At 56.9% G+C, this 46,659-nt stretch carries 43 protein-coding genes, 2 tRNA genes and 1 pseudogene (1 of these 46 cut by a window edge); 18 read left to right on the forward strand and 28 right to left on the reverse strand.

The window, feature by feature from the left end; all coding sequences use genetic code 11:
- The 3 genes from L53_RS04310 to clpX all read left to right on the forward strand — a co-directional run.
- Positions 1-812, forward strand: the 3' portion of a protein-coding gene (locus tag L53_RS04310) for an alpha/beta fold hydrolase (protein ID WP_233347565.1). The gene continues 247 nt to the left of window position 1, outside the view; the window shows 812 of its 1,059 coding nt (coding positions 248-1,059); its start codon lies off the left edge, out of view; it ends in the stop codon at positions 810-812.
- A 112-nt stretch (positions 813-924) separates the two neighbouring features.
- Positions 925-1,548, forward strand: a complete 624-nt coding sequence (locus L53_RS04315) for an ATP-dependent Clp protease proteolytic subunit (protein WP_034812361.1) — start codon at positions 925-927, stop codon at positions 1,546-1,548.
- Between the two features lie 126 nt (positions 1,549-1,674).
- Entirely contained in the window at positions 1,675-2,937 is a 1,263-nt protein-coding gene (gene clpX, locus L53_RS04320; protein ID WP_034812364.1) for an ATP-dependent Clp protease ATP-binding subunit ClpX, read from the forward strand.
- Positions 2,938-3,184: 247 nt separating this feature from the next.
- On the opposite strand, the gene glnA is transcribed toward clpX, so the two are convergent.
- Both glnA and L53_RS04330 read right to left on the reverse strand, forming a co-directional pair.
- Complete coding sequence (glnA, locus tag L53_RS04325) at positions 3,185-4,588, reverse strand: type I glutamate--ammonia ligase (protein WP_034812366.1); 1,404 nt, start codon at positions 4,586-4,588, stop codon at positions 3,185-3,187.
- 58 nt (positions 4,589-4,646) lie between these two features.
- Complete coding sequence (locus L53_RS04330; protein WP_027837435.1) at positions 4,647-4,985, reverse strand: P-II family nitrogen regulator; 339 nt, start codon at positions 4,983-4,985, stop codon at positions 4,647-4,649.
- A gap of 370 nt (positions 4,986-5,355) precedes the next feature.
- Here L53_RS04330 and L53_RS04335 point away from each other — a divergent pair, with 370 nt between their 5' ends.
- From L53_RS04335 to L53_RS04350, 4 genes are all read left to right on the forward strand, one after another.
- Entirely contained in the window at positions 5,356-5,895 is a 540-nt protein-coding gene (locus L53_RS04335; protein WP_034812472.1) for a histidine phosphatase family protein, read from the forward strand.
- A gap of 9 nt (positions 5,896-5,904) precedes the next feature.
- On the forward strand, positions 5,905-7,347 hold the full coding sequence (locus L53_RS04340; protein ID WP_034812371.1) for a bifunctional ADP-dependent NAD(P)H-hydrate dehydratase/NAD(P)H-hydrate epimerase: 1,443 nt from the start codon (positions 5,905-5,907) through the stop codon (positions 7,345-7,347).
- A gap of 66 nt (positions 7,348-7,413) precedes the next feature.
- Positions 7,414-7,498 (forward strand) — tRNA-Leu (locus tag L53_RS04345).
- A gap of 110 nt (positions 7,499-7,608) precedes the next feature.
- A complete protein-coding gene (locus tag L53_RS04350; RefSeq protein ID WP_034812374.1) occupies positions 7,609-8,406 on the forward strand; it encodes a crotonase/enoyl-CoA hydratase family protein in 798 nt (265 codons plus the stop codon).
- Here the strand turns inward: L53_RS04350 and L53_RS04355 are convergent.
- Positions 8,403-9,602 (reverse strand): CaiB/BaiF CoA-transferase family protein, encoded by a 1,200-nt coding sequence (locus tag L53_RS04355; RefSeq protein ID WP_034812377.1) that lies wholly within the window; start codon positions 9,600-9,602, stop codon positions 8,403-8,405. The genes L53_RS04350 and L53_RS04355 overlap by 4 nt on opposite strands.
- Positions 9,603-9,710: 108 nt before the next feature.
- Positions 9,711-9,800: transfer RNA gene (locus L53_RS04360), tRNA-Ser, on the reverse strand.
- 224 nt (positions 9,801-10,024) lie between these two features.
- On the opposite strand from L53_RS04360, the gene L53_RS16225 reads away from it, so the two are divergent.
- The 6 genes from L53_RS16225 to L53_RS04390 all read left to right on the forward strand — a co-directional run bounded on the left by L53_RS16225 (position 10,025) and on the right by L53_RS04390 (position 15,735).
- A complete protein-coding gene (locus L53_RS16225) occupies positions 10,025-11,296 on the forward strand; it encodes a septal ring lytic transglycosylase RlpA family protein (RefSeq protein WP_051607580.1) in 1,272 nt (423 codons plus the stop codon).
- Positions 11,297-11,415: 119 nt separating this feature from the next.
- Positions 11,416-12,567: a D-alanyl-D-alanine carboxypeptidase family protein gene (locus L53_RS04370; RefSeq protein WP_034812379.1), complete on the forward strand. Its 1,152-nt coding sequence runs from the start codon at positions 11,416-11,418 to the stop codon at positions 12,565-12,567.
- 4 nt (positions 12,568-12,571) lie between these two features.
- Positions 12,572-13,216: a dTMP kinase gene (gene tmk / locus L53_RS04375; RefSeq protein WP_233347567.1), complete on the forward strand. Its 645-nt coding sequence runs from the start codon at positions 12,572-12,574 to the stop codon at positions 13,214-13,216.
- A complete protein-coding gene (locus L53_RS04380; protein ID WP_051607581.1) occupies positions 13,213-14,148 on the forward strand; it encodes a DNA polymerase III subunit delta' in 936 nt (311 codons plus the stop codon). Before tmk ends, L53_RS04380 begins: the two co-directional genes overlap by 4 nt.
- A gap of 10 nt (positions 14,149-14,158) precedes the next feature.
- The gene (locus L53_RS04385; RefSeq protein ID WP_034812382.1) at positions 14,159-14,932 is read left to right on the forward strand and encodes a TatD family hydrolase; all 774 of its coding nucleotides are present in this window, start codon (positions 14,159-14,161) and stop codon (positions 14,930-14,932) included.
- Positions 14,932-15,735 (forward strand): MBL fold metallo-hydrolase, encoded by an 804-nt coding sequence (locus L53_RS04390; protein WP_034812385.1) that lies wholly within the window; start codon positions 14,932-14,934, stop codon positions 15,733-15,735. The genes L53_RS04385 and L53_RS04390 overlap by 1 nt, the downstream gene beginning before the upstream one ends.
- Positions 15,736-15,947: 212 nt before the next feature.
- Here L53_RS04390 and L53_RS04395 read toward each other — a convergent pair whose 3' ends face one another.
- The 15 genes from L53_RS04395 to L53_RS04465 all read right to left on the reverse strand — a co-directional run bounded on the left by L53_RS04395 (position 15,948) and on the right by L53_RS04465 (position 30,096).
- Complete coding sequence (locus L53_RS04395; RefSeq protein WP_051607582.1) at positions 15,948-16,880, reverse strand: biotin-dependent carboxyltransferase family protein; 933 nt, start codon at positions 16,878-16,880, stop codon at positions 15,948-15,950.
- Between the two features lies 1 nt (position 16,881).
- On the reverse strand, positions 16,882-17,508 hold the full coding sequence (locus L53_RS04400; RefSeq protein ID WP_198019738.1) for an allophanate hydrolase subunit 1: 627 nt from the start codon (positions 17,506-17,508) through the stop codon (positions 16,882-16,884).
- The gene (gene pxpA, locus L53_RS04405) at positions 17,505-18,269 is read right to left on the reverse strand and encodes a 5-oxoprolinase subunit PxpA (protein WP_034812388.1); all 765 of its coding nucleotides are present in this window, start codon (positions 18,267-18,269) and stop codon (positions 17,505-17,507) included. Before pxpA ends, L53_RS04400 begins: the two co-directional genes overlap by 4 nt.
- Entirely contained in the window at positions 18,266-19,474 is a 1,209-nt protein-coding gene (locus L53_RS04410) for an Nramp family divalent metal transporter (RefSeq protein WP_034812392.1), read from the reverse strand. Before L53_RS04410 ends, pxpA begins: the two co-directional genes overlap by 4 nt.
- A gap of 38 nt (positions 19,475-19,512) precedes the next feature.
- The gene (lpdA, locus tag L53_RS04415; protein ID WP_034812395.1) at positions 19,513-20,928 is read right to left on the reverse strand and encodes a dihydrolipoyl dehydrogenase; all 1,416 of its coding nucleotides are present in this window, start codon (positions 20,926-20,928) and stop codon (positions 19,513-19,515) included.
- Positions 20,925-21,308 carry a hypothetical protein gene (locus tag L53_RS04420; protein ID WP_034812398.1) on the reverse strand — a complete coding sequence of 128 codons (384 nt, stop codon included), beginning with the start codon at positions 21,306-21,308 and terminating at the stop codon, positions 20,925-20,927. Before L53_RS04420 ends, lpdA begins: the two co-directional genes overlap by 4 nt.
- Positions 21,308-22,636, reverse strand: a complete 1,329-nt coding sequence (locus L53_RS04425) for a pyruvate dehydrogenase complex dihydrolipoamide acetyltransferase (protein WP_034812400.1) — start codon at positions 22,634-22,636, stop codon at positions 21,308-21,310. Before L53_RS04425 ends, L53_RS04420 begins: the two co-directional genes overlap by 1 nt.
- A 1-nt stretch (position 22,637) precedes the next feature.
- Complete coding sequence (locus L53_RS04430) at positions 22,638-22,961, reverse strand: DUF5076 domain-containing protein (RefSeq protein WP_034812402.1); 324 nt, start codon at positions 22,959-22,961, stop codon at positions 22,638-22,640.
- Entirely contained in the window at positions 22,951-24,339 is a 1,389-nt protein-coding gene (locus L53_RS04435) for a pyruvate dehydrogenase complex E1 component subunit beta (protein WP_034812404.1), read from the reverse strand. Before L53_RS04435 ends, L53_RS04430 begins: the two co-directional genes overlap by 11 nt.
- Positions 24,340-24,394: 55 nt before the next feature.
- A complete protein-coding gene (gene pdhA, locus L53_RS04440) occupies positions 24,395-25,408 on the reverse strand; it encodes a pyruvate dehydrogenase (acetyl-transferring) E1 component subunit alpha (protein ID WP_034812406.1) in 1,014 nt (337 codons plus the stop codon).
- Positions 25,409-25,477: 69 nt separating this feature from the next.
- Positions 25,478-25,777 (reverse strand): septum formation initiator family protein, encoded by a 300-nt coding sequence (locus tag L53_RS04445; RefSeq protein WP_034812408.1) that lies wholly within the window; start codon positions 25,775-25,777, stop codon positions 25,478-25,480.
- 69 nt (positions 25,778-25,846) lie between these two features.
- Positions 25,847-27,127 (reverse strand): phosphopyruvate hydratase, encoded by a 1,281-nt coding sequence (gene eno, locus L53_RS04450; RefSeq protein ID WP_034812410.1) that lies wholly within the window; start codon positions 27,125-27,127, stop codon positions 25,847-25,849.
- Between the two features lie 106 nt (positions 27,128-27,233).
- Entirely contained in the window at positions 27,234-27,419 is a 186-nt protein-coding gene (gene rpmF / locus L53_RS04455; RefSeq protein ID WP_034812412.1) for a 50S ribosomal protein L32, read from the reverse strand.
- Positions 27,420-27,547: 128 nt separating this feature from the next.
- Complete coding sequence (locus L53_RS04460; protein ID WP_034812414.1) at positions 27,548-28,771, reverse strand: dipeptidase; 1,224 nt, start codon at positions 28,769-28,771, stop codon at positions 27,548-27,550.
- A 230-nt stretch (positions 28,772-29,001) separates the two neighbouring features.
- Positions 29,002-30,096: a CaiB/BaiF CoA-transferase family protein gene (locus L53_RS04465; protein WP_034812420.1), complete on the reverse strand. Its 1,095-nt coding sequence runs from the start codon at positions 30,094-30,096 to the stop codon at positions 29,002-29,004.
- Positions 30,097-30,212: 116 nt separating this feature from the next.
- Between L53_RS04465 and L53_RS04470 the strand changes: the two genes are divergently transcribed.
- Positions 30,213-31,472, forward strand: a complete 1,260-nt coding sequence (locus tag L53_RS04470; protein WP_034812422.1) for a hypothetical protein — start codon at positions 30,213-30,215, stop codon at positions 31,470-31,472.
- Here the strand turns inward: L53_RS04470 and mfd are convergent.
- Both mfd and L53_RS04480 read right to left on the reverse strand, forming a co-directional pair.
- A complete protein-coding gene (mfd, locus tag L53_RS04475; RefSeq protein ID WP_034812424.1) occupies positions 31,469-34,900 on the reverse strand; it encodes a transcription-repair coupling factor in 3,432 nt (1,143 codons plus the stop codon). The genes L53_RS04470 and mfd overlap by 4 nt on opposite strands.
- A 40-nt stretch (positions 34,901-34,940) precedes the next feature.
- The gene (locus L53_RS04480) at positions 34,941-35,201 is read right to left on the reverse strand and encodes a succinate dehydrogenase assembly factor 2 (RefSeq protein WP_051607584.1); all 261 of its coding nucleotides are present in this window, start codon (positions 35,199-35,201) and stop codon (positions 34,941-34,943) included.
- A 97-nt stretch (positions 35,202-35,298) separates the two neighbouring features.
- Between L53_RS04480 and recG the strand changes: the two genes are divergently transcribed.
- Positions 35,299-37,371 carry an ATP-dependent DNA helicase RecG gene (gene recG, locus L53_RS04485; protein WP_034812426.1) on the forward strand — a complete coding sequence of 691 codons (2,073 nt, stop codon included), beginning with the start codon at positions 35,299-35,301 and terminating at the stop codon, positions 37,369-37,371.
- On the opposite strand, the gene L53_RS04490 is transcribed toward recG, so the two are convergent.
- On the reverse strand, positions 37,337-38,074 hold the full coding sequence (locus L53_RS04490) for a DUF502 domain-containing protein (RefSeq protein ID WP_051607585.1): 738 nt from the start codon (positions 38,072-38,074) through the stop codon (positions 37,337-37,339). The two genes, recG and L53_RS04490, sit on opposite strands and share 35 nt — an antisense overlap.
- A gap of 82 nt (positions 38,075-38,156) precedes the next feature.
- Between L53_RS04490 and L53_RS04495 the strand changes: the two genes are divergently transcribed.
- Genes L53_RS04495 through L53_RS04505 form a run of 3 tightly spaced genes read left to right on the forward strand, consistent with a single transcriptional unit; the run spans position 38,157 to position 40,400 of the window.
- The gene (locus tag L53_RS04495; RefSeq protein WP_084333102.1) at positions 38,157-39,155 is read left to right on the forward strand and encodes a phosphotransferase family protein; all 999 of its coding nucleotides are present in this window, start codon (positions 38,157-38,159) and stop codon (positions 39,153-39,155) included.
- Positions 39,156-39,158: 3 nt separating this feature from the next.
- Entirely contained in the window at positions 39,159-39,527 is a 369-nt protein-coding gene (locus L53_RS04500) for a DUF6285 domain-containing protein (protein ID WP_034812429.1), read from the forward strand.
- A 42-nt stretch (positions 39,528-39,569) separates the two neighbouring features.
- Positions 39,570-40,400, forward strand: a complete 831-nt coding sequence (locus L53_RS04505) for a hypothetical protein (RefSeq protein WP_034812431.1) — start codon at positions 39,570-39,572, stop codon at positions 40,398-40,400.
- On the opposite strand, the gene maiA is transcribed toward L53_RS04505, so the two are convergent.
- The 6 genes and pseudogenes from maiA to L53_RS04535 form a co-directional block, all read right to left on the reverse strand.
- Positions 40,397-41,035: a maleylacetoacetate isomerase gene (maiA, locus tag L53_RS04510; protein WP_051607586.1), complete on the reverse strand. Its 639-nt coding sequence runs from the start codon at positions 41,033-41,035 to the stop codon at positions 40,397-40,399. The genes L53_RS04505 and maiA overlap by 4 nt on opposite strands.
- Positions 41,035-42,334, reverse strand: a pseudogene (locus L53_RS04515) (N-succinylarginine dihydrolase). Before L53_RS04515 ends, maiA begins: the two are co-directional and overlap by 1 nt.
- A gap of 16 nt (positions 42,335-42,350) precedes the next feature.
- Positions 42,351-43,805 carry a succinylglutamate-semialdehyde dehydrogenase gene (gene astD, locus L53_RS04520; RefSeq protein ID WP_034812434.1) on the reverse strand — a complete coding sequence of 485 codons (1,455 nt, stop codon included), beginning with the start codon at positions 43,803-43,805 and terminating at the stop codon, positions 42,351-42,353.
- Positions 43,806-43,807: 2 nt separating this feature from the next.
- Complete coding sequence (locus L53_RS04525) at positions 43,808-44,845, reverse strand: arginine N-succinyltransferase (RefSeq protein ID WP_034812437.1); 1,038 nt, start codon at positions 44,843-44,845, stop codon at positions 43,808-43,810.
- Between the two features lies 1 nt (position 44,846).
- A complete protein-coding gene (locus tag L53_RS04530; protein ID WP_034812441.1) occupies positions 44,847-46,106 on the reverse strand; it encodes a hydrolase in 1,260 nt (419 codons plus the stop codon).
- Positions 46,107-46,217: 111 nt separating this feature from the next.
- Positions 46,218-46,659: OmpA family protein (locus L53_RS04535; protein WP_034812500.1), on the reverse strand; the 442-nt coding region annotated here is incomplete at its 5' end.

Below are 46,659 nucleotides of genomic sequence, written 5' to 3' on the forward strand. Positions count from 1 at the left end.
ACCACGAGCCAGAGCATGTGGTTGTCGGCGTGCATGGCATGAACGATTTCGCCAATGCCTTCCATATGGCGGCACCTTACTGGGCTGAGCATGGCGTAGTGACATATGCTTATGACCAAAGGGGTTTTGGACGCTCGCCGGGCAGGGGGCTATGGCCGGATGAAGAATTGATGCGGGAAGATCTCCGCACGGCTGTTGCGGTCGCACGTCGTGCACATCCCGATGCAACCATCACGGTTGTCGGCATATCCATGGGCGCCGCCGTCGCCATTTCGGCTTTCGGTTCAGACACCCCCCCTGACGCAGACCGATTGATCGCATCGGGTCCAGGCTTGCGCGGTTGGGGCGCGATGAACCCACTCTACCGAGCCAGCCTGTGGATGTCGGCTCACACCAATCCCGGCTGGATTCTTCGACCACCAGCCCGCTTTGTACGTATCGAGCCCAGCGATAATATCGATATGCTCCGGGAGACTTGGGCCAGCCCCCTGATGTTGCGGGAAAACCGAATTGATCAGGTTTACGGGGTCGTTTCGCTGATGGAGACAGCTCATGACAGAATTGCGGACCTTCCAGTCGATTTGCCCGTGTTGATTTCCTATGGCGCGAATGACTATGTCATCCCCCCACATGGCGTTGAGCGAGCTGCGAGAATCCTGCCCGCGCATGTTCGGACGGTTTATTATGAAAAGGGATATCATATGCTGCTGCGTGATCTGCAGGCCGAAACCGTACACGCCGATTATCTCGCTTTCCTGCAAGACCCGGACGCCGATCTGCCAAGTCGTTCACCAGAGTGGCCGTTTCGCTAACTGTTTCCACAGCGGAATACCTCTTGCAGTGATGCACGCGTAGACAAATATACGTCTCTCTGCCACTTCTGTGCAGTAAAGATTCCTTTGAGAAACCATCAAGGCCCAATTCATGACGACTTCTTTCCAGACAGCGCTCAACCTTGTTCCCATGGTCGTGGAGCAGACGAGCCGCGGCGAGCGGGCTTTCGACATCTTCTCACGTCTGCTGAAAGAGCGGATCATCTTCGTTACGGGTGGCATCGATGACAGTATGGCTGCCCTGATCACGTCGCAATTGCTCTTCCTTGAGTCGGAAAATCCGAAAAAGGATATCGCAATGTATATCAACAGCCCGGGAGGATATGTTTCCTCCGGTCTCGCGATCTACGACACAATGCAGTACATTCGTTGCCCGATTTCCACGGTCTGTATCGGTCAGGCTGCCTCCATGGGGTCGCTTCTGCTTGCAGCTGGCGAAAAGGACATGCGTATCGCGCTGCCGAATGCGCGCGTGATGCTTCACCAGCCTTCGGGTGGTTATCAGGGCGTCGCAACCGATATCGAGCGCCATGCAGAAGAAATCATCGAGTTGAAACGCCGCCTCAACAATATCTATGTCCGCCACACGGGCCAGGAATATGATGTGATTGAGCGGAAGCTGGATCGGGATACGTTCCTGACCGCTGAAGAAGCCAAGGAATTTGGTATTGTAGACAAGGTCTTCGAGCGCCGAACGGCCGAGGATGATAAATAGGGGACCTCTCCCACGTCATTGCGGCCTGCCTCTTGCAGGGCAGGCTGATAACCCTATTGTTTCAATAGTACACAACGCGCGACGTCTTAAAGACGAAATTAAGCCTTACCCGGCATTGAGGATGGCATGACTAAACAAAATGGCTCAGGCGATTCCAAGAACACACTCTATTGTTCGTTTTGTGGAAAAAGCCAGCATGAAGTGAAGAAGCTGATTGCCGGCCCGACCGTGTTCATCTGCGATGAATGCGTTGAACTCTGCATGGACATCATTCGCGAAGAGAACAAGACCTCAATGGTCCGGTCTCGCGAAGGCGTCCCGACACCGCAGGAAATCTGCGATGTGCTGGATGACTATGTCATCGGCCAGGTGCATGCGAAACGGATTCTTTCGGTCGCCGTACACAATCACTACAAACGCCTCTCACATGCTGGAAAGACGGACGGCGTCGAGCTGTCCAAATCCAATATCCTGCTCGTCGGCCCGACTGGCTGCGGCAAGACACTTTTGGCTCAAACATTGGCCCGCATCCTGGATGTGCCGTTCACGATGGCTGATGCAACAACGCTGACGGAAGCTGGCTATGTTGGTGAGGACGTTGAAAATATTGTCCTGAAGCTGCTGCAGTCGGCTGATTACAATGTCGAACGTGCCCAACGCGGCATTGTCTATATTGATGAAATCGACAAGATTTCCCGCAAGTCTGACAACCCATCGATCACGCGTGACGTGTCCGGTGAAGGGGTTCAGCAGGCGCTCCTCAAGATCATGGAAGGTACGGTTGCGGCTGTGCCACCTCAGGGCGGTCGTAAGCATCCACAGCAGGAATTCCTGCAAGTAGACACGACCAATATCTTGTTCATCTGTGGTGGTGCCTTTGCCGGGCTCGACAAGATCATTGCGTCACGCGGAGATGGTGCCTCCATCGGTTTCGGCGCTTCATTGAAGGAATCGGAAGAGCGGGGGGTTGGTGAAATCCTTCGTAACACTGAGCCCGAGGATCTTCAGCGCTTCGGCTTGATCCCGGAGTTCATCGGGCGTTTGCCAGTCATCGCGACGCTGGAAGACCTGGACGAGTCTGCATTGATCAAGATCCTCACAGAGCCCAAGAATGCTTTGCTGAAACAGTATCAGAAGCTGTTCGACATGGAGAGCGTTGAGCTCAACTTCACACCAGAGGCTCTGACAGCCGTTGCTCGTCGCGCTATCGCCCGGAAGACGGGTGCACGCGGACTGCGTTCGATCATGGAAGGTATCCTGCTCGACACGATGTTCGAGCTGCCAAACCTACGCGGTGTGGAAGAGGTCGTGATCAATGGCGAAGTGGTCGAGGGCAATGCCGAGCCACTCTACGTCCACGCCAAGAAGAGTCAGCCGGAAGCTGGCTGATTCAAATACAGATCCAATATTCAAGCGCCCCGTCCAAATGGTCGGGGCGTTTTTGGTTTCAGGCCGGAATATTGGCACAACAGAAAAAGCAGTTAGAGGCCCAGTCCTGGACGCTCGGGAGCCGCTCGAGGCTTTTTCTGCCGAGTGTAGTTCGGTTTTCTGTGAGGTTCTAAAGCTGGATAAAGAAGAGGCCGGTACCTTGCGATACCGGCCTCTACAAGGGTTAGAGGAGAGAGAGAACAGGCCCCTAGACCTTGTAGTACATGTCGAATTCCACCGGATGTGGGTGGAGTTCATAGCGCATGTTCTCTTCCATCTTCAGCTCAATATAAGCATCGATCTGGTCGTCATCGAACACGCCGCCCTTGGTAAGGAATGTACGGTCTGCGTCGAGCGCTGCAAGCGCTTCTCGCAGTGAGCCGCACACTTGCGGGATCGATTTCGCCTCTTCAGGCGGCAGATCGTAAAGGTCTTTATCCATGGCGTCGCCCGGATGGATCTTGTTTTCGATACCATCAAGACCAGCCATGAGCAGGGCGGCGAAGGCCAGGTACGGGTTTGCCGTTGGGTCCGGGAAACGTGTTTCGATGCGCTTTGCTTTCGGATTGGAACCGAACGGAATACGGATAGAGGCAGACCGGTTGCGCGCAGAATAGGCGAGCATGACGGGGGCTTCGTAACCGGGGACGAGGCGCTTGTAGCTGTTCGTCGAAGGGTTGGTGAGGGCATTCAGCGCGCGCGCATGCTTGATGATGCCGCCGATGTAATACAGGCACTGCTCAGACAGGCCAGCATACTGGTCACCGGCAAAGAGCGGCTTGCCACCGGACCAGATAGACTGGTGGACGTGCATACCGGACCCGTTGTCTGCAAACATCGGCTTCGGCATGAAGGTTGCCGTCTTGCCGTAAGACGCTGCCACATTGTGGATTACGTACTTATAAAGCTGAAGACGATCTGCCATCGTGGTGAGCGTCGAGAATTTCAGCCCCAGTTCGTGCTGCGCTGGCGCCACTTCGTGGTGATGCTTCTCAGGATCAAGGCCGATGTCGGCCATCACGGAAAGCATTTCAGAGCGCATGTCCTGTTCGGAGTCGACCGGAGGAACTGGGAAATAGCCACCTTTAGGTCCTGGACGATGGCCCATATTACCCATCGGGTACTCTTTGTCGGTGTTAACCGGCAGTTCGGTAGAGTCAAAACTATATCCGGTCTTGTGCGGCTCAGTGGACCAACGCACGTCATCGAACACAAAGAACTCAGCTTCGGGTCCAAAGAATACCGTGTCGCCCACGCCGCTCGACTTCACATATGCTTCGGCCTTCTTGGCCGTTGTGCGTGGGTCGCGATTGTAAGCCTGCCCCGTGATCGGGTCGAGGATATCACACATTACTGCCAGAGTTGTTTGCTGGAAGAATGGGTCAATCATGGCCGTGCTGGTGTCAGGCATCAGCACCATGTCGGACTCGTTGATGGCCTTCCAGCCAGCGACGGATGAGCCGTCGAACATCTGACCTTCGGTGAAGAAATCATCTTCCACCATGTTCTTGTGAAAAGAAACGTGCTGCATCTTCCCGCGAGGGTCGGTGAAGCGAAGGTCGACGTATTGGACGTCCTCATCCTTCATAAGTTTCAACAGGTTATCGGCCATTGGAATTTGCCCTCCAGTAAACAGCTTCTGTAGTTTTTGGTATTCGACGACCTGACCCTTAAAGGGCTGCGTCGCCTGTTTCGCCCGTGCGGATTCTTACCGCATCAGTGATGTCAGAGATGAAGATCTTGCCGTCACCGATCTTGTCAGTATGAGCAGCTTTCTTGATCGCGTCGACTGCGCCTTCTACCGCACTGTCGGCGAGAACAATTTCGATCTTCAGCTTGGGCAGGAAGTCGACCACATATTCCGCTCCGCGGTAGAGTTCCGTGTGTCCGCGCTGGCGCCCGAAGCCCTTGGCTTCAACAACGGTCATGCCTTGCAGACCAATCTCTTGCAGCGCCTCCTTAACATCATCCAGTTTGAAAGGTTTGATGATCGCCTCAATTTTCTTCATGGCCCGTGTCTCCCAGCCGTTTGGTTCGTGTAGTCAACGGGTATGCGCCTTCTGCGATGGAAGCGAGACCCAGTATGAGAGTTAGCATCAGGTTGTCAGGGCGTGATCGAATTTTGGACTTTGCTGCCCTTATTTTGTGCGAAACACCTTCTGACCTCTAATGCATATTGCAGGTCCGGCAAAGGAATTGCCTGTTCGTACGTCGCTGCAGTTCAAGGCGCGACCTTAGAGTATCGTTGCGTGAATGATTGAATCTGTTGGATATTTGCGCGAAGCAGGTTCGAAACCATCTCGCACCGGTTCCCTTCCTCAAGGGTGATCGGACTTGCAATTATTGAAAGTCGGAACAGCCGCAGGCTTTGGAGGATTCATGCTCTATCTCGTCCGTCATGGGGAAGCTGCCGCGAGTTGGGGCAACCATCCCAACCCGGGTTTGAGCGATCTTGGGCACCGTCAGGCCGAATCTGCTGCCACAGAACTTCACGCTCTGGGCGTGAGCCACATTGTCAGCAGCCCGATGCAGAGATGCCGCGAGACGGCGCGCCCGTTGGAGGCACGGCTTGGTCTAACCGCAAGTATCATGGAGGAAGTGTCGGAAATTTCGACCCCGGAAGACATACACGATCGCGTTGAATGGCTGCGCGTTTTCATGGGCGGCACATGGGAAAATGAAGCCAGCACACATCGTGCCTGGCGAGATGCCATGATCGCTCGCCTGGAAGGCCTTCCCGACAATACAGTCGTCTTCACACATTTCGTGGCAATCAATGCAGTCGTCAGCAAGCTTCAGCAACGTGCCGAGACGCTTGTTTTCCGCCCAACCTATTGCTCAGTTACCACTCTGGAACGCAGCGCCGAAGGTCTGAAGATTCAGCAGCTGGGCAGCGAATCCGAAACACGCGTGCTATGAGCCTGCACTATGGGCAGACCTATTCTTACTCCGCAGGAAATGCGGGCCGCAGAAGAAGCACTTTTTTCCAGCGGCACTGACAGCTTCGACCTCATGCAACGCGCTGGAAACGCCGTAGCCGAGTTCGTCCACGCACAATGGCCGGAAGGCCGCATCCAGGTTCTGTGTGGCCCAGGTGGCAATGGCGGAGACGGGTTCATCGCTGCGGCGAAACTGGCAAAGCTTTGGCGAGACGTCGAGGTTTTCTGCCTTGTGGACAAGCAATCTCTCAAAGGAGATGCTGCCAAGGCAGCGGACGAGTGGGAGGGCGAGATCAGGCCACTCAATGCTGCGTTGGAGGCCCCACACGATATAGTTCTGGATGCCCTGTTTGGTGGCGGCCTTTCCCGGCCGCTCGAGGGTATTCCAGCAAAACTGGCGGAGCGTGGCGGCCGCGTTGTCTCGATTGATGTACCTTCTGGCATTCATGGCGAGTCTGCCAAACCACTTGGCCCGTGTTTCCGGGCAGAAGGAACGATCACATTCGCTGCGTTGCGGCCCACCCATGTGCTCCTGCCGGGCGCCGCGTATTGCGGAGGCGTGTTCGTGGCAGATATTGGTGTGCCGGTTCAGACCAAATTGCTCGAAAACAGCCCGATATTGTGGGGACGCAATCTGCCCCAGCCGGGGCAGGGCAGCCACAAGCATGCCCGAGGTCATTTGGCCGTGGTCAGTGGCAATGTCGCATCGACAGGTGCGGCGCGTCTGGCCAGCCGCGCGGGGCTGAGGGCCGGTGCCGGGCTCGTGACCCTGTTGTCTCCGCCGGATGCTGTTGCGGTAAATGCCAGCCATCTGACTGCTGTCATGCTCAAGGAAGTTTCGGATGCTGAGCAGCTGCGCGAGAGTATTGAATCCGCCAGCACGGTGATCCTCGGGCCTGCCGCGGGCATCACCACCGGCACAAGAAAGAATGTTGAGTGTCTGCTTTCATCAAAATCGAAAGCTGTGCTCGACGCAGATGCCTTGACCGTCTTCGCCGATGATCATGATGGCTTCTACAGACAGCTGCGGTCAGATGACCTGATTACACCTCATATCGGTGAGTTCAATCGGCTCTTTGGTGACCTGCTGGACTCAGAAGTGAACAAGGTCGAAGCGACGCGCAAAGCGGCCCGAATGACTGGCTGCGTCGTCCTGCTGAAGGGCCCAGACACCGTTATTGCCAAACCAGACGGTATGGCGATCGTGAACACTCACGCAACGCGCTGGCTTGCAACGGCTGGGTCTGGCGATGTCTTGGCCGGCATTGCAGGCGGTCTCATGGCGCAGGGTGTTGATACGTTCACCGCGGCGGCCATGGCCAGCTGGCTGCATGGCGAAGCCGGACGCCGCGTTGGGGCAGGGCTGATCGCCGAAGACCTGGAATCTGAACTTCCCGATATCCTGAGCGCCTTGCACGGCGAACAGCAATAAATTCGCAGCCCCTGCGTGGGTTTGGTGTTGAAGCGTGGTCACGGCTCGCGTAGGAAAAACCGTCATGCGGATGTGGCGGAATTGGTAGACGCACTGGATTTAGGTTCCAGCGCTGCAAGGCGTGGAGGTTCGAGTCCTCTCATCCGCACCACTCACTCAAAAATCAAACTTTGACCGTGCGGCAAGAGGCCGTTTGCCGGATGGACAATCCTGTGCTCGCCTGCCAGCAAGGCATTCAGAAAACACGGAGGATTTCCAGACATGTCGATCGTGACAACAGAGAAGCGCGGATCCATCATGATCTTGACGCTGAACCGCCCCGATAGCCTCAATGCGCTGGGGGCGGAGGGCGATGGTTTGGCCATCGCAGCTGCATGTAATGAGATTGTTGCGGACGCTGAAATCCGCTGCGTGATTTTGACGGGCGCTGGCCGGGCATTCTCTGCCGGCGGAGATGTGAAAGCGATGAAAGAGGGCACCGGCGCGTTCGGCGGCGCGCCGCATGACATCCGTGAAGGTTACCGTCGTAATATCCATTTGATTGTGAAGTCGCTCTACAATCTCGAAGTACCAATGATCGCGGCCGTAAACGGGGCCGCGATTGGTCTTGGCTGCGATGTCGCCTGCATGGCCGACATTCGCATTGCCTCCGACAAGGCCAAGATGGGCGTCACCTTCCTGAAGCTTGGCCTGATCCCCGGTGATGGCGGCGCATGGCTGCTACCCCGACTGATCGGATCATCCCGCGCAGCTGAGCTTCTGTTCACGGGCAAAGTCATTGATGCCGCCACAGCAGAAGACTGGGGTCTCGTCTCGAAAGTCGTCCCGGGCGATACGCTGATGGACGAAGCCATGGCGCTGGCCGAGCAGATTGCTGCGCAACCACCTCAAGCCTTGCGCCTTGCAAAAACTCTCATGCGTCATGGCACCAACGCTTCCTACGAAACGATCATGGAAATGTCCGCCGCCTCTCAGGCCCTCATGCACAAGACTGAGGACCATATGGAGGGAGTGGAAGCGATCCTTGAAAAAAGGACGCCCGAGTTCAAGGGCCGCTAAGACACAATTCCGTCTGTATAGAGACTCTCGATGGCGTCGTCCGTCAGGCCCAGTTGATCGAGTACATCCCGAGTGTGCTGACCCAATGCGGGCGAGGGGCCTTTAGGCCCGTCGTCTGCGCCGGGAAAACGAACTGGCGAGGCTGGCGAAGCATACGTTGAGCCATCGCCCTTCGCGCTCGGTGTCTGAACAATCGCGCCTGCGGCGATGGCTTGCGGATCTTTGGCCACTTCGGCCAAAGTCTGGACAGGCGCCCAGGCGAGGGATTCCGCATCCAGCCGTTTGGCCATCTCGGCCTTGTCGTACTTTGCGAACCCCTCATCCAGGATGTCTACCACTTCGGCCCTGTGTTTCCGGCGCGCCTTGGCAGATGTGAACCGCTCATCTTCAATCAATTCCTCCCGGCCGATCGCGCGACAGATCGGCCCCCAATCCACTTCACCTTGCCGGGATACGAGACACACCCAGCTGCCGTCTCGGGTCTCGAAGAAATTTGTGATCGGGACATTTTGCTCATGCCGCGACTTCGTTGACGCAACACGGTCAAAAAAGAGCTGGATCGCAAAATCGGAACCGAGTGCATACAGACCGGCACGGAAGAGGGAGGCTTCAACCAAACGCCCCTTGCCTGTCCGCCCCGCCTCAACCAGAGCCGCGCAAATTCCGGCTGCGGCAGACATCGACGTCGTATGGTCTCCGAATGCGGTGCGATTGGCGAACAGATCTTCACCCTTCGGAACGGTCAGTCTGGCAACGCCGGTGCGGCTCCAGAAGCTCGCAATATCAAAACCGGGGCGGTTGGCATCAGGCCCTTGCAGGCCGTATCCGGTGAGGGAGCAGTAGACCAGTTTCGGGTTCAATTCCTTCAGGCTATCATAATCCAGGCCGGACCGTTCTAGGCCACCAGGGCGGACATTGGTCAGGAACACGTCGGCGTCGGCCACGAGTTTGCGAACGAGTTCCTGCCCCTCCGGCTTGGACGTATCGACGACGATGGACTTCTTGCCGCGATTGTCGAAGTCAAACACAGGATTGTCGGTTATGTCCGTCCCGATCGTCTTGAAGAAAAGTCGGATCGGATCACCGCCCGGCGGCTCTATCTTGACCACATCGGCGCCCCAATCGCTCAAGATCGAACCTGCGCCTGGCGCTGCCATATAAGTCGCATATTCTACGACCTTGATACCTTCGAGCATGTATCCTCCTGATGTTCTGGTTTTGCCAAAGTTTTGCAGGAAGCGCTTGCGAATGGCCAGCCTGACCAAAGGTCAGGTCTCGAAACCCACGCATACTGTAAGGCCACATGGCGGAGGAAGAGGGATTCGAACCCCCGGAGCCCGCGAAGGCTCAACGGTTTTCAAGACCGCCGCATTCAACCACTCTGCCATTCCTCCGGCGCCCGGTATGTCCAACAGAGGAACTGGTTTTGCAAGCCCTCATCTGCGAATGCTGACCGCGCACAAAGTGTGAATGGATCCCTAAGAGGCGTTTGCGGTTTCGTGAGAGAAGGTTCATCCTGCATCCACCTTGGCGTGGTAAACAAGCTAGGTACGGCAGAAAAGCCGGACGTTCAGGCGCAAAGCGCCGAATAGAAACTCAGAATGAGGTTACACCGCGAATGCGCGCGCCATCGACCAAAATCACCGATCGCCTTCCCGCCTTTATTGTTGCCACTTTTGCTGCTGCTTTCGTATCAGCGCCCGCATGGGCCGATCCCGCACCAATCGTCTTCAAGTCGCAAGAGCCAAGCGCCCGAATTTCAACAGAACGTCAAAACGTCTTCATTGCACCAAGCCAGGCCCAGCCCAGCCCAGAGAAAGCCAAAGCACGGGTCCAGTTCAGTTATCCGGGAGCGTCGCCGAAGCCTGCGCCTGTACAGTCTGCCTCAAACTCCTCCAATTCGGTGCCGAGATTTGCGAACCCGGCAAGCGGGACAAGAGAATATGCCAGCATAAGCGCACCAATAAGTGGCACACCTGCGCCTGTTGCAACACAGCCAACATCCGCAAAACCATTTGATCCGCAAGCCGCCGCTCAACGTATCGCTGCAGAACGAGCACAGTCCGAAGTCCTGACAGAATCTCTGCCAAAACTCGCTGGCGCTCCCGAACCTGTCGCAGAGCAGGGGACCGGTGCCCCAACGGCAACAGATGCGCGTCGTGTTGCCACCAGCCTGACACCCGCTGCAACGCATTCGGTTCAGCCTGAAACCGTACCCGTCTTCGATGAAACCGGTGCGGCCATCATCTATGGTGACGAATTCCAGGGCCTGCCGACCGCAAATGGCGAAACCTTCGACCAATCTGCGCTTATGGCCGCGCATCCGAACCTGCCTTTGCCGAGCCTGGTTCAGGTCGTGAATCTTGAAACAAACACAGAAATTGTTGTGCGCGTGAATGATCGCGGACCTTTTGAAGATGGCGCCATGTTGCAAGTCTCCGAGCGCGCCGCTGTGGAACTCGGCATGACCGGGGCAGGGCGCGCCAATGTGCGAATTCGTTATCTGGGCCCTGCTCCTGTCACGGCTCCAAAACCGCAACCGATTCTGGTTTCTGACAATAATGAAACGCGCGCGCCCTCAGTCACCACAGCTTCTGCGCCAAGTCCTGTTTACGCCGCGAGCCGGAGCAGCACGCAAAATTATGAACCTGTGTCGGTCGGGAACTACTTTGTTCAGGTTGGCGCATTCTCGCAGATCTCGAACGCTGAGAGCCTCATTCAGTCCATGCCGACCAATATGAGCGCCCAAATTGACCCGGCACGCGTAAATGGCGCGGACTTTTTCCGGGTGCGCGTCGGCCCCTTCATGAACCGGGATGCAGCAGATCGGATAAACAATGATCTTCACCGCTACGGCATATCCAACGGTCGGGTGGTTTCCCAGAACTGACCTGACGACCGCATAGCCACCATTGACGCTGACCACAAACCGGCCCTTTTTCCTGTATAAACGGGAAAAAGGGCCGTATTGGTTTCGGCCGACCGTTCAGCACATTTCGGAGGCTTACAATGCTGCCAAAAACCCAGATCCTCACCGCCATTCTGATGGCAGTCGCAGCGACGGGTTCGGCCCAGGCACAGATCATGGATACGCCCGCCAGTCATGCTGTGATCATGGATCACGAGACGGGTACAATACTCTTCTCCAAGGATGGCGCGGAACCCATGATCCCCGCCTCCATGACAAAGATGATGACGGCCTACCTCGTGTTCGAACTGATTGATCGGGGGGAGATTTCCCTGACCGACAAGTTCACCGTCAGCGAAGACGCGTGGCGCCGAGGTGGTTTCCCGTCTGGTACATCGACAATGGGACTTGCGCCCGGCGATACGCCAACCGTTGAAGAACTTCTGCACGGCGTAATCATCATGTCTGGCAATGACGCCTGTATCGTGTTGGCTCAGGGTATATCGGGATCAGAGGAAGCCTTTGCACGGCGTATGACCTCCCTCGCCCATGAACTCGGCATGAGTTCTGCGAACTTCCAGAACACGACCGGCCTTGAGGCCGTTGGCCACGTTATATCTGCAGAAGACCTCGCCAAGATGGCGAAGCTCACTATCGACAAGTATCCGCAATACTACGACTGGTACGACATGCCTTCATATACGTGGCGCGAATATACGCAGGCCAATCGCAATCCATTGCTCAGTATTGAAGGCACTGATGGCCTCAAGACGGGTCACCTCGAGGTTTCGGGATATGGACTCACCGCCTCCGCCGTTCGTGACGGCGTACGGCGTACAATCGTCATCAACGGTCTTGAGAGCATGGCGGCGCGAGCCCAGGAAGGCGAACGCATGATGCGGATGGCATTCCAGAGCTATGATCTGAAAGTGATCACGCCGGAGAGCGTCGAGTTACCGGAAGTCAAAGTCTGGCTCGGCCAGCAACGAATGGTGCCGGTTTCGCTCGCCAGCAAGATGACGATTGCCGGCCACAAGGCTGCGCTTGAAAAGGCGACATCGGAGATAGTTCTCGATGGTGCGCTCGAGGCGCCTATCCGCGCTGGCGACACGGTCGGAAAACTGGTCGTGACTGTAGAAGGTCAGGTTCCAACCGAAGCGCCTATCGTTGCTGAGGCAACGGTCAAGAAGCTCGGCTTCTTCGGCCGCGCGGTCGAAGGTCTCAGCCAGATGATCGGCGGGAATGATGGCTGAGGCCTTGCCCCTCAGATTTATCACGCTCGAAGGCGGTGAAGGTACCGGCAAGTCCACGCTTCAAAACGCTTTGGCAGAGCGCTTGCGGGCCGAGGGCTTTGACGTCGTCACAACGCGCGAGCCCGGCGGCACTCCACTGGCAGAAGCTGTTCGCGAACTTGCATTGCATCCGCCCGCTGGCGCGGACTGGTCGCCAATGAGCGAAGCCTTGCTGATGAATGCCGCCCGCAGTGACCATTTGGAAAAATTGATACGGCCTGCACTGGCTGAGGAAAAATGGGTGATCTGTGATCGCTTTGCGGACTCCACGCGCGTGTATCAAAGTGTCAAAGGCGGCGTCTCGTCCAATGTCCTCAAATCGATGGAAAGCACCGTCTTGGGAGACACGGTACCAACACTGACGCTCGTTCTTGATGCCCCCCTCGAAACCACCGCAGGCCGCAGATCTGCGCGCAATGGTCCGGACGATGCCTTTGAAAAGCGCGCTACTGACTTTCATCACGCAGTCCGTCAGGGATTTATTTCGCTGTCGCAAGAAGAGCCTCTGCGTTGCAAACTGATAGATGCTTCTCGGGATATCGCCACCGTGTACGCAGCAGCCTGGCGCATCGTGTCTCAAACTTATGCATTGAATGAGATGGCAGGATGAGCATCGCCTGGCCTCTTTATGGGCACGATACGGCTGAGGCTTCGTTTCTGGCATCGGCAACAACCGGCAAGCTACACCATGGCTGGCTGATCGAAGGGCCATCAGGAATCGGTAAGGCCACAATGGCAAACCGGCTCGCCGCTTACATGCTCGGCGCTCGCGGCCGGGAAGCAGCGCCGCTTGATGCAGATTCTTCTGACCCGGTTGCGCGAACCTGTCTTACCGGCGCTCATCCCGATTTGCGCGTGGTACATCGCGAGTTGAACGACAAAGGCAAGCTACGCCAGGATATCTCGGTCGATCAGGTGCGTGAGCTGATCCAGTTCTTTTCCCTCAAGCCCGCACAAGGTGGGTGGCGCGTCGGCATTATCGACTCGCTGGACGAATTGAATCGCAATGGTGCGAATGCCTTGCTCAAGACACTTGAAGAGCCACCGGAGCATAGCATCCTGTTTCTGGTGAATCATGGAACGACACCTATCCTGCCAACCATTCGGTCGCGCTGCAGAGTCCTGCGAGTCTCGGCTCTGGGTGATGAAGATACAATACGCGCATTGGAAACCGCCACCGCGCCGGCTGAAGCCGCGTCTTTGTCCAAGGGGCGACCAGGCTTGGGAATACAATTATCTACGCCGGCAGGCCTCGCCGCATCTCACGCGGCCAAGGTCCTGTTGCGCAGCCTGCCTAGACCGAATGACGGGCTAGTGACGGATGCGCTCCAGACTGCAAGTGCTGACGACACCGCCATGCAGGCCTTTCAGGAGGAAATTCTGACATGGCTGGCGCGTCGCGCAGAACAGGAGCCCGCCGCAGCCAAGGCTTGGCTGGAAGTATCCCGGCTCGCTGGCGAAGCGCGCGCCCTGAAGATGGATCCTGCTCAAACGGCATCCAAGCTGATTGCAGGGCTTTATAGCGCTGCAAAGGCGCATTAAGTCGTCAGCTATGTTTGATACGCATGTGAATTTGCACGGCGAGACGTTTGCCGACGATCTGGGCGACGTGCTCACACGGGCTGACGAGGCCGGTGTGAAGCGTATGCTCGCAATCTGTGATCGTCTCGACAATTTCGAGGCGGTCAGGTCGATTGCGCAGGCACATCCGGGCATCTGGTGCTCGATCGGCGTCCACCCTCATCACAGCAAGGATTTCACCGATCTGTCGGTCGATGATCTGGTCAACGGGGCGGCGGATCCCAATGTGGTTGCCATAGGCGAAACCGGCCTCGATTTCCATTATGGCTACAGCGCAGAGGATGCACAGATAAACAGTCTGAGAACGCATGTCGAAGCGGCCAGACAAACGGGGCTGCCGCTCATCCTGCACACACGTGAAGCCGATGACATGATGGGCGATATCCTTGAAGAGGAGTTCGAAAAGGGAAGTTTCGTCCCGCTGTTGCATTGCTATACGGGTGGCGCGCGGCTGGCCCAGCGCGGCCTCGACCTTGGAGGATTCGTGTCCGTATCAGGCATACTGTCCTTCAAGAGCGCGCGGGAAGTCAGGGAAGTGATTGCAGATGTCCCGATGGACCGCCTGATCCTAGAAACTGACTGCCCTTATCTCGCGCCGGTGCCGATGCGCGGTCGTCGCAATGAGCCTTCCTATCTCATTCACGTTGCTGAAGCGCTCGCAAGCCTAAAGAGTATTCCACTCCACGACGTCCTGAAAACAACGACCGACAACGCCATGCGCCTTTTCTCGAGAATACCGAACTGATGGCGACAGGCATCTTCACACTGCTGGGCACGGGCTCATCCGGCGGCGTTCCACGCGTCGGTGGCGATTGGGGGGCGTGCGATCCATCGGAACCAAAAAATCGCCGCCTGCGATGCTCGGCGCTGGTTCAGTCGTTCGACGCTCATGGCGCATCCACAAATGTCCTGATCGATACGTCGCCAGATCTGCGAGAACAGTTGCTTGCCGAACAGATCGGCCACCTGGACGCGATCCTGTACACGCATGACCATGCCGACCAGAGCCACGGAATTGATGATGTTCGACCGATCTGCATTCGCCAACGCAAGCCAATACCCACGCATCTGAGCGCTGAAACTCGCGGCACTCTGACAGAACGGTTTTCATATTGTTTCGAGGGGAAGGGTGGTTACCCGTCGATCCTGGACCTGCAAGATGAGCTTATGCCGCTCGAGTTGGTTAAGATTTCCGGTGCCGGCGGCGATATCGAATTCTTGCCACTAGACATGGAGCATGGCCGCATTCGCTGCCTCGGTTTTCGTGTAGGCAATCTCGCCTACTGTAATGACGTTAACGGACTACCAGAAGAAACGCTGGAAGCGCTGAAGGGGATTGATACTCTCATCATCGACGCGTTGCGGTACACGCCGCACCCATCGCATGCGAATCTTGATCAGGCACTGGAGTGGATCGCAGATATATCGCCGCGTCTGGCGGTCCTGACGAACATGCATATCGACATGGACTACCAAACGCTCTGCAAAGATCTGCCCACGGGCGTGATACCGGGACATGACGGTTTGCGCCTTGATTTCATTATATAATGCATGAGCACGATTTCCCATAATGATGATTATGCGACTCATGGAGTGACATCCCGTGACGACATGGCTGACCAGCGCCAGCGCTCATTTACGCAACGCTCAAAGACAGCGCACATCATGTACTGATCACCTTCCGTGAACGGCCCCCTAAAACTCCACCACACCCCCACCATCAAGGATTCGTTTACGTTTCGAGCGTGCGGCCCGCTTGGCTACAACCGGAACCCATGGATCCAGGATGCAATCAATTCTTGCTTCTTCATCAGATCGCCGGCCGCTTGCTCCCGCGTCCTGTGCAGGAACATGACAGAGTCGCCGGGCCGGATCTGACCCAGTAGGTGTCGGTCAGACCGGTTAACCTGCAGAATGTGCGGATAACCTCCTGTGGTCTGACAGTCTGGTAATAGTAGGAACCCCCTTCCCTGCGGCGGCAACTGCAATGCGCCAGGAAAAATTCCGGCGCTCGGCAGGTTTGCGATGGCATCTATTTCGGGAAATGCGCCATCCAGCTCGATACCAATCCTGCTAGCACGGCGTGTTGCCTTGTACTGCTCCGTCCAGAGAGGAACGCCGCCTCCCGTGTAGTCAGGCCCTTCGCTGGCCCGCAGGGCAAAACTGTTGCCGAGTGGAAACTTTAGCGCGTCAGGTGTCCTTTCCCGGCCGAGCGCCATTTCTGTGCCTGGGCTTGTTTCAACCACATCCCCAGACCGGAGCGCCCGGCCACCAAAACCACCCAAGCCCGCAGGAAGATAAGTAGACCCGCTCTCCAGAAACTCATCACCCACGATTCCGCCGGATATCGCCAGATAGGTTCGTAGCCCATGGTCCGGACGGCCGACTTCAAGAAAATCGCCCTGCTTGACGAAGACGGTCTCATGAAATGACGCCATACGACCATTCAGGCTAGTCGGAGCCACCGCCCCAGCAAGCGCGATGGCTGCGGGTGCCCGGAACTCTGCGGAGAAGGGTCCATAGGTAATCTCGATTCCGCTCTCGCTCGCATGATTACCAACCAAACGGTTTGCGATCGCATGGGAAATGAGGTCGGCAGGCCCGGATGACGGGATGCCAGAGTAGCGGTATCCCGCTCGCTGGTTGCCCTGCAGGGTTGCCTGCGGTCCGGCATTCATGATGCGAAGCGTCACGTCAGGTCCACTCTATTTGAACTTCGGCGCCTGGCGAAAGAAGGAAAGGATCTGACGCGGCTTTGTCAAAGAGTGTCGCATCGGTCCGGCCGATAATTGGCCAACCTCCAGGCCCGTCCAGAGCATAAATGCCGAGATAGCCTTTGATAAAGCCAATTGAACCCGCTCGTACCCGCTGACGTGGGTGATCCAGCCTGCCGCCCATCAGATTTGGATCAACACCTGACACATATGCAAAACCGGGCGCGAATCCGAGCATGTCGACACGTAGAGTCGAGCGACCCAGGGTATTTAGAAACTCATTGCCAGAGCAGTTATTCGCCGCCGCACAATCTGCAAGGTCAGGCGCATTCGTCTCATCAGACCTTACCCGCAACTTCAACACCGGCGCGCCGACAAGTGCTGCCTCAATGTCAGCCTTTACCGCTCGCTTCAACATGTCCAGTGCCTTGGCCGGGCCCAGGGCGGAAGGGTCAAATTGAACCGTTACACTTTCCCGGCCGATCACAACCTCGTCCCAGATGCCGCTGCCACGCAGGGCCCGTGCAATAGCCTGACGGTCTTCCGTCGCCCGCGTGACAAGCCTCAGCGCATCGTCACCGCATGGCACGATAACCGGTGTCCTCACGGCGCGGCCTGCGCCTTGATTTCGATACCCCGTGAGTGAAGCGCTTCCCTGAGTGCGAGTGCGGATTGGACTGCTCCTGCCGTATCTCCGTGAAGACAGATTGTGTCCACTTGGAGAGAAATCACTTGGTTGTCCGCGGCTATGACCGTGCTGTCCTCGATCATGCTTATTACCTGCGCTGCTTGAGCATCCGCCTCGTGGATCACTGCACCTGACTCACCTCGCGCGAGTAGCGAACCATCGCGGGCGTATGTGCGGTCCGCAAAGCCTTCAGCCAGAAAATCAGTGCCAGTAGCGTGGGCAATCTTAGCCAGCATGGAATCAGGCGGCCCCATTACGGCCCGTATGCGTGCTTCACGCGTGAGGCGCACGATGAATTCTGCAAGCGTCGGATCCCGCGACGCGTCATTGTACAATGCGCCATGGGGTTTGAGATGGTCGATCGCTACGCCTTGACCTCTCGCAAGACTGGCAAGCGTTCTCACCTGCTGACGGAGTAATGATTCCAGTTCATCTTGCGGCATCTTCATGCTTTTGCGACCGAAGTTCTGCCTGTCCGGATAAGATGGGTGCGCACCGACGACCACGTGGCGTGCCTTGGCAGCCTTCAGCGTCGCTCGCATGCTATCATCGTCACCAGCATGGCCTCCGCAGGCGATGCTGCACCGGCTGACCACATCGAGGATTGCACGATCCATTGCGCGACCAGTTTCGCCCGGCAATTCCCCGATATCAGAGTTCAGACAAATTGTGCGGCTCATGACCACACATTTAGGGCTCTCAGGATAAGGCGCAAGCCAAGGCCAAAGGTAATTGCGACGACTCCCATGCCCAGTAAGTTGGTCAGCCATGAATTGACGTGGTCACCCAACAATCCGCGGCGGTTCATTGCGACAAGCAGGAACACTGCGATAATTGGCAATATCAGCCCGTTCGCAATCTGCGCGAAAAGGATAATGCTGATGGGGCGGACGCCTAGCAAAGCGACAGCGGTCCCGACCATTAGAACGGTGAGTGCGATGCCGCGAAATACGCGACCATTGCGTTGGAAGCCGCCGAACTCGGACAAGGCATAGGATGTGGCCAACGGCGCGGTAATTGATGATGAAAGTCCGGCACCGAAGAGGCCGACGCCAACCAGGTATTTCGCAAACGGCCCGTAGGCTGGCTCAATCGAGGATGCCATATCAGCTGCAGAACTGACAATTATACCTGATCCGAACAGACTGGCCGCTGCGGTCGACAGGACCAGGATGGAGACGATCCCGCCCAAGCCAATTGACAGAGCAGTGTCCGCTCGTGCCGCTTGCAGGGCCGTCGCAGAACTGTCCGGCCATTTATCACGAACCGTCGAGGCGTGCAGAAAAAGATTATACGGAACGATGGTCGTTCCAATCAAAGCGATCGCCGTCACCAATCCAGCATCCGGAACGGCTGGCCGCAGACCTCCAAGCCATGCGGTCATATCAGGCCGCGTAATGAGGACACTGCCTGCAAAAGCGACGCTCATGAGCAGGACCAGGCTGATCAGCAATTTTTCGATGTGCCGGTAATGTCCGAACAGAAGAAATCCGCCAGAAATAGCGCTTAGAACCAGTACAATCAGTTTGTGTGAGATGCCGAAGGATCCCACCAGAGCCTCAAGCCCCAACGCGCCGCCAGCAAGATTGCCGGCCTCATAAGCTGCATTTCCGACCGCGAGGGCCGAAACGCCAAGAATTACGATTGACCATCTGATGATAGGGCCATTTTCGGGGGCAGTCATGGCGGCTGCCAGCCCCTTGCCGGAAACGATGCCAAGTCGGGCCGCCATCTCTTGCAAGATGATTGTGGCAAAGGTGGCGAAGACCAACGCCCAGATGAGGGCATAGCCGAAATTTGCGCCGGCGAGCGTGCAAGCAGTGACGGTGCCAGGTCCAATGAAGCCCGCGGCGACAAGAGCACCCGGACCGATTTTGAGTTTCATGGAACGCCCCCGCGACCGTCGCACGGTGCGACTGGTCCCTAGATATGTATCACACGGCCTTCGGCATCCAGAACGGATTCATGCATGCTCTCCGAAATGGTCGGATGCGGGAAGATTGTGTGAGCGAGATCCTGCTCGGTCAACTCACCCTGGCGCGCGATAACATAGCCTTGGATCAGTTCGGTGACTTCTGCGCCGATCATGTGCGCGCCGAGCAATTCCCCGGTCTTCTTGTCGAAGATGGTTTTCACGAGGCCTTCAGAGGCGCCCATTGCTATGGCCTTGCCATTGCCGATGAAGGGAAAGCGGCCGACCTTGATATCGTAGCCTTTTTCCTTTGCAGCCTTTTCAGTCAGGCCGACGCTGGCGACCTGCGGGTGCGCGTAAGTGCAGCCGGGAACGTTCCAGGGATCGAAGGGTTCGGCATGGTCGGCCCCGGCGATACCTTCCACACAAACCACACCTTCGTGAGAGGCCTTGTGGGCCAACCATGGCGGGCCCGTCAGATCGCCGATTGCGTATAGACCTTCGACCCCGGTACGGCCAAAATTGTCCACGGTCACATGGGTCTTCTCGACCTTTACGCCCAGATCTTCGAGGCCGAGACCTTCAACATTGCCGACAATACCAACGGCAAGAATTGCCCGGTCGAATTCCTTGTTTTCCTTCTTGCCGGACTTGTCTGTAATTTCGGCTGTGACGGTGGACTTGCCCGCTTTCAGATTTTCGACTTTCGCGCCCGTAATAATGTTCAGGCCTTGCTTCTTGAAGTCCTTTTCCGCGAGCTTCGAAATTTCCTCATCTTCCACAGGCAGAATGCGATCCATCACTTCAGCGACCGTCACCTCTGCGCCAAGCTCATGATAGAAACTTGCGAATTCAATGCCGATCGCGCCTGATCCTATGACCAGCAGCCGCTTTGGCATGACATCCGGTGTCATGGCTTCACGATAAGTCCAGATCAGCTTCTTGTCTGCGACCAGACCGGCTTGCGGGATGTCCCGCGCCCGCGCGCCCGTCGCCAACATAACGTGCTTTGCCTGAAAGGTTGCTTCCTTCCCGTCCTTGCCTTTGACAACCACTTTCGGGGCAGGCTTGCCTTTTTCCAGCCGTGCCGTGCCTTCAATCACGTCGATCTTGTTTTTCTTCATCAGGAATTTGACGCCCGTTGAAAGCTGGTTCGCAACGCCCCGCGACCGTTTGACGACGGCATCAAGATCAAAGTCTGCCTTATCGATCTTGAGCCCGAAATCCGCCGCGTGTTTTGCAAGATGGAGAACCTCAGCTGAACGCAGGAGCGCCTTGGTGGGAATACAGCCCCAGTTCAGGCATATGCCCCCGAGACTTTCGCGTTCAACGATCGCAGTTTTCATACCCAGCTGCGATGCACGAATGGCTGAAACATACCCACCAGGGCCTGAACCGATCACGATAAGGTCGTACTGCGTGCTCATTGGGTAATTCCTCTCATTTCATCCCACGCCAGAAGGGCCGCAGAGACGCGCAAATCGGCGCTTTCAAACATTTCCGGTGTGCAAATATACTCTGCTTCTTCAGCAGAGATCTTGTTCATCAAGTCGACGCTGTCTGCGGCGATATCTTCGCGAAGCTCTCGAGCCACACCTTCGTAGCGCAAATCTTCCATGAAGCCTGACAGACGATCCGATTGATCGCGATCGCAGAAAAGGTTGATACCTTTCTGGATCGCAAGTTCACCAGCGATCATCCGAATATCGGCTTCATCCATCCCGGAGGATTCATCGGTCGGGACATCTTCCCCGGAACATCCAGTGACAAGGGCCAAGCTGACCAGCAGCACACCAAGACGCTTCATCAGAGTAGCATCGCCTCAGGCGTCTCAACATACCGCTTGAAAGCCTGAAGCCATTTTGCACCTTCCGCACCGCCAACCACGCGGTGGTCACAGGTGAGCGTTACCGTCATGACGGTGCGGGCCGCGATATTTCCCTTGGCGTCGACAATAGCGCGCTTTTCACCCGCGCCGACAGACAGGATCATGCCTTCCGGTGGATTGATAATCGAGGCGAAGCTCTTGATACCGAACATGCCGAGATTGGAAATACTGAACGTGCCGCCGCTATACTCCTGCGGCTTCAGCTTTCGCTCCCGCGCGCGGGCTGCAAGATCCTTCATCTCTTCAGATATTTCTGCAAGGCCCTTGGTCTCCGCGCTGAACACAACTGGCGTGATCAGGCCTCCGTCGATCGCGACAGCAACTGAAACATTGGCATGCTTGTGATAGGCGATGCCTTTGTCGGTATATGATGCATTACAATCCGGCTCGTCCATCAGAGCCATCGCGGCAGCCTTGATGAGCATATCATTGACCGAAACCTTCACGCCTTCGCGTGCCGCAGCATTGATCGCAGCACGGCTCGCAAGCAGATGATCGAGCTCTAGATCGATATTCAGCGGGAAATGCGGAACCTGCATGAAGCTGGTCGTCAGACGCTTGGCGACAGTCTTGCGCATGCCGTCCAGTGGCACGAGTTCATAACTGTCAGGCGCATAGACCCGATCGTCCAAGACCTGCGGCAGGATTAGGCCATCCGGTTGGGTTGCAGCCCCCGCGCTCGCGCCAGACGGTGCGGCTTTGGCGTTCTCGACGTCGCGCTTGATGATCCGGCCGCGCGGACCAGTCCCCGTCAGCCCCGAAAGGTCTAGACCTTTCATCTCCGCAATCCGGCGTGCCAAGGGGCTGGCCTTGATGCGGCCATCTGATGAGGTTGCAGATGGCAGGGGTGACTTGGAAGGCGTAGCTGCGCTGTCTGCTTTCTTTGCCGGAGCAGTAGTCTCTGCCATGGCGGCCGGTTTCGGTTCTTCCGGTTTAGGCGCGGCTTCTGCCTTGTCTTTCGGTGCATTTGACTTGGCGGGAGCTTTGACTGAGGAGGCGTCTTCACCTTCCTCGGCAAGGATGGCGATCACTTCATTGACCTTTACGCCTTCCGCGCCGGCCTCAATGAGGATCTTGGCGACAACACCTTCATCCACTGCCTCGACTTCCATCGTGGCTTTGTCGGTCTCAATCTCGGCAATGATGTCACCGGAGGAAACGGTGTCACCTTCCTTTACCAACCATTTTGCAAGCGTACCCTCTTCCATTGTCGGAGACAGGGCGGGCATGGTGATATTGATAGCCATATCAGTCCCCCATCTTCTGGACATCGCCCGGTGATTTCGGGCCGAACTGGATGCGATTCAGGAAGCCGGTCACGATCTCCTTGATGATCTCTTCCTTTTCAGGGCCGTCTGGATGATGATCCTTGAAAGCGTCGGTGACATGCTTGGCGATGTCGCCCAGAATGAAGCCCCACATGGTTGGCTCCGTCGCCGGATCAGCTGCTTCGCCGACACGCAGGCTTACATGGTCTGTATTGTCTGCGATCCAGAACCGGATCATTTCCTGAGCAGTATCAGTGCCCTCTATGGATGGCGGCGATTTGAGTTCTCGTTTCTCAGTCGACATAGCAAACTCTCCGCGCGGCTTCGACAATATCATCGGCATTCGGAAGGCTCATCGCTTCCAGATTGGCTGCATATGGCAGGGGCACGTCCTTTTGATGGACACGGGCAGGTGGTGCGTCGAGATAATCAAACGCCTCGGCCGTCACTGTGGCCGCAATCTCCGCCCCAACGCCGAAGAAACGCCAGCCTTCTTCACAACAGATAATGCGATTGGTTTTCTTCACGCTCTCGATCACTGTCTCTGTGTCGAGCGGACGGATTGTACGCAGGTCTATGACTTCTGCGTCAATGCCTTGCTCTGCCAGCGTCTCGGCGGCCTGAAGCGCAAATCCAACCATTCGGGAATGCGCGACGAGCGTGACGTCTGAGCCGGATCGCTTGATGGCCGCCTTGCCAATAGGCAGGACGCGATCATCGAGATCAGGAACCGGAAAACTGTTACCGTACAGCAATTCGTGCTCGAGAAACACGACTGGGTTCGGATCACGGATAGCTGCTTTGAGCAGACCCTTCGCATCGGCGGCGTCATATGGCGCCACCACTTTCAGCCCGGGGATCTGGCCATACCATGCCGAATAGTCCTGACTGTGCTGCGCGCCCACACGCGATGCAGCGCCATTGGGGCCGCGGAATACGATGGGACAGCCCATCTGGCCGCCTGACATGTAAAGGGTCTTGGCAGCTGAGTTGATGATCTGGTCGATGGCCTGCATGGCAAAATTGAAGGTCATGAATTCGACGATGGGTTTGAGGCCCGCAAAGGCGGCCCCTACCCCAAGCCCGGCAAATCCATGTTCCGTGATCGGTGTATCCACCACACGGCGTGCGCCGAATTCCTGAAGCAGTTCCCGTGTGACCTTATAGGCACCTTGATACTCGGCCACCTCTTCACCCATTACGAAAACGGATTCGTCACGGCGCATCTCTTCAGCCATGGCGTCGCGCAATGCGTCCCGCACCGTCGTGTCGGTAAAGGAAGTGCCTTCGGGGATGCTCGGGTCTGACAGCACGGCCGCCTTCGGAGCCTCGACTTCGCTACTGTCCGTCTCCGTGTCCACGCCTTCATCTGACGGGGCAGTATCTGCGGCAACCTGACCCCCGGCATCGCCCTTGGATTCCACTTTGGAGGCGTCTTCGCCTTCCTCAGCCAGCACGGCGATGACGGCATTGACCTTTACGCCCTCGGTGCCTTCGGGAATGAGGATCTTGGCCAAAACGCCCTCGTCCACAGCTTCGACTTCCATCGTGGCTTTATCAGTTTCGATTTCGGCAATGATGTCACCGGAGGAGACGGTGTCCCCCTCCTGCTTCAACCATTTCGACAATGTGCCCTCTTCCATGGTCGGAGACAGGGCGGGCATGAGAATATCTACGGACATTAATGTGCTCCGGAAAACAGGATGGCGGACAATCGAGGTGCTTTCTTTCCTGGCATCAGGCGACCTCGACGTCTTTCAGGACGTCAGTCCAGAGTTCAGACGGATCAGGCTCGGGGCTCTCAAGAGAATAATCGGCGGCTTCTTTGACGATGCCCTTGATCTCCTTGTCGATATTCTTGAGTTCGTCTTCGCTTGCATGGCCCAGTTCAAGAAGCTGACCCTTCAGGCCCTCGATCGGGTCATGGTGCGACCGGATATCGTCGACTTCTTCCCGTTTCCGATACTTGGCCGGGTCGGACATGGAGTGCCCGCGATACCGATAGGTTTTCATTTCCAAGATGTACGGGCCTTTTCCGGAACGAGCATATTTGACGGCTTTTTCACCGGCTTCGCGCACCGCCATGACATCCATGCCGTCGACCTCTTCGCCTTCGATTTCAAAGGAAATACCGCGCTTGTAGAGTTCGGTTTCGGAGGCATGTCGCGCAACGCTCGTGCCCATAGCGTACATGTTATTCTCAATGACATAGACGACCGGTAGGTCCCAGAGCGAGGCCATGTTGAAGGCTTCGTAAACCTGTCCCTGATTGGCAGCACCGTCCCCGAAATATGCAAGGGCAACGTTGTCCGTTCCGCGATATTTGTTGGCGAATCCAAGGCCGGTGCCAATCGGAACCTGAGCTCCAACGATCCCATGGCCTCCATAGAAATTCTTTTCCTTGGAAAACATGTGCATCGATCCGCCCTTCCCTTTGGAAAGCCCGCCGATGCGACCTGTGAGTTCCGCCATCACACCACGTGGGTCCATGTCGCATGCCAACATGTGACCATGATCGCGATACCCTGTGATGATCTGGTCGCCATCCTTCAAACAGGCTTGCATGCCCGTCACGACCGCTTCCTGGCCAATGTAAAGGTGACAGAAGCCAGCAATCTTGCCCATTCCGTAGAGCTGTCCGGCTTTTTCCTCAAACCGGCGTATCAGGAGCATGGCCCGATAATATTTCAGCATCTCCGCCTTGCTGGTCTTTGAAGGTGCCTTTTTGGTACTTCTTGCTTTAGTCGCCATAAGTTCGCTCCAACCCTTTTCCAGACTTATGTATGCGCGATTACGCAACGACAAGTCAGAACAACTATGTCAATTTGCAGAGCTTGGTTCCGAAGAGACGAGAACAATTTCATTCGGATAGACAAAAGCCAGCTTGTCCCGCGCCATGGCTTCCACGAAATCAGGATCCACCGATCCCGGAGTCAGGCGTCTGATATCGACTTGGAGACGATTCAAGTCGCTCTCAAGGCTGGCGAGTTCAGCCTTGCGATCCTCCAACTCCATCTGGGCATCAGACCAACGCCCAAGCCCCTTCTCCCCCGCAAACGCGTGGTAGGCGAAATAGAGCACAAGAAGAGACAGGCCGGCGGCCTCGAGTCGCGATTTCATAACCTCACCTAATCCGGTTATGGTTAAGAGAGCGTGATCGCCGCCGGCCCGATTGACGGGCCCAGACCGCTAGGCAGCGTTGATGCGCGAGCGGCCGGCAAAGATGCCAACAGGTCCCAGCTCTTCTTCTATGCGAATCAGCTGGTTGTATTTGGCTATACGGTCGGAACGAGAAAGAGACCCCGTCTTGATCTGTCCGCAATTGGTCGCAACGGCGAGGTCTGCGATCGTTGCGTCCTCTGTCTCGCCGGAACGGTGGGACATGACCGCCGTATAGCCGTGAAGGTGCGCCAGTTCGACCGCGTCGAGCGTTTCGGACAATGTGCCGATCTGATTGACCTTCACCAGGATGGAGTTGGCAGCGCCTTTTTGCAGGCCGATGGACAGACGATCCGGATTGGTTACGAACAGATCGTCGCCCACCAGCTGAACCCTGTCACCGATTGATTCGGTCAAGGCGACCCAGCCATCCCAGTCGTCTTCAGCCATGCCGTCTTCAATGGATATAATCGGATAGCGGGCGCAGAGGTCAGCGAGATAGGCGGCGAACTCGTCGGAGCCGAGGGATTTCCCTTCCCCGGCAAGCTCATACTTTCCGTTCTTGTAGAACTCAGTAGAGGCCGCATCGAGCGCCAATGCCATGTCCTCTCCAGGTTTGTATCCAGCCTTCTCAATAGCCTTCATCACAAAACCGATGGCTTCGTCAGTAGATGCCAGATTGGGCGCAAACCCGCCTTCGTCGCCGACATTCGTATTGTGACCTGCATCACTCAGGGTTTTCTTGAGTGCATGGAAGACTTCGGCACCCATGCGCACGGATTCAGAGAGGCTCTCTGCGCTGACTGGCATGACCATGAATTCCTGGATGTCGATCGGATTGTCAGCATGCGCGCCGCCATTGATGATGTTCATCATCGGTGTCGGCAGAACGCGGGCATTGGGTCCACCCACATATCGGTAGAGGGGCATAGCCGAGGTCTCGGCAGCAGCTTTTGCAAGTGCCATGGAGACGCCCAGAATCGCATTCGCGCCGAGGCGGGACTTGTTTTCCGTTCCATCCAGATCGATCATCAACATGTCGATCATGCGCTGTTCGGTTGCGTCCAGACCAGCCAGTTCGTTGAAGATTTCACCATTAACGGCGTCAACGGCCTTCAGCACGCCCTTGCCCAGATAACGCGCCTTGTCCCCATCACGCTGTTCATGGGCCTCATACGCACCCGTAGAAGCGCCAGAAGGGACTGCCGCGCGGCCGAGAGAGCCATCTTCCAGCGTCACATCAACTTCGACGGTTGGGTTGCCTCGGCTATCCAGGATTTCCCGGGCATGGATGTCGATGATCTCGCTCATGAGTGGCTGTACCTTTGCGCCTAGAAATAAAAAAAGCGCCCCCTGCTCTGGCAGGAAGCGCTCGCACCCTTAAGGCTGCGCGCTCAAAAGCGCAACAGCGGGTCGTTTAGATATCGTCACGTGGCTCAAGAACCTGACGCCCACGATACATGCCGGTTTTCAGGTCGATGTGGTGCGGACGGCGCAGTTCACCGGATTCCGCATCTTCGATATATGTGTTCATATCCAGCCGGTCGTGCGAGCGGCGCATGCCGCGGCGCGACTTCGAGATCTTGCTCTTTGGAACTGCCATAACAGGTATCCAGTGGTTTGGCGCGAATTGCGCGTGAATTGGAAAGAGGCCTCATACATAGAGGCCTGTATCTTTGCAAGACTCCAACGTCACCGCTGGTCGAATTTCTTCAGTCCGGCCTGATGAGCCTATTGGGCCTTTGCTGCCTCGGCCTGGCGCATGATTCGAAGCAGGTTTCCGCCCCAGATGTTTTTCAGGTCAGCTTCTGTATAGCCCTCTTCCAGCAGGCGTTCCGTCACCTTTGGCAAGAGAGAGACGTCCTCCATGCCGGCAACGCCGCCGCCGCCATCCCAATCTGCGCCCATACCGACATGTTCCGGTCCAACGATCTCGAGCGCATACAGCATTTGCTCCATGAACACTTCAAACGAGGAAAGCGGCATTGGATAGGCCGAATCGATTTCGCCACGGCGTGCCATGTACTGCTTGCGCTCTTCGTCCGTAAGGTCGAAAGGCGAACGTCCCTCATACGAGGCAGCCAGTTCTTCCAGCGCGGTCGTGCGTTCTGCAGGGGGCTCGAGATTCTCGATATAGGATCCAAGGGCATTCATCTGGATAACGCCGCCGTTTTCCGCGACACGCCGCAACAGATCATCCGGAATGTTCCGGGGATGGTCGTACAGGGCTTTCACGCCGGAATGTGACAGCACGATCGGAGTCGTGGAGATTTCCATGATGTCTTCAACGGCCGAGTCGGCGGCATGCGAGCCATCCACCATCATGCCGAGCCGATTGGCCTCCCGGACCAATTCTTCTCCAAGCGGAGTTAGCCCACCGAGGTCCGTCGCTGACAAATCTGTGGCGCTGTCCGCAAATTGGTTGTCCCGAAAATGCACCGGCCCAACGAGTCGCACACCGCGTTCATAGAAATCCTCAAGCACGGTCAGGTCAGTGCCGAGCGGGTAGCTGTTCTCGATAGATTGGAAGACGATCCGCTTGCCCTCCGCAACGATGCGCTCCGCATCATCAGCCGTGTAAGCCAGTTCGAATTCGTCCGGATGGGCCTCGACCATCGCGATGATCTCGTCTGATCGTGTGAGCGCAGCCTGTTTCGCCGCTGCATATGACGCTTCATCCAAAGGCCCCTGGGGGGTGAAGATCACCCAGAACCCTCCATCGAGCCCCCCGCGCTCCATTTTAGGTAGGTCGACCTGGACTTGCCCCATTCGCGGAGGGTTATCAGTAAGTATATCGAAATCCGGTTTCGAGAAATTGGCCGGCGTGTCGAGATGTGAATCCATCACAAGAACGCGCTCATGGATCTCGCGCGATGTGGTCGATTCTTCCGGTTGGACGTCCGCGCCACAGGCCGCAAGCAGGAGAGCGGGCAAAATACAGGGAAGATGTCTCATGACGCCTCGTTCTTGTTGATGCTTTTCCGGCAAGCGTAAGGGCAATGCCGCCCGGCGCAAGAAAAATGGTCGTCCCGCGGGACGACCAAGTTCAGCAAGAAGGACGTTGAGCAGACCTCCAGACAAATTGCCCAGGACCTGTGCCCAACAAGACATTCACTAGCAGGGTAAACCTGAACGGCTTGCAGTTCGTCCGGTTGTCTCCCATTCATCTATGAGGCGAACTCGGCCTATTGAATTCCCCAATCTTTGAGGATCTCACCAGAATGTTCCCCCAGTCCAGCTGGCCGCCCCTGGATGGCCCCGGGCGTCGCGGAGAATCGCGGTGCGGGCGCAGGCTGAACCACTCCCTCGATCTCCACAAACGTCTGACGGTCCACATTGTGCTTATGGGATGGCGCTTCCGACATGGAGAGGACCGGCGCAAAACAGATGTCCGTCCCTTCCATAATCTCACACCATTCATCGCGCGTTTTGGTCTTGAACACGGCCATGATCTTCTGCTTCAGATCAGGCCACTTTGCGCGGTCCATCTGAGCTTGAAAGTCTGGATCGGTCAGGCCCGCCTTCTCCAGCAGCAGGGCGTAGAATTGTGGCTCGATCGATCCGATCGATACCCATTTGCCGTCGCTGCACTCGTATGTGTCATAGAAATGCGCCCCGCCATCCAGCAGGTTTGCCTCTCTGTCATCAGTCCAGAGACCCATCGCTTTCATTCCGTAGAACATGGTCGCCAGTGACGCCGCACCATCAGACATGGCCACGTCAATGACCTGGCCTTCTCCGCCATTCTTCACATTCACGATGCCAGCCAGCAGGCCCATCGCCAAATAGAGCGCCCCGCCACCATAGTCGCCAACCAGATTGAGCGGCGGACGCGGGCGACCGTCGCCATCGCCCATCGCATGGAGTGCACCCGTGATGGCAATATAGTTGAGGTCATGTCCCGCAGCATGCGACAGCGCGCCGGTCTGTCCCCAACCCGTCATGCGCCCGTAAACCAGCTTCGGATTGCGGGCGAGCACGACATCAGGTCCAAGACCGTTGCGCTCCATGACGCCCGGCCGGAAACCCTCGATTAGCCCATCAGCTTTTTCAATAAGCTTCAGCGCAGTTTCGACATCAGCAGGATCTTTCAGGTTCAGGCTAATGGACCGGCGCCCTCGGCTCATCACATCAGCGGCGCGACCAGGGCGGCCGTCGCCCTTTCGATCGATCCGAATCACATCTGCGCCAAGATCAGACAACAGCATTCCGCAGAAGGGTCCCGGTCCAATACCTGCGAACTCTACGATCCGGACGCCATCCAACGGTCCTTGAGCCATGATATATCCTACCTTTTATTTTTGTCTTACCGGGTCAATTTAGCGGATCATTAAGCCGACGCGGCTCAAAAGGAAGGGGTACCGCAACGTCGCCTGACACAATCCTTACGAGCCATATGAACGACCTCGCATACCTCGACCCACCGATAGAAGTATTGGCTGCAGGTGCGCGTCTGGACATGGTCCTGTCGCGCCTTCGGTCGGGTCGCATGCGCCCGTTCCGGGCAGATCTGCCGATTTCACATTCGTCATCGGAAGCGCTGCTCGTGGATACTCAAAGCCTCGGCAAGGACACGTTGCGTCAGTTTATCAACGACTTTGGCCAATCACTTCGACCGACCCTGATTTTGGGTGATCCCGTCTTTGCGAGCCATTTCGCCAACGCTGTCTTCATCCCACGTGATCGTGACTTGTCCGTCCTGAGGGGGAGACTCGACGCCATCACACGGCGCAGTGCCCGCATGTCGGAATTGCGCTTGCGCCAGCAAACGGCGGCTACTTTCGGAGTGACATTGCCCGAGCCCTCCGTTGAGACGGTGCCGGAGCTCCTCTATCTCGGGGATGGGTCTTCACGCTTTCTTGCATTGCAGGCTGCGCTAGGCGAACGCGGGATTACCATCACGGCCGCCTTCAGCGCGCATACTGCGGCAGACTATGTCAGGCAAAGAACCTTCACAGCCATCCTGATCGATATCACTTCGGAACCTCAAAGTCTGCTTAAGCTCGCCAACTGGGTGACGGCCTCGACGGACCATTTTGAACATACGCCTCTGCTTGGATTGCTCAGTGAAGGCACAGAGCCCACACATACGTTCGAAACGATCATCCGGCACATGTCCTGCGTGTTTGAACCCTGCACGCCCGCCCAAGACCTGGCCGCTCATGTCGACGCCTATGGCCGACGCGGTGGCGGAAAGCCGGTGACTGGCAACAATGACACCTCCATGTCGGCAATTTGCCACGCCGATACCGGTCTCTTTTCCCAGACCTTCTTCGAGACGCACCTTCAGAACCAGATCGACCTTTCAGCGGACCGGGGGGATCCGCTGTCTCTTCTCGTCATCTGCGATCCGCAACATGATCGCCTTGCGCATCGCGAGAAGAAACTCATGGCCAGTATAGTCTTGTCGAATATGCGGGAAACGGACCTGCCTGTGACCATCGACCCGGACACGTTTGCCATCAGCTTGTCCGCAACAGGCTACAAAGGCGCTGTCCATATCTGCGAACGCTTGTTTCGAGAGTTGGACGCGGTTGCACCAGACCTCGCAGCACGTCTTGGCTGGCGCATCACCGAAAAGCGCGCTTATCATGACGCCCGCAGACTGTTGTCTGAAGCTCGGTCAGGCGTCTACCAGAAAGCCAGAACCGCCTAGGCCGGAACCAGGCCAGCCGCAGCCTCAAGCTCTTTCAGGAAGCCACGAATTCCCGACAAACGCTGTTCGGGTGTGCCGCCAAGTCCTGAGTGAACCAATTTGGAGTCCGGCCTGATCCGCAACTGGGATGGTCGACTGCGTACAACGTCTAGCAGACGCGCCGGATCGAGCGCCGTATCTTCGCGGAAGGCAAAGACCGCGCCCTTCTGCCCGGCATCCAGTTTGGAAATACCTAGAACCTTGCACTGCACCTTGATTGCAGTGACTTCGAGCAACTGCCTCGTTTCATCCGGCAACGGACCGAACCGGTCAATCAGTTCAGCGGCGAAAGACTCGCGCTCCGCAGCTGTTGAAATCTCAGACAGGCGTCGATACAGGGACAGCCGGATGTTCAGATCTTCGACATAGCTTTCCGGGATCAGCACGGCTGCGCCTGTATTTATCTGCGGCGACCAGTCATCCGCAAAGTCTTCGTCATCTCTGGCTCCGGCCTTCAGCGCATTGACAGCGTCTTCCAGCATGGACTGGTAGAGTTCCACGCCAACTTCCTTCACATGCCCTGATTGCTGATCACCAAGAAGGTTTCCAGATCCGCGCATGTCCAGGTCATGGCTGGCCAGCTGGAAGCCGGCACCGAGAGAGTCCAGCGACTGCAGGATTTTCAAACGGCGGTCGGCCGTCTCGGTGATCACCTTGTCGCGCGGTGTCGTGAAATAGGCATAGGCGCGTAGCTTCGATCGGCCGACCCGTCCGCGTAATTGATAGAGTTGCGCAAGACCGAACATATCCGCGCGATGGATGATCAATGTGTTGGCACGCGGTATGTCCAGTCCGCTTTCCACAATTGTCGTCGAAAGCAGCACGTCATACTTGCCCTCATAGAAGGCCGTCATGATGTCTTCGAGTTCGCCTGCTGCCATCTGGCCGTGGGCAACAATATATGAAACCTCGGGCACATTGTCGTGCAGGAAGCGCTCAAGCTTGTCGAGATCCTGAATACGCGGTGCCACGAAGAAGGCCTGTCCGCCACGATACTTCTCGCGAAGCAAGGCCTCCCTCAGAGTAACCGTGTCTTCCTCCGTGATGTAGGTCCGCACTGACAGACGGTCGACCGGCGGCGTTGCGATGATCGACAGATCACGAATTCCTGTGAGTGCCATTTGCAACGTACGCGGAATGGGCGTGGCCGACAGCGTCAGGACGTGCACGTCGGCCTTCAACTCCTTGAGTCGTTCCTTGTGCTTTACGCCGAAGCGTTGCTCTTCATCCACCACTAACAGACCGAGGCGCTTGAACTCAATGGTCTTCGTGAGCACTGCATGTGTGCCCACCACCACATCTACGCTGCCATCCGCAATCCCATCGCGCGTTTCCGCAGCCTCTTTCGCACCGACAAGTCGCGACAATTGGCGAACCTTCAATGGCCAACCTGCAAATCGCTCGGCAAACGTCTTGTAGTGCTGACGCGCGAGCAGCGTAGTCGGCGCAATCACCGCGACCTGCTTACCGCTCATCGCTGCAACAAACGCACCGCGCAATGCGACTTCCGTCTTGCCGAAACCGACATCGCCACAAACCAGTCGATCCATAGGCTTGCCGGACGCGAGATCGCCAATGACATCTTCGATCGCATTCAACTGATCGTCGGTCTCTTCATATGGGAATCGTGCCGCGAATTCTTCATAGAGCCCCTGTCCGGCATTGACGGCATCTGCACGTTTCAGCTCACGGGCGGCGGCGATATGCATCAGCTCGGCCGCCATCTCGAGAATGCGCTTCTTGGCTTTGGCCTTCCGCGTTTGCCAGCCTGCCCCACCGAGACGGTCGAGTTGGTTTTCCGAATCTTCCGCTCCGTACCGGCTAATCAGGTCAATATTCTCTACCGGGAGGAATATTGTGTCACCGCCCGCATATTCCAAATGAAGGCAGTCATGCGGCGCGCCGGTAAGGTCCAGCGTCTTGAGGCCTACATAGCGCCCCACCCCATGATCAATATGCACGATCAGGTCGCCAGGATTGAGTGCGGCGGCATCTGATATGAAATTCGCTGTTTTCCGCTTGCGTCGGGGCCCAGCCAGCCTGTCGCCCAGAATGTCGGCTTCCGAGATCAAAGCCACGTCCGGCGTCTCGAACCCTGACTCCAGAGGGATTTCCACAACCGTGAAGTCAGTCTTCTTTGCCGCGTCGAGAGAATGCACCAATGCCAAGCCTGTCAGGCCGTGATCCGCCATGACATTGATCAGGCGATCTGCTGAACCAACCGACCATGCCGCAAACACAACCGGGCGACCGTCAGATTGGAGACGCTTGGCATGAGCAATCGCCGCTTCGAATACATTGATGTCTGCGTGCAGGCGTTCCGGGGCGAAATCACGGCCAGCACGGCCTCCCAAGTCAAATGCTTCGGCGCTGGGTTCGGATGGATAGAAACGTGCGGTGGCTCGCGAAGCGTAAAGCGAATCCGGCGGCAACACTTTCGCCTGTCGCACATCTCCTTCACCCGCCTCCAAACGGGCGGCATGATAGTCTTCAGCTTGCGACAGGCGTTCTGCGGACGCTTCACCGGCGAGATGGCCCATGCCTATAAGCGGGTCTGAGCCCACATAGTCGAATACTGTTTCCAGGTGGTCATGAAACAATGGCAGCCAGCCTTCCACGCCCTGCCGCCGGATGGATGCGCGCGCGGCTTCATAAGCCGGGTCGCCCGAAGGCGGTCCGAACGCGGCCAGGTACTTCTCGCGAAACCGCGCCAGCACATCATCGTCGAACAGGATTTCGCTGACCGGTGCAAAGGCGACGCTTTTCGCATCCCCTGTAGACCGCTGCGTTTCGGTGTCGAAGGTGCGGAGGGTTTCCAATGTGTCGCCGAAAAAGTCGAGACGATACGGTTCAGGAGAGGTCGGCGGGAAAATATCGATGATCCCGCCCCGAATCGCGAACTCCCCATGCTCGCGCACGGTGCTGGATCGCAAATAGCCATTTACGGCAAGATATTCGGTAAGTTCTTTCTGGTTCACGGACTGGCCGAGCGTGACCGCGAATGAAGACCGGCGTAGCACGCTAACAGGAGGCACCCGCTGAACCAGCGACGATGCGGTGGTGACCACCAGGATTGGACCCTGCTCCGGGTCATAGCGAGATAAACGCGCAAGTGCGGCGCATCGGCGAGCGGAGACTCCCGCTGTCGGGCTGACCCGATCATAGGGCAGCGTGTCCCAACTTGGCAGGTCGACCTGCTCCAGACGGGGCTCGGCAAACTGCGCCACCCGCCGCGCTGTGGCCGCTGTCTTGTCATCACGGGCGACATAAACTCCCGCCCCCCCGCGCTTCTGTAATGCGGCACAAAAGGCAATCAGGTCTGCACCAAACGGCGCACCAGAGAGGGCGGCCGGACCGCTGAGGGATTTCAATAGCTCTACAGGAGTCATGGGCACGATGTATTCGATAGAAATGGGGAGAAAGGCTGACTTAACCGCCTTGGGCGGCGTATCGGAATGCGATGAGTTGGTCCAGCACGGGACCGCGATGAGTCTCAGGCACAGGCTTTTGGCCAATCAGCCACGCATAGACCTCCCAATCCGGAACGCCGAGCAGACCCTCGAATTCATCAAGTTCTGATTCACCGAACGAACCAATATGCGCATCTGCGAACGAACCCATGAGAAGGTCCATTTCCCGGAATCCGCGTCGCCAGGCCCTGAATTTGAGTTTTCGGCGACGTGCTTCCATTCTTCGGCTCCTTTGATTTGCCAAACCATATAGAACGCGCAGCTGGAATAAACAGCGGCGATTGTGCAGCGCACCGCGCGCGCATAGTCTGGCTGGGATGCGGGACGAGCGACTCTTTCCTTTATTTGAGGGCCTGGACAGTTTGTCTGGTGTCGGCCCGAAGCTAAAGCCTGTGCTGGAGCGGCTGACAGGTGGCGACAGCATCTGGGACCTGCTGCTTCATCTACCGGAGCGCTGGGTTGATCGCCGGGTGAAAGAATACATAGATGATGCGGTCGTTGGGGAGGTTTCGACCCTTCGCGGCGAAGTACATGCCTACAACGCGCCCTATTCCGACCGATCTCCGCACAAGATCGTTTTGTTTGATGGCACAGGATTCCTGACACTTGCCTTTTTCCGGGCCGACGGCAGATGGCTGCAGGGCCAATTCCCAATCGGCAAGGAACGTGTCGTGTCTGGAATGGTGGAGGAGTTCAATGGCGAGCGCCAGATGACCCATCCCGATCATATTGTTGATCCCGCCAAAGGCCCAATGCCGCCTGCTGTCGAACCGATCTATGGTCTTACAGCGGGTCTGACAAACAAACGCGTCCACAACTTCGCCGTTCAGGCACTGGACCATGTTGCCGACGATCTACCGGAATGGGCGGATTCCGATTTGGTCAAGGCGCGAGGCTGGCTGAGCTTCAAGGCGGCCCTGAGCTGCCTTCATGCGCCGATAGAATATGATCCTGAACTGTTTGAAAAGGCGCGCGAGCGATTGGCATATGATGAAGCGCTTGCGCGTGAATCAGCATTTGCGTTGGCTCGCGCGAGCCGCACCAAACGGGCGGCGCCCGCTGTCCCGATAAATGCCGGGTCACATCAGGCACTCTTGCGCGCGCTCCCCTACAAGCCGACCGGCTCCCAGACACGTGCATTCGAACAGATTGCCGCCGACATGTCATCCACCTCCCCGATGCGCAGGATGCTTCAGGGTGATGTTGGCGCTGGTAAAACGCTGGTCAGTGCCATGGCTGCCGTTCAGGCAGCGAGCGCGGGTTTCCAGACGGCTTTCATGTCTCCCACGGAAGTCTTGGCCCGTCAGCAATATGAAACCATGGATCGACTTCTGTCACCGCTAGGTTACACCGTCGCCGCGTTGACGGGGCGAGACAAGGCATCGACGCGCGAAAGCATATTGATGGGACTGGCCGACGGGAGCATCCACGTCGTTTCTGGCACCCAAGCCCTCTTCCAGCAGTCCGTCGCATTCCGCAATCTGGGTCTGGTCATCGTCGACGAACAGCACCGCTTTGGCGTGGCTGACCGCATGCGCCTCGCCGGAAAGGCCCTCAGTCCGCACATGCTTGTCATGAGCGCAACCCCCATACCCCGTACCTTGGCACAGGCGGTTCACGGCGATCTCGACGTTTCGATATTGGATGAAAAACCACCCGGCCGCGTCCCCGTTGAAACCCGCGCCATCCCAGACACACGTATAGACGAAGTCGTGGATGCTGTGAGCCGCGCGATACGTCGGGGCGAGCGCGCGTTCTGGGTATGCCCCAAAGTTGATGTCGACGACGATGACTCCACCGCCGTTGGACGTCATGCGGCACTGACCCACCAATTGAACATTCCTGTCGGTCTCGTGCACGGTCGCATGAAGCCTACAGACAAAGATGCCGCACTGGAAGATTTCCGCGCAGGACGCACCAAGCTACTGGTCGCAACAACCGTGATCGAGGTGGGTGTTGATGTACCAGAAGCCACGATCATGGTGATCGAGCGCGCAGAGGGATTTGGCCTCGCCCAACTCCACCAGTTGCGAGGTCGCGTCGGACGCGGTGACCGCCCCTCCTACTGCTTGCTGCTCTACAGGCCACCTTTGGGCGAAACGGCTCATGAGCGTCTCGACACGCTCCGCCGAACAGAGGACGGCTTTGAGATTGCCGAAGCGGATTTCAAGCTTCGGGGACCTGGCGATATGCTGGGCTTGAAACAGGCTGGGGTCACAGATTATCGCGTGCTCGATCTTGCTCGGCACGCCCCGCTGCTCGAGATTGCGAAGAAGGACGCCGAAGCCATCGTAAGTCGCGATCCCCAGCTTTCTGGTGAACGGGGCCAGGCACTTCGGCTCGTTCGGGAACTCCTTACGCCCCGGATTCAGGCTCCGGCGACGGAGTAGATTGAGTCGATGGTACATCGCCCTCTTTGATCGGCAGATGCTCGGGAACCACCAGACCGGCCGAAAGGATCATTTTAGCGCCCTCCTCAACCGTCATGTCGAGGCGTACGACTTCGCTCGATTCCACATACATCAAGAAGCCCGACGTGGGATTCGGAGTCGTCGGCACGAATACTCCAATAAATGCGGGCCCAAGAACCGTTTTCAGCTCGCCCTTCGCAGGGCTCGACACGAACCCAAGACACCAGGTGCCCTTCTTCGGGTACTCGATCAGAACACACTCGCTGAACTGTTCGGTATTGTTACTCGCAAAGACTTCAACCAGTTGCTTGAACGCCGAATAGACCGAACGGACGAAGGGAACACGGGTCAGAATGCGATCAGCCAGACTGATGACGGAACGACCGATGAGATTCGTCGCGATCCCGCCGAGCACAGTGAGAAACACGACGAGCACGATCAGCCCGAAACCGGGCACTGCGTAGTTGAGATAGGTTTCAGGCTTCAATGCCGCTGGCAGCAGAGGCACGACGCGCTTGTCGATTTCACTGATCAAGAATTGCAGGATCAGGAACGTCACAACCACCGGCAAGGCGATGAACATGCCCGCGAAGAAGCGTCCCCTGAGCCAGCCGAACAGGCTGACTCGTGGTGGCGGCTCTGTAGGAAGAAGTCCGTAATCTCTCTTTTTCGACTTCGGCATCAATAGTTTCCTTCGGCGTCCGGTCAGGGGTGACTTGGCGTTACGCCTTGGCGGGATGGCTGTTCCGCGCAATTGTGACAAGATGGGTAGCCAAGATCAGATTCTAAAGGGTTTACAGGCATGGGCCGGGCAATTTTACGGCGCTGACGCGACCGTTGAACGGCTGGTTCGCCTGTCAGGGGGTGCCAGTCAAGAGACCTGGAGCTTGGATGTTGAGCAAGGCGGCAAAGTTGTCGACCTGATTTTACGCCGCGTACCGGGCGGTGTCAGCGTTGCCCGCAATTCTGAAGCCATCGGCTTGGGCACTGAGGCGAAATTACTCTCCTGCGCAGAGAAAGAAGTTCCTGCTCCGAAAGTGGTTCAGATATTCGAGCCCGATAGCGACATTGGCGAAGCATTCCTGATGAACCGTATTCCGGGACAGACCATCGCCCGCAAAATTCTGCGAGATGATATCTACTCGGCTGCTCGCGGTAGACTGACAGAGCAGTGTGGCCAAGCACTCGCCGCCATTCACCAAATCCCTGCGGAAGCCTTGCCGGATTTGCCCAGGAGCGGTGGCCTGGACCAACTTGCGAAATACGAAACCATTTATCGCGACTTCAACCTTCCGCGCCCGGTATTCGAGCTTGCCATTGCCTGGCTGAAATCGAATCAACCGGATGAGGTTCCCCAAGTTCTCGTCCACGGTGATTATCGCCTCGGAAATCTGATCGTCGATGAGACGGGACTCGCCGCCGTACTGGACTGGGAACTGGCTCATCTTGGTGATCCCCGCGAGGATATCGCCTGGCTCTGCGTCAATTCATGGCGGTTCGGATATTCCGAAAATCGCGTTGGCGGTTTTGGAAATCTGGATGAGCTGTTGGAGACCTACAAGACCGCGGGCGGGCGTACTTTTTCCACCAATGAGATCGACTGGTGGGAAATCCTCGGAAGCCTGAAATGGGGCATCATGTGCATGATCATGTACGAGGCCTTCCGCTCCGGCGCGGATCCGAGCGTGGAACGTGCGGCCATTGGACGACGCGTGTCCGAAACCGAAATCGACTTGATCAATCTTCTCGAAAAAAGGGCCTGATTCATGCACGACGCGCCTTCCCAGAAAGAGATGATCACTGCGGTGAAAGCCTTCATCGATGAAACTGCCATGCCATCCTTGAAGGGGCATGCCGCCTTTCACGCGCGGGTCGCCTCGAATGTTCTCGCGACCGTTCTCAGGGAATTGGATATCCGGCCAGACGCTGAAGCAGCCGAACGGCAAAGACTTGCGGCCTTACTCAATGCAGACGCCACCGCAACCGCTCGCGACCTGAATGAGCAGCTTTGCACCCTGCTGCAACGCGGCGACATGGACCTGACCACACCTGGTTTGTTGGAACACCTCAAAACCACCACAATTGACCAGTTGTCTGTCGATCAACCGGCCTATTCTGGCCTGCAGACCGACTGATCTGTTTTACACACAGAGCAAACATCATATCAGGAATAGCAGATGAAACGTTTCACTGTATTGATCGCAATTGCGGCAGTGCTGGCTATTGGCGCTGGCCCTTGGGCTTGGAACACCTTCGTCTCGCCGCGCCCTCAACTTGAACTGGATCCTCTGAAATACGCAGAAGATTCAAGTTGGTCTGCCCTCCCGGTGGAGGAAACGGCCCCTGTCTGGGTGGATGGTTGGGGCGTCGACGTGTTCCTCATCAGTGAAGATTCGGCCCTCAAGGGCACCACGCAATCGGAATTGCAGAAGCGTGAACTGAGAGGGCGTCGTCAGGCCCAGTCACTGAAAGACCCCCTCGGATTGATTGGTGAGGTCTATGCCCCCCTCTATCGCGACAATGCGACCCATGATGACCTGACCCGCGCTTTTGAGTCCTATCTCCGACGCGACAATCGTGGTCGTGCCTTGGTCATTGCTCATGACCGCCCATTGCCGGAATCTATCCTTGCTCGCCTTGAACAAGACGCGTCCCTGCGGGAACGCTTCGGCGGCTTTCTGTCCATTTCAGACACCAAGGATGGCATTCCCCCGTTGGCTGCGTCAGGCGAGCCGGCAGCTGTCGATGAACCGCTTCCCTATTGCAGCGATCGCCTGAACGATGCGGCGAGCTGCCAGATTGTCGTGCCGGCGCACAAGGAAAAGGGTCTCTGGATTCTGACAAGCGAAGACACACCCGGCGGTGACCTCATTGCGTCATTCCCTGCATGGCTCGACGAGAATGTCGGCAAGATGGCAGAGCCGCTCGGGGACTTCGAGGAGGTCGAGATTGTAGATATTCGCCGTCCCGGCGAGACCGATGATGAACGCGAAGGTGAAGAAAACTAGGCGTCAGGCTTTACAGGAACAGCCTTTTTGAAGGCGGGTAATGCCAGACACGTCTCCGCCATTGCCGTCAGGGTCGGATAGGCTGACAAATCCATGTCGTGCCGCTGGGCGTTGTAAATCTGCGGGATGAGCGTGATTTCCGCAAGTCCCGGAGTTTCGGCGAAGAGATACGCTTTCGGCGTCCGCTTTGCGACCTGCAGTTCCAGCGCATCGAAGCCGCGCCTGATCCAGTCATGATACCAGGCGCGTACACCCGCATCATCGGCGCCATAGTTCGTGCGTAACTCCTTTAGCACGGACAGATTGTTCAATGGGTGGATGTCGCAAGCAATCGTATCGGCAAATGCACGGGCCTCGAGACGCTTGATCGGATCGCTCGGCAGAAGGGATGGTCCCGGTAATGCTTCTTCGATCCACTCCAGTATTGCCATGGACTGGCCGATGATTTGCCCGTTGATCTCAATGGCCGGCACGCGCATTTGCGGGTTCACACCACGATAAGCGTCGTCAAACTGCTCATCTGCACCCGGAGCGATATTGACTTGAATGGTTTCAAATGTGGCGCCCTTCAGATTAAGCGCAATTCGCAGCCGATAGGACGCCGAAGACCGCCAATACTCATAAACTCGGATCACTAGCAGAGACCCTCCAGGTCGAGTACATCCAACAAGGCCTCCCGGGCTTCTCGACTCTCACCTGCGAACAAGGGATCGGCCAGATCCGCAGGGGCCAAACGGTCCCGGTAAGTTCGTCGGACAACCTCCTGCAATTCGTCGATGGTTTCCTCATCCATCAACACGCCCTGGTGACAGGCATCGATCTCATCATCGGTCATGACAACCCGAAGCCTGAGACAGGCTGGACCGCACGTCGGCGTAGATAACCTTCCCGATTGGTCCATTGCTTTCGACAAGGCGTTCGCAATAGGCGCGCGTCGATTCAGTATTTTCCGTTTCTGTAGGCGCGACCAGCACGAGGCGATCTTCTTCGGGCATCTTCAAGAGCTGAGAATTGAATAGATAGGCGCGAATGGCGTCCTCAATGGGTACTTCTGCAAGTGGAACCATCACGGGCTTGAAGTCAAACAGGCCGGAAGACGCGCGTCGAATAGCATCCAGCACGCCATTTCTGTCCTCGAATGCAAGTTCATGGAAGAACAGTGTATCCAACGCACCGACCGATACGACATCATTGTGGAACGCTCCGGCGTCGATTGCCGCACGGGACTGCCGAATGAAGACACAACGATTGGACTGGAGCCCGTGCCCACGGGCGACCGATTCACTCGCCAACTTTGACTGACGCGATGGGAACCCGATCGTACTTTCACCTGCTTCGCGGCCATAGACGAAAAGTTCTACCCCCTCTTCCCCATGAGACGAACATAGGCGGACATGGTTGGCTGCGCCTTCATCCGAAAAATCTGGATGCATGGGAAGCGCACCATGGACCGCAAACTTCTCATCATTTGAAAAGATCGAGATCAGACTCGCGGTCGTGTCCGGATGTTCCTGCGCGCGGTGCAGCATGGTCGACAAGTTCGCCGTCGTCAGATGCAATCGGCCGTCTCTCGTATCTGCTGAAGGCGAGACAGTTGCGGCATTGGCGGTCCACATGCTCGAGGCTGAATACGCTGCCTTCAGCAGTCCGGGCGCCGTTTTCGCAGCCGCTTCAATGATCTGAGCATCCGTTCCTCCGAAGCCCGCCGAGACGAGAAGATCAAAGTTCGGCCGTGGCAGAGGCGGAAGCACACCCTGAACAAGACCGTGTGCGATCAGCATCCGCATCTTTTCCAGACCCTGCAAGGCGGCCTCTCGCGGATTGGCTATATCCCCCGCATTCGCCGCGCTCGCAAGATTTCCGTCAGACAGACCTCCGTAATTATGACTGGGTCCGATCAGTCCGTCGAAGTTTACTTCGTGCGCCACGCTCACAATCCTTCGTTCTGTTCTACTTTGGGAAACCTTGCGCGGTCATCCGCGTGGCAGTCTGAGATACCTGGCTGGCTTGTGGCCAGGCACTGTAATCTGCAGCATAGTAGGCACCTGGACGGAAGTTTCCTGAGAGACCGGGCCCACCAAAAGGCATCGCGCCGCTGGCACCGGCAGTCGGGCGATTCCGATTGAGTATACCTGCCCGCATTTCCGAATGCGCCTGGATCCACAGCGCATCATCGTCGCTGATTAATCCGCCTGACAGGCCGTAGCGTGTTGCATTTGCACGTTCCAGAGCACTATTGAAGTCGGGTACACGAATAATCTGCATCAATGGACCAAACAATTCTTCATCCGGGATGTCCGTGGCATTCGTGACGTCAATCACACCTGCAGTCACAAAACCGCCGCCCCGATCCATCCGTTTCAGGCGGCGCAGACTTTTCCCGCCTTTCTTGGACAGCATCATCTGGAATTCGACTGCGTTTGTGGCGGCTTGCTCGGAAACCAGCGGCCCCATGAAGATATCGTCTTCATCCCACGCGCCGATTTTTAATCCTTTTGCGCGGGCTACAATGGCCTCAATCACAGCGTCCCCGAACGCCCCTTCCGGCAAGATCACCCGGCGCGCACAGGAACACCGCTGTCCAGTCGTAAGAAAAGCAGACTGAGCCGCGATGTCAGCGGCGGCGTCCACGTCTGCGGGGTCCCATATGATCAAGGGATTATTCCCACCCATCTCAAGCGCAAGAATGACTTCAGGGCGACCCGCAAAATGTTTGTGAAAGAACACGCCCGTATTGGCAGAACCCGTAAACAACAATCCGTCGATATCAGCGTTCAACAACGCTCCGCCCGTCTCACGATCACCCTGAACTATGTTTAGTACGCCAGCGGGCAGTCCTGCCGCAGCAAATGCATCCGCCATGATCGCAGCGACGCTGGGAGCAAGTTCGGAAGGTTTGAATACGCAAGTGTTGCCGGCCAAAAGCGCGGGCACAATATGTCCATTCGGTAAATGTCCGGGAAAATTGAATGGACCGTATACTGCCATAACCCCGTGCGCACGGTGAGTCAGGTGCATGGAACCAAATGCAGCTTCCTGGACCTTCCCGCCTGCGCGCTCCACTTGAGCTGCGATCGAAACAGCTACCTTGGCTTTCATGGTCGCTGCTTCACCCCGTGATTCCCAGAGGGCCTTGCCCATATCCCTGCTGATGGCCTCGGCAATTGCATCAGTGCGCGCGCCGATCTCATCCGCATATGCCTCGAGGATTGCTGTGCGCTCGCTTTGCGGCATTCTAGACCATCCTTGAAAAGCGCGACGTGCGCTTTCTACGGCATCATTTACCTCACCGGTCGTCGCGGAAGCGCCTTCCCAAACCACATCACCCGTTGCTGGACAGTGATTCTGGACAGCATCTCCGCTTCCACTCCTCCAGCTCCCGTCAATCCAGACGGCGTCGTTCATCACTAACTCCTCACCCAGATTCGGGTTCTTGCTCCAGGCTTGATCTGAAGCTTTTCAAAAGTGTCTGCAGTCGTGACCGCAGTCTGATCGTCGCGCATTGCAATGGCAGCCTGGCACACGCGAAAGTCGGGCAACTCGTCGGTCGAAACCAGTCCTTGCTTGAATTCTGGTGCCCCTGCATCATTTGACACCTCCAGACGCACCTCCTGGCTCTCACGTATCGTCCGCAAGTGTCGCTTCTGCGTGGCGACCAATGGTCCACCATCAAATATGTCTACGGTGCGGTCGAATTCGAAGCCTTCCCACTGCAAGAGCTTGTACGCACCTACGCCTTCAGAATGGCACCGCCCAATTACCTCACGTGCCTCTGGCGGCAACAGGTCCACGTAAATTGGGTACTTCGGCATCAAGTCACAGATAAACTGATTGTCCGTGGTCGCAGACAAGCGGTCGGCTTCATCAAAGTCCATACGAAAGAAATGACGACCAAGGCACTCCCAGAAAGGCGAAACACCATTCGGATCAATCACGCCGCGGAGTTCCGCGAGCACATTGGTCCCGAAACGCGTGGGGTCGGTTGCCATCAACAAATAGCGTGATTGCGCAGCAAGACGACCTGCCCCACCCCCGCGATGGTTTGCTTTCAGGAACAGTGTGCCAACTTCCGTATACCCAACATATTCATTTGTCAGCACCAGCGCATCCATATCGAACCGCATGTTGCCAGCGGCTTGGCTGGCCTGAGACAGTGTGATGATCCGATAGTTGAAAAAAGGCTGGTCAATTCCTGTCCCGGCTTTCACGGCTGAACATCCAACCACCTCACCCGTGCCGGCATCCTCCATCATCAGGAGGTACTTTCCGTACTCGATCCGATCCAGACGCCCCGCAAACGCCTTCTCGGACTTTGAGAGTCTCTTTTTCAGAATACTCTCGTCGACTGGTAGGCTGGTAAACCCTGGGCCTGACAGTTCAGCGAGTTCCATCAGAGCTGGCAGATCGTCCAGCTTCGACGGGCGCATGACATAGGGTGTAGACATTTTACTGACCCATGAGTGATTTGATCCGCCGTGCATCCAGGCGACCATCTGCGAGTCGATTTAACAAAAGCGCTGAAAGCGTCGCCCGCTCAGCAAAACTATCCGTCACGACATATTCTTCATTGGAATGAATGCGGCCACCGCGAACGCCCAGAGTATCGACATTCGGGACACCTGCAGCAAAGATATTGTTGCCTTCGCACACGCCGCCCGTGTCCACAAATTCCAATTCGAGGCCGATTGCCTGCCCGGTCGCATGTACCGCATCGAACAGAGCCTGCTGCGCGGCATTTCTGGGTTTTGGAGGACGGTAAAAGCCCCCGTGAAGATGACCGCTGATGCCATCGCGCGCGATCGCACGTTCAAACAGCCTGCGGACTTCAGACGTCGCCCACTCAGCACTCTCTGCATCCGGCGCGCGCGCGCCAAACCGAACGACTGCGAGATTCGGCACGATGTTGACGGCGGACCCACCGTCGATTGAGCCGACATTCAGGGTAACACCATCGCGGCTGCCATTCATCGCTTCCAGTCCGAGGACCAGTTCGGCGGCCGCCTCTATCGCACTGCGCCCCTCTTCTTTCGCTCGGCCAGCATGCGCCGCTTTGCCGTGCAGCACGACGTCGAAAACAGCCGAGCCTTTGCGGCCACCCGACATGGCACCGGTCTCCATTGCTGGTTCATACGTCATACCGATCATCGCACCGGACTTGGCAGCACGGGTCAAATATTCGGCACTCGCAAAATTCCCGATTTCTTCATCCGGCGTGAGGACGATTTTATATCCCAGCCGGTCTCGCAAAGCTCCTGCTTCAAACGCTTTCAGCGCTTCCAACATCACGCACAGGCCACCCTTCATGTCGGCCATGCCGGGGCCGTTAAGGCGCCCGTCCCCCAAATCGGTCACACCCTCGAAAGTGCCTTCCGGAAACACCGTATCATAATGCCCGGACATAATGACCTGTATGTCAGCCTCTGGCCGAGCCGTGACTTCGATGACAGGTCCTGTCAGTTGAATTTCAGTCTTGCCGCTAGCGGCAACGGCTTCGAAACCCTCCGTTTCGATGACATCGATGTCGGTCTGCAGCTCTGAGAATGCTCCGGCAAGAACAGGCGCAAAGCTTTTAAGGCCCACTGTATTCCAGCTACCCGTGTTGATGTCAGACCAGCTACAGGTGCGCTGCACCATGTCGTTGCTCGCGCTATTGAGACGCTCGCGCGCGGCTTCATCTTCGCGGCTGAGTGATTGCAATGTATCCATGGTCTCTTGGTTTCACAGGAAACTAGACCGGGCAAGTGGGATCAGCACGGCCCCATACAAAAACGGCCCGGCAGATATCTGCCGGGCCGCTCGATGAAAGTGCTTCAGTGACTACTGAACAGTGATCACAACTTCCGAACGACGGTTCAGAGGCTCCCCCCCACCATCGCGAGTCGCTTTTGCGAGATCTGTTTCGCCCTTGGCTTCTTCGGTGATGATCGACGAATCGATACCACGGGAAGCGAGCGCACTTGCCACGATGTCAGCACGGCGCTGGGACAGGCGCTGGTTGTATGCGCTTGCACCGGACGTATCCGTGTGACCTGCGATCGAAACAGTGTTCGGTGCACAACCGGCTTCGCCATTAATGTTAGCGACCGCTTGGTCGATAACGGCAGCCGCCTGGCTCGTCAGATCCGCACGATCCCACTCGAAATACACCACGAATTCCTGGTTGAGGCTGGAGCACACAACTTCAGGGGCATCCGTCGTCGTCGTCGGTGGTGGCGGCGGTGGCGGAGGCGGTGGTGGAGGTGGTGGTGGTGGAGGTGGT

The sequence above is a fragment of the Hyphomonas sp. L-53-1-40 genome, from assembly GCF_000682775.1.
Taxonomy (GTDB): domain Bacteria; phylum Pseudomonadota; class Alphaproteobacteria; order Caulobacterales; family Hyphomonadaceae; genus Hyphomonas.

Coding starts and splice junctions, on each gene's coding strand:
- L53_RS04315 (WP_034812361.1), top strand. CDS start 925: ATGACGACTTCTTTCCAGACAGCGCTCAACCTTGTTCCCATGGTCGTG.
- clpX (WP_034812364.1), top strand. CDS start 1,675: ATGACTAAACAAAATGGCTCAGGCGATTCCAAGAACACACTCTATTGT.
- glnA (WP_034812366.1), bottom strand. CDS start 4,588: ATGGCCGATAACCTGTTGAAACTTATGAAGGATGAGGACGTCCAATAC.
- L53_RS04330 (WP_027837435.1), bottom strand. CDS start 4,985: ATGAAGAAAATTGAGGCGATCATCAAACCTTTCAAACTGGATGATGTT.
- L53_RS04335 (WP_034812472.1), top strand. CDS start 5,356: ATGCTCTATCTCGTCCGTCATGGGGAAGCTGCCGCGAGTTGGGGCAAC.
- L53_RS04340 (WP_034812371.1), top strand. CDS start 5,905: ATGGGCAGACCTATTCTTACTCCGCAGGAAATGCGGGCCGCAGAAGAA.
- L53_RS04350 (WP_034812374.1), top strand. CDS start 7,609: ATGTCGATCGTGACAACAGAGAAGCGCGGATCCATCATGATCTTGACG.
- L53_RS04355 (WP_034812377.1), bottom strand. CDS start 9,602: ATGCTCGAAGGTATCAAGGTCGTAGAATATGCGACTTATATGGCAGCG.
- L53_RS16225 (WP_051607580.1), top strand. CDS start 10,025: ATGCGCGCGCCATCGACCAAAATCACCGATCGCCTTCCCGCCTTTATT.
- L53_RS04370 (WP_034812379.1), top strand. CDS start 11,416: ATGCTGCCAAAAACCCAGATCCTCACCGCCATTCTGATGGCAGTCGCA.
- L53_RS04380 (WP_051607581.1), top strand. CDS start 13,213: ATGAGCATCGCCTGGCCTCTTTATGGGCACGATACGGCTGAGGCTTCG.
- L53_RS04385 (WP_034812382.1), top strand. CDS start 14,159: ATGTTTGATACGCATGTGAATTTGCACGGCGAGACGTTTGCCGACGAT.
- L53_RS04390 (WP_034812385.1), top strand. CDS start 14,932: ATGGCGACAGGCATCTTCACACTGCTGGGCACGGGCTCATCCGGCGGC.
- pxpA (WP_034812388.1), bottom strand. CDS start 18,269: ATGAGCCGCACAATTTGTCTGAACTCTGATATCGGGGAATTGCCGGGC.
- L53_RS04410 (WP_034812392.1), bottom strand. CDS start 19,474: ATGAAACTCAAAATCGGTCCGGGTGCTCTTGTCGCCGCGGGCTTCATT.
- lpdA (WP_034812395.1), bottom strand. CDS start 20,928: ATGAGCACGCAGTACGACCTTATCGTGATCGGTTCAGGCCCTGGTGGG.
- L53_RS04420 (WP_034812398.1), bottom strand. CDS start 21,308: ATGAAGCGTCTTGGTGTGCTGCTGGTCAGCTTGGCCCTTGTCACTGGA.
- L53_RS04425 (WP_034812400.1), bottom strand. CDS start 22,636: ATGGCTATCAATATCACCATGCCCGCCCTGTCTCCGACAATGGAAGAG.
- L53_RS04430 (WP_034812402.1), bottom strand. CDS start 22,961: ATGTCGACTGAGAAACGAGAACTCAAATCGCCGCCATCCATAGAGGGC.
- L53_RS04435 (WP_034812404.1), bottom strand. CDS start 24,339: ATGTCCGTAGATATTCTCATGCCCGCCCTGTCTCCGACCATGGAAGAG.
- pdhA (WP_034812406.1), bottom strand. CDS start 25,408: ATGGCGACTAAAGCAAGAAGTACCAAAAAGGCACCTTCAAAGACCAGC.
- L53_RS04445 (WP_034812408.1), bottom strand. CDS start 25,777: ATGAAATCGCGACTCGAGGCCGCCGGCCTGTCTCTTCTTGTGCTCTAT.
- eno (WP_034812410.1), bottom strand. CDS start 27,127: ATGAGCGAGATCATCGACATCCATGCCCGGGAAATCCTGGATAGCCGA.
- rpmF (WP_034812412.1), bottom strand. CDS start 27,419: ATGGCAGTTCCAAAGAGCAAGATCTCGAAGTCGCGCCGCGGCATGCGC.
- L53_RS04460 (WP_034812414.1), bottom strand. CDS start 28,771: ATGAGACATCTTCCCTGTATTTTGCCCGCTCTCCTGCTTGCGGCCTGT.
- L53_RS04465 (WP_034812420.1), bottom strand. CDS start 30,096: ATGGCTCAAGGACCGTTGGATGGCGTCCGGATCGTAGAGTTCGCAGGT.
- L53_RS04470 (WP_034812422.1), top strand. CDS start 30,213: ATGAACGACCTCGCATACCTCGACCCACCGATAGAAGTATTGGCTGCA.
- mfd (WP_034812424.1), bottom strand. CDS start 34,900: ATGACTCCTGTAGAGCTATTGAAATCCCTCAGCGGTCCGGCCGCCCTC.
- L53_RS04480 (WP_051607584.1), bottom strand. CDS start 35,201: ATGGAAGCACGTCGCCGAAAACTCAAATTCAGGGCCTGGCGACGCGGA.
- recG (WP_034812426.1), top strand. CDS start 35,299: ATGCGGGACGAGCGACTCTTTCCTTTATTTGAGGGCCTGGACAGTTTG.
- L53_RS04490 (WP_051607585.1), bottom strand. CDS start 38,074: ATGCCGAAGTCGAAAAAGAGAGATTACGGACTTCTTCCTACAGAGCCG.
- L53_RS04495 (WP_084333102.1), top strand. CDS start 38,157: ATGGGTAGCCAAGATCAGATTCTAAAGGGTTTACAGGCATGGGCCGGG.
- L53_RS04500 (WP_034812429.1), top strand. CDS start 39,159: ATGCACGACGCGCCTTCCCAGAAAGAGATGATCACTGCGGTGAAAGCC.
- L53_RS04505 (WP_034812431.1), top strand. CDS start 39,570: ATGAAACGTTTCACTGTATTGATCGCAATTGCGGCAGTGCTGGCTATT.
- astD (WP_034812434.1), bottom strand. CDS start 43,805: ATGAACGACGCCGTCTGGATTGACGGGAGCTGGAGGAGTGGAAGCGGA.
- L53_RS04525 (WP_034812437.1), bottom strand. CDS start 44,845: ATGTCTACACCCTATGTCATGCGCCCGTCGAAGCTGGACGATCTGCCA.
- L53_RS04530 (WP_034812441.1), bottom strand. CDS start 46,106: ATGGATACATTGCAATCACTCAGCCGCGAAGATGAAGCCGCGCGCGAG.